Consider the following 57,671-nt stretch of genomic DNA (forward strand, 5'->3'; position numbering starts at 1 on the left):
GTTTCTGTCTGCCATGGGAGACAAAATCTTTATAGCCGTTTTATAATCCTTTTTCCAGCTGTAAATTCGTCCCGCAAAAGTCTGCACATCCTCGTTTTCAGGATATTTTGCGCGAAGGGGTTCTATCAGCGACAATGCTTTATCATAATTTTCTTTTTCAGCTTCACGTCGTGCATTTGCCAGAGTCTCATCAACATTGATTTCTTGGCCAATTGCAATTGTAGAAATAAAAAGCAGTAAAATAGAATAATATACAAACTTCATCAGATTCGGGTTTTTAGTAATTTGTTAATCCTCACTAAAAGTACAGCCGGACTTACGGGTTTGGCAATAAATTCGTTTGCTCCAATATCAAAAGAATCTAGCTCGGTCTGTTCAACACCCGAAGAAGTCAATATAATAACAGGAATGTCAGATTTAAGGTTCTCTCTGACATGTTGGGTAATTTCCATCCCACTTACTCCCGGCATATTTATATCGGTTAATATTAAATCATAGTTCTCTTTTTCGATCGCTTCTAGCGCCTCTTTACCATCAGAAAACTGGTCAACATTAAATCCTTTAGACTCTAAGAAAAAAGACAACGATTTGCGTAGGATATCATTATCTTCGGCTACAATAATTCTCATTTTTTAATTTTTTCGCTTTGGGACAAACCAAAATTATATCATCATTACTATAAAGCTACTGTATATTTCGCTTATATCATAACTCTTTTAAAATTTTAACGACTTCCTCGATTCCGCAACTAAAAATATTTACTTTATCTAATGTTTCGGCGGTAAATTTGCCAGATGATGCTTCTTCTTCGATAATCGACAGGCAATTGCTTAAATCTTGGAGCATAAAAATGTCCATGCTGGATTTCATATTATGAGCCAGTTTTTTTACGTTGTCGTAATCGGCATTCTTAAATGCTTCTTCTAACTGAGCCGATTGAACTGGAATTTTTTCAGTAAAAAGACCTATCATATCCTTCATAAATTCGGGATCACCTCCAGACATTTCATCCAAAAAAGACATATCAATAATTCTCTTATGATGCGAGTCAGCATCTGGCGACATTACCGTTTTTATAGCTTTTAAAAGAACAGACTGTTTAAAGGGTTTTGGCACATAACCATTCATTCCCACTTTGTAACATCTCTCCTGCTCTCCTACCAGAGAATGTGCTGTCATGGCAATAATTGGAATATTGGAGTTCATCTCATTTCGTATGTATTCTGTAGTTTGATAGCCGTCTTTAACAGGCATCTGCAAATCCATTAAAACCAAATCATATTTATTTTGAGACAAAAGTTCGATGCCTTCCTCACCATTCTGCGCAATATCCAAATCAAATCCAAAATTATTAATTACGCTTTTTGCAAGCTTTTGGTTTAAAACATTGTCTTCACAAAGCAAAATTTTAAGATTGCCTAAATCATTTTTTGATACTGTCTTGACTTCTTTTTCCTCTAAATTCGTTTTTTTATACGAAAGCGTAAAGAAAAACTCAGAACCGCGGTTTAGAGTGCTTTTTACATGAACCTCCCCTTTCTGAAGTTCTACAAGTTGTTTTACAATATTAAGTCCAAGTCCAGTGCCTCCAAATGTACGTGTTGTACTTTCTTCGCCTTGCGTAAAACGTTCAAAAATAGTTTCAAGCTTATCTTTTGGGATTCCGATTCCAGTGTCTTTTATAGAAAATTTAAATGAATAACTGTCTTCTGTTTCCTTTATTTTCTTTACCGAAACGGTCACTTCTCCTTCATTTGTAAACTTAAGTGCATTGCCAATAAGATTTACCAATATCTGATTGAGTCTTCCCTGATCGCCAATCACCATATCTGGCAATTCAGCATCAAGAAAAAGATCAAACTCAACCTCTTTCTGCACTTTTACTTTCAGCAAACTATAGACATGTCTGAGGGTTTTCTTCAAATTAAATGGCTCGGATTCGATTGGTAAATTTCCAGATTCCATTTTAGACAAATCCAAAATATCATTTACGATCAAAAGTAAATTTTCGCCTGCAATTTGAACATTTCCAATATAATCGCGCTGCGTATCATCGAGTTCTGTCTGTGCCAGCAGATCTGTAAAACCAATAATTGCATTAAGAGGCGTCCTGATTTCATGACTCATATTGGCTAAAAAACTATCTCTTGCCAAAACCGCTCGTTCTGCGATTTTTCGTTGCGTGTACAATTGATTGTTTTTTGTGCTTAATTCCAATGAAGTAATAACATGTTTAGCCACAATAGAAAGTGCATTACGCTGATTTTCATTCAATACCTTGGCCTCATGATCAATAGCACATATAGTTCCAATATTATAGCCATCTGGCGTTGTAAGCGGCACACCTGCATAAAATCGTATATTAAAACCTCCAGTAACGTTAGGATCATCTTTAAAACGATCATTAAGTAAAGTATCGTTTATTTCTGTCATTTTAGAGTCCAAGATGGTATACTGGCAAAAAGAGATTTCGCGCGGCACTTCAGAAACCCCTATTCCAATTTCGGATTTGAACCATTGCCTGTTTTCATCAATAAAAGAAATATGAGCAATTGGCACACCACAAATATAAGCTACAAGCTTTGTGGCATCATCAAAAGCATCATCTGGAAGTGTGTCAAGTATATTATAACGTTTTAGGGCTGCTAAACGCTGTAGTTCGTTTTCTGGAATGGGGTAATTCGTATTCATTTCTTCGGCGTAGTAAAAGTATAAAGGTAAAGCAAATTAGTCTAAAAGCCCTTTTTCAGCAGGGAGTTTATTATAAAATTATATCTTACAAGACTTAAGTATTACTTTTTCGACTACTTAATCTTATTCTAATTCAATTTTTCTTTACATCATAAACAACAAACTTTCTTTACAATTTAAGAATACTGTTTAATTCAAGTATTGTCATACCTTCTGGAAGTGTTTCGGTTGCTTTTACTAATTTCTCAGCTAAAAAAGCAGTTGTTATAGGTTTCAGATTTTTGAAAAGCCCAATCGCATTGAAGAACTTTATGACTTTAATTGAAATCTTTTCGCCTAAACGATCTGTGTTTTCACGAATTAAAGGGCCTGGTCTGAAAATAATATATTGAGCAAAATTAAGTCCTTGAAGATAATCTTCCAGTTTTCCTTTTATCATAGAATAATATACGCTGCTTTTTGCCGAGGCTCCGTAAGAAGAAACTAAAACCATAGATTTTACATTATTTTGTTTTGCCACAGCAGCAAAATTGGCAGGAATATCATAATCGATTTTCCATTGTTTTTCTTTTGAACCTGCATCTTTCAGCGTTGTTCCTAAACAAGAGAAAAGAACATCTCCCATAATTAAATCCTGAAATGAATTGACATTCGAAAAATCAACAACATGTTCTCTGAGTTTTGGATGTGATTTTCCTGTTGAACGTCTCACAAAAATTGAAACTGCTGTATAATTATTATCTTTTAAAAGAAGATCAACCAGCTCTTTTCCTGTTGCGCCTGTAGCTCCAATTACCAATGCTTTCATAATATTCGGAATTTTGTATTGTAAATATAATGATTGTTACCGATATGACGGAGCATTAAAAAAAGGCTGGCACCAAAGTGACAGCCTCTAATATTCAATTTTAAAACTTTATCTTTTAATAAATTTCTGTGTATACTTTGCTTTGTCGGTTACAATATTGATAATATAAAAACCTTTGGCAAAATTGCTTACATCGATTTGATTGTTGTTTATTCTGGTATTGATAGTTCTTCCGTTAACATCATAAATTACAATATCTGTTATTTCATCTTCAGTGTTAATATTTAGATAATCTGAAACTGGATTTGGATAAATTGATAATTGCACTTTCGTGAATTCGTCTCTGCCTAAAACCGCTGTGTCAACCAAAATCGATTTTTCTACAATTTTTCCATTAGAATTAAAACTGATTACAACTGTTGCTTTTCCTCCTATTTTCGGTGTAATAACCAATTCTTCATTCGCATTAATTTCTGCCGAAACGATGTTTTCATCGCTATTAGATTTTATTGTTTTTACAATTGCCGCAGATAAATTGTCTTCATCTGAAACTACTGTTTTTAAATCAATAATCGTTGGGCTTCCTGTTGAAATTTCCGAAGGCAAAATTGCATTTACAACTGGTGCAGCATTATCTGGAAATACCGTCATAGCAGGAAACCAGTAATAATCATTTAGAATTTTAGTATCAATTAGTTTTCCCGTATTGTCAAAAGTATGAATCCAATTTTTTTGGTAATGTGCTCCAAAACCGCTTTCTGTTGTGTTTACAATAATTTGATCTGAAATGGGATCGATTCTCAACGCTGCTCCATACGGAATTTGCTTAAAAGTTCCTGTTTGTCCCGGAAGCGTAGCAAAACTTTCATTGAATTTTTTAGTTGCTACATCAAACTTTATAATTAGAACACCCGACGTAAATGCGTTGACAGAATTCATCCAATACAAAGCATTTTCCTTATTGCTGTATGTAAAACTACCTGCATTCCACGCACCCCACGAACCTAAATATTGAGTAGTTGGTATGGCATATTCAACAGTTGCAAAAGTTAAAGGATCAATATTAATTAGCTTCTTATTTTGAATTCCCCAAATGCTTCCATCTTTAGATTGTGTAACCGAATGAAACGCGCCTGTAATGGTTTTTATGACAGTATTAGTTTTAGGATCAATGACCAAAATTCCACCATTTTGTTTTACGGCAAATACATATTGAGAAGTACGAATCATGTTTCCAATCTGACCCGCATACTGGCTTCCACCACCTGTCCCTGCAATAAGATTTCCGACTTTCATATTGGCAATATCAAAAATAAAAACACCGTTTGAAGCTCCTATATATCCTGTTTTTTCATCAACTCCAACAAAAGAACGTCCGTCTCCTCCTCCTACATTATCAAATTCTGCAAGGGTTTTCATGGTTAAAGCATCAGCTACAACTAGCCTTCCTCCTGGAGTATATTGTGTATCGCCTCCATCTTTAGCTTGTTTGGAAACAAAATAAAACTTATCTCCGTAAATAGTTCCGTATTGCGTTGTAGCGCCAAAAGCTTTATTTTCATTTACATCGCTATACACTCTATAATTAATCTTCCCGTCATTGCTGACAAAATTTACAGATCCATTAGTATGGCCAAACCATTCTTCGTTTACCATAAAATAGCCTTTTGTAAAATCTATCGCATTCGAATAAGGCGTTACAGGCGTAAATGCTGCAATTGGTTCTTCTGCAAACGAAACATTAAAATTCCAGACGTCCCAAGAGCCATTTTGTAAAACTCGGCTCGATGCTCCTAATCCAGAATAATCAAAACTATTATTAACATCGTCTCTTACCCAATAAGACCAATATCCATTAACTGTCCAACCAGATTGCCAGTGATCTGATGCGTCTATTGGCGTATATTCGTCAAAATCGTAAACCGATGTATTTACGATACCGATACCGCTTACAGGATAATACGGATACGTTACATTTCCGCTTTTGTACAATCCAATTGTGTTGGCTCCGTCCAAATCAAAACCGAATCCGCCAATTGCAGTTCCAAATTGTGTTCCTTGCAACAAAAGAGTGTAAAAACGAGGATCGGCTTTTGCAATGGCTTTCATCATATCTTCTCCAGTTGCATTTCCGTTCCATTTAAATCCCCAGATTAAGGCGTCTGCATTTTTTCCGTCGTTCCATTGTACGGCAAATGCTGCTTTATTGGCACCGGTACCAACCCAAAACTGAATATCATCAAAAGTCGTTGCATTAGCATTCTTTGCTGTTAATTGTTTTTGCGTTCCTGTTTTTAATTTAATGTCATTTCTAGGAACGCCTTGCACTTTTGTCTGTGCATGATTTAGAAATGCAAAAAATAGCATTATTACTATAAAGTAGTTTTTCTTCATAATGTATTGATTTTAAAATGTTGTGTTAATGATTATTGCAACACAGAGAGACATAGATTTAATTGTGTTAAAAGAATAGAGAAAGAAACTAGTTTCTAACACATAGCTATGTGTATTTAAAAAAGTGAAACGCCTTTATGAGTTTCTAAAATCTATGTTTCTATGTGTTAAAATTCTTTCTTGTGTTAGTTAAGATGTAAATCATAAGCGCCTGAAACTTCAGTCGAAACTTCTCCAAGCCAGCCCGCTTCCTGATTAATTGCGGTATATATTTTTACGAAGTCTATTCCTGGAAGCTTCACATATTTTCCGTTTTTATCTACTGCCCAAGAAATATCAATATTGGAAGCTTCATCATTATTTGGCGCATTATCGGCATAACCAAATTCAAACGATCTGCCTACCCAATACGAACCTTCGCCACTTTGATCGTAGAAATTATCTGCTACTCGCGTACCTTTCAAAGTATAAGACGCATCGGCAATCCAGAGCGGATAATAATTTTGTTCATGAAATACATTTTGGACTTTATATCCTGATTTTCCAGCATTATCCTGCCATTTGATGTATTCTGTATTAACTTGCCAAAATTCTGTTCCTGCAACTGGAGATTTGCTGGCATCGGGCTTAAAATAAGTGATTTCGTAGTTTTTTATTGTGGTGCTTTTAAAGTATTCGCTCCCTGCAATTTCATACCATTCATCTTGATCTGGTTTTCCGTTTTTATTTCTGTCGTAAGCGACCATAATAATTCCAGGTTCGCAAGATCCTGCGCGCGCTTCGTTGGCTTCATTTCCCCAAAAGGCATTTCCTAAAACCTTAAAATCTCGTCCATCCATATTTGGAATCGTGTGATCGAAACCAAAAACCACATAACCGCCAAAACCGCCTAACGAAATCATGGTTGTATTTGAACCTACAATTGCCTTTTTCGCGGCAGAAATCATATTGGCTTCTGTATTTCCTGCGGTGTATTGTGGAATTTCATTTGTAAACTGCCCAACAGCAGGACGAAAATCAAATACATTAGAAATATATTTACTATACGTTCCTGTTTCTTTTGTAACATTTATGGATGAGTTGTAAATCTTGGTTTCTCCGTTTATCTCAACTTTTAAAGTCAGCGGATAATTTTTCTGAAACGGACTAATAAAATCCAAATCGGCATTCTCTGAAATAATTGAATCTTTAACGCTCCAAGTTAGTTTAGCCGTATTTGGAAGGTTTGTTGCAATATTCAGGACTTTAAAACGGTCAATTGTATACGATTCTTTCAGGACTTCTGCGGGGAGCAGATTTTCTTCAGTATCATTGTCTTTATCGCAGGCCCCAAATCCCAAAAAGAGAATTGAAAACAAAGCGATTTTAAAAAGATTTTTAGTCGTCATTAAGGGTTATTTTTTAGTTATAAAAGCAATATGAGCGGGAATATTCCCTGCGGTAGTTTTCCATTTCAATTTTCCGTCGGGTGTAAAACAATAGATATAGCCTGTTACGACGTAGTTTTGCGCATCGGTAATGTAGATTTCTTTGGTTTCTGGATTTACTTGAAGTCCGTACGGAATCATGATTTTTTTATCGGTTCCATCCGTAATAATCTGGTTGGTGATTACTTTTTTGGTTTTGGTGTCCAAAATTCCGTAACTCACTTTATTGCTTCCTGTCAAATAACTCCAAGAAACACTGTAGTAATACAGTAAATCATCTACTAAACAAGTTCCAGAAACAGGAATATCGAGCTGCATCTTCTTTTCGTCTGTTTGTGTATCAATCACAAAAAGATTAGATGGCGTGTTGTAATAATCGCCGCGCGAACTCACATAAATATCGCCTCGACTATCAATCTGCATGCTGTACAAATTAATGCCTACATCTATTTTTTTGATTTCTGTAAAAGTCGCCAGATCAATAACCGAAACGGTTCTGTCGTAATTTGGAACTCTATAACCGCCTGAATTTGCGACATACAATTTTCCGTTATGAATAACCATTTGTTCGGGCTGATAGCCAACGGTCACTTTTCTTTTTATTTCTAATGAAGTCGTATCAATTTCGGCCACAAAACCGATTTCTGCATTCGGATTTATCGCGACTGGTCCCGAATACGAACTCACATAAGCTTTGTCTTTATAAAAAGCCACATAACGACAATTCGGAATATCGATTTTTTTGATGCGTTTTGCTGTCCATTTTTCTAAAACCTCAACTTTGTTGGAGCAATTAATGACTGCATAAACCTTATTTCCATAGATTTTAATATCGTTTCCAACATCTCCCAATTCTTTTACCACACTCGGATTTCGCTCTGAATATACATCTGTAGTGTAATTTCCTGTTCTGTAATTGAAGACGTCCAGACTCGCACGATTCATTCCCATATTGCCTTCATTCAGAAGATAAAAACCTTCTATATTTCCGTCACTTCTTGGCGCGGCAACAGCGGTATCAGAAGAAAGAAATATCGTTTCGTCTTCACGGCAGGAAACCAACAAGACAGATATACTTAAACCAAATACTATTTTTAAAAAGCTCTTTTTCATAACTCAAAACTGATTATAAATTTGAATGTTCGCCCCGGCATCGGATAATTGTAAATCACTTCATACTGCTGATTAAAAGCATTATTGACTTCAATTGTTCCGTTTAATTTGTAGTTTTTGAATACGAAAGATTTCTGAATGGCTAAATCGTGTGTGTACCAAGGCTGCACTTCATTTACTTTGATATTATTGACATTTCCGTTGTAACGTTTTCCAACATAAATAAAACTGTAATTGAAGTTCCATGATTCGTAATTGGCGTTTAAAATTCCAGATCCGCTGTGCCAAGGCGTGTACGGAATCTGATCTCCATAAGAAGACATTTCTAAGCCAACAAACTTTGTAAAATCCTGACTTTGAGAATACGTGTATGTTAAATTGGCATCTAGTTTTAGCTTATCAAAATGAGTTGCCATATTCAGAACCGTTTCAATTCCTTTTCCTTTAACTTGTCCGATATTGGTCATCATCCAGCGGAATAAATTTCCTGTCGGAGCCGCAACAATTTTGTCTTTTGTATTGGTATAATAAGCATCTGCTTGAAAAGAGAATATATCAAAAAAGCTTTCTCTTACGGGGAAATTATACGTAAAACCAACATCGTACTGATTCATATATTCTGGCCTCAAAGTGCTTGAACCAATCATGGTATAATACAAATCGTTAAAAGTTGGCATTCTGAAAATGCGTTTGGCAAATGCCCTTAAATTGAAATCGTATTTTTTAAACGGAGTATAACCCAAAAATATGGCAGGCGTAAATTCGGTTTTATTGGGAGCTTTGGCGTTGTATTTTACTTCTTCAATGACTCGGGTTCCTAGTACATTTCCTAAAACTTTAAAACCTTCATATCGATACGAAGTAGCAAGAGAAACTAGCGCTGTATAACGCTGTGGAAAAGAAAATTGCGTCTGAATTCCTCTTCTTGTCGCATTTAATTTATTGTATTGAAAATCGGTTGAAAGTGAAACGTCCCAAGTGGGTAAAATGCTGTACATATTGACAGCCGAAAAATAAGCTTCCTGCTGGTAATAACTATCGTCAGATTGTGCGCCTTCGGTTACGGTTTCGCCTAAAACATTGGTTGTATCTCTGGCAATATAATGGGTGTAATCGTAAGCAAATTTTCCTTTTAGCTGGAATTTAAATTTTTCTGAAACGTCTTTCGTTAAAGAAGATTGCCCGAAAAAGTTCTTGTCAAATTGCCTAAAACCGTCTTTAAACTTATTTTCTACAATGGCTCCCGGCGCGCCTCTCTCAGAATCATAATAATAGACTTTGGCATCCCAAGTTCCTTTGTTTATTTTTCCATACAAACCAGATTCAAATCGGAATGCTTCTATATCGCTGTTCCATCGTGTTGCTGTGGTGTCGTAGGCAATGCTTCCATCCTGATTTTTTCGTTTATATCTAAATTTATATTGTCCATTCGACTTAATGTATTCAGAACTTACGCTTAAACTCACTTTATCGCTCAGCTTTTGTTCCCATCTAAAAGAAGGATCGTGATAATTGATAGACATTGTTTTGTAACGAACCAGCAGATTTGTTTTTTTATTGCCTGTAAAAACAGGACGTTTGGTTCGCAAATAAATTGTTGAAGCTGATGCAAAGTCTTTAGCCGACTGAAAAATTTCGCTTTTCTGTCCATTATACATCGTAAGCGATTCCATGTCGTCAAGCGAATATTTTCCTAAATCAGTTACGCCGTTTTGTGCATTTCCAAGCTGAATTCCGTCATAAAAAACACCAACATGGTGCGTTCCCATGTTTCGAACATCAACCGTTTTGAGACCGCCGACACCGCCATAATCTTTGATTTGAGTTCCTGCAAAATAACGAAGCGCATCGGCAACATTATGGCTAGAAAGATTCTTGAGCAGAACGCCCGAAAGACTTTGTACAGGAATCACTTCCTGATAGGGTTTTCCTTTTAAAACAACTTCTTTTAAAACCCGAGAACTATCTGTTACTGCTTGGGAATGAAGCAAAAAAGGAATCAATACAATAAAAGCTGATAAAAGCGTTTTTTTACAATTATACATCACGATTTAATTAAATAAACTTTGTGTGATGCCGTAATTATATAACAGTAGTAATCCCGCTATGCAATAGCAGGTTATTATCTTGTCATCAACTTCATACCACGAAAGTCTTAAACTATGTGATCGTGGCAGGTCTCCTGACTTATTCTATCTTTAAACGGCCTTCTCACCCCGCAAAGCGGGACAATGGCATTAGTATGCTTAAAGACTTTGTGTAGAACTTACAGTAGCGGGTCTGTTCAGGATTTACACCTGATTCCCTTTTAACTGCTTATTTCAGATTGAAAAAAGCAGACCAAAATCTGGGTAAAGATATAACTCAGGTATGGTGTCTGCAAATTAGAATTGTATTTTTTGAAAAAAACAAAAAAACCACTCCTAAAAAAGAGTGGTTTTTACAGGAATGAAGGTGTTACTAACTCTATTTAAAAAAATAACCGATCGTTATTTGAAAAACTTTATTCTTCATATCGCTGTTGATAATATAATTTGTGTTTGCAGTTACATCTTTAAACACATTGGTATAAGACAAATTATATCTTGCATCTGCATAAAACTTGTCTTTAAACTGATAACCCAATCCGAAATTTACAGAAGCATCTACTCCATTTGAGTAATCTTTTAAATCCATTTCTTCATGGTTATCATAACCTAAAAAGTTGTCTTGATATTTGTTATTTGCTTTTAAAAGTATTCCAACTTGAGGTCCTGCCTGCAAACTCAAACCTTTCACAACATAATATTTCAGCATTACAGGAATATTTAAATAATTTAAGGCAATAGTACTTTTGTAATCTGAATTTTGAACGTCTGGATCTGAATACGAAATTTTCATTCCCTGCTGGCTGTATAATAATTCTGGCTGTACCGAGAAGTTTTTTGCCAAAGGAATTTCTGCCATTAAACCAGCAGTAAATCCTGTTTTACTTTTGGAATCCAATTCGTTTTCATCAAATGTCAAGCTCGAAATATTTAAACCTGCTTTTACACCCAACTTTACCTTTTCGGTTTGGGCCATTGCACCTGCACACATTAACAGCGCGCAGATTATTAGCTTTGATTTTTTCATCGTATTTTTTGTTTTTAAGAAGGGCAGTTCTATATGAGAACTGCCTTTTCTATCTGTAATTTTGTTACTTTTTAATAATCTTAGCTGTGTACTTTTTGCCTTGAACCGTACAGTCTAAAATGTAAACTCCTGTAGTCAGCTGGCTAACATTTACACTTGATGGAACAGCGGAATAGGTTTTACTCCAAACCGCATTTCCTTCCATAGAGTAAATCTTCATTTCAGCTTCGCCTTCAGCTTTTTCAGCCAAGAAGATATTTACATTGTCTGCAGCTGGATTTGGGAATACTCTGAAAGAATTTGTCAATTTTCCAATAAGAAGACCTTTAGAATCAATTGGTTCAGACATACTTGTACATCCGTGTGCATTGGTTGCTTGAAGACTATAACTTCCTTCCCAGATTGTTGCAACTGTTTTTTCGGTCGCATTCGGGATAATTCTTCCGTTTAAATACCACTGATAACCTGCAGCATCAGCAGAAGCTGTAATTTTATTACCTTCTAATGCTTGAATTTCCGGTACTTTATTTTCTAAAACATTAATAGTTGTTGTGAAAATTTTACCTAATCCGTGTTCGTTGTAAACAGTTACATAATATTCTCCACTTTCTGTAGTCGTGAAAGTTGGATCTGTTGAGCCGTCAAACCATTCATAAGCCGCATAATTTCCTGGATTTAAAACTACTTCAGGTCCGCAAACATCACCGCTTGGCAATTCAGAATTGAAAGTATCGAATGTCACCGTTACTTTTTCTGTTAAAGTACATCCGTTTTCAAGAACTGCCGTAACGATATAATCGCCTGGTTTAGTTACTTCAATATCGCTGGTTACTTCTCCTGTATTCCATTTGTATGAAACTGCGTCTAGTTCTTTAATCAGCAAATTGGTTTGAGCATTAATGTAAACGTTTTTACCAGCATAACCATGAATTGATGCGTTATCAAATAATTTAAAATCACCTGAAACTCCTTGGTAGTAATAATTCTCAATCGTATTATTTTGATCAATAATATCTCCTTCCAACTTGGCTGTGAAATTAAAAATATGCGAATCGTCGTTTTGATCTAATTTTGGCAGTTTTTTGAACGTGTATTCTATACTTTCTCCAACCGGAATTCCAGCTTCAACTGTTTCCGTAATAGACTCTGAAGTGTTCAAATAATCAATTTTTACTTGAATACTATTTTCTTTAATCGCAATCTGACCTTCGTTGCTTAATCTTACTTTGTATTCCTGACTTCCGCAAACATCTTTTGGCGATAAAATCTCCATTGCAACGTCTGTAACTTCTTCATTAAAGATTTTCAAGTCGTCTAAAACCATATACGAATATCCAGCTGCTTTTGCATGTCTAAAACGGAACATTACTGATTTTCCTCTGTATTTAGTGATATTCAATGATGCTCGTTTCCAATCTGTATCTATGTAGCTGCCTTCTTTATTTCTTCTCCAAAGTTCTGTCCATTCTCCTCCAGCAACTTTAATGTCTACCAAGAAAATATCATTCACATTACTTTGCATTGCATAATAAAACTCAACGGCAGAAGCTTTTTGAGACAATTTATACATTGGCGAAATTACTTCTCCGTAGTATGATAAATTCTCTAACGAACTATACAGCATATTTTTTGCAGTATCACCTGTATGATCATTTTTAGGAACAGTCAGATTCACATTGTCTGGAGTAATCACAACTCTCCAAGGATAATTATCATCACTTTGACTTGAAACAAATCCTTTTTGTCCAAATAATGAACCCGCTGGCAAGTTCGAAAAAGTTTCAACGCTTAATTCTGGGGCATTTGCTATGACTTCAAAAGATCCTTTTATAATCTGGGCGTTCTCTTTAGATTCATCAGCAGTATACGCTTTTACAGTAATTTCATATTTTCCTGCAGCCAATTGCGGTAAACCAGCCAAATTATAAGTGATGGTTTGTCCAACTAAAATAGTTTCGCTTTTCTCAACCAAAATAGGGCTTCCAACAGCGTTGCCATTCTGACTGACTTGATATTCAAATGTGAATTTATTTACTTCTTTGTAAGCGCCATTTCTAACATTAACAGCAAATTCATGTGAAGGAGCATCTTCATAAACTGTTTCAGGAACACTTAAATTTGTAAGTCGTAAATTCGTTTTAGATTCTTTAATTTCGATATTATCTACCGCAAAACCATTAGCAAAATATCCGTTATCATTGTGTACGAAGGCAATCATAACACAAGATTTCCCTGCATATTCGGTCAAATCCACTCCATATTCCCACCAATTTCCATAATAAGGCATTTTAAACACTTCTTTCCAAGTTTCCCCTCCATCTGTACTTACTTTTACATATCCATCAGAAAGATGCTGAGCATCTCCAAAACCGTCAAAAGTTAAATGCGCTGCTTTGTAATTTGTCAAATCAAATACTGGAGAAACCAACATATCGTTTGCTGCATCACAATTGCATTTATCATCGTTACTTGCCATAAATTTGGTATGATCTGCAATAAACCAACCTGGCGAACCTAAATCTGGACGTAAACCATGTTTCCAGCCTGCAGAACCTTTATTTTCAGCAGTTCTCCATCCTTTATATTTAGAAGCATCTTCAAAATCCATTTTATAAGGAAGAACAGAGATTTTCATATCTTCATTATTCCAATTATCGTAAGTAAGCGTCACGGCGTTATTTCCTTGTTTAAGGTCTTTTGCCATATCTTCAGGGAATACAGAAACCGTAATAGTGTGCTCTCCAATATTTTTCAAACTGATATTTGGCACTGAATACGTTATTGTGTCTTTAAACTTGGCAAAGTTTAAAGTTGTTTTTTCAGTTTTTGAGAAAACCTCCGTTTTTGCAGCATCAAGAACTTTAGTTGTAATATTAACCACTTGGCTAGCAGTAGCAAAATTGTTTGTAATCTTAGCTTTTATGGTAACATTGCTGTTATTAATATCACATTTTCCTGCATCTAGTTTTGCAGATAAAACTTCTAAATCGTAAGGAGCATCGCTCACTAAAATATTGTCTATAAACCCTCCTAAAAATCCGTCATAATAATCATCTGATTTTACACGAAAACGAATGGCTGCTTTTTTACCAGCAAGCTCATTTAAACGTATTTGATAAGGATCTTTTTTCAGATTATTGTTCACGCCCGTAAACCATCCTCCATCAAATAAGTCATTTAAATGCTTGGTTTCTGGATAATTTACAGTTTCAACTTTTTTCCAATTCTGGCCTTTATCTTCAGAATATTCAACCACTAATCCGTCATATCCTGTATGAAGCAAATAATACAAATCAAACTCTACATAAGGAGAAGTCACATTGGTAAAGTCAAAAATTGGAGATTCTAAGACAAAATCAGAATTAAGTCCCATTCTTTCTGTTCCTTTAAAATCTACCATTCCCCACATATATTGCGATTTAACGGTTCTAAATGATGCAGGATAATTTTGGAATAAAAACTTTTGGTTTCCAGCTAATGCTTTTGTATTCCATCCTCCAGCTGTTCTTTCAAATCCTTCAGAATATGGAAACTGTGTAATAATGCCGTTATATGCAGCATTTATAATACTGTTATTTGTAGTGATTGGATCTTGCGCCAATGTTACAAATCCTTCGTAAGTATGTAAGCCAGGTGCAGATAAATCGAAAGTATTATCAAAAACAACAGTCATTTCTGAATTTCCTTTAAAATCTGCAGTAAGCGTTACATCTTTCCAAATGGTTGTACTTCCGGCAGCTGTATTAGCATATCCAACTTTAAGTACCGTTCCTGCCGGAATAGGTGCACAACCTAAATTAAAAATCGTCATCGATGACTGATAGTTTGACGGAAGCACGCCTCCTGTATAATAAGGCATAGTCAATGCAGTTGCTTTAAGATCGTAATCTTTTTGCGCCGCAGGAACAACGATTGGAGAAATAAAGGTATAGCCTTCTTTTGCTCCAAATTCAGCTATAGGATTTAAATCTACTTTTACTTCTACATAATTTGTAGCTCCGTTGCCTTGGTATGGAATTTTACTTTTTAATGGTAAAACCACTTCTTCACCTGGATTTAAATCTTTAGCAAAAGCAACTTTTCCGTCATAAGTATAAAAAGTGATTAATCTTCCAAGAGCACTCGCCATTGCTCTTAATTTGAAATTTAGATTTTCATCGGCTTTAATTACGGTGCTTCCCGTATTTCTAATTTTTACATAAAAAGGCTCTTCTCCTTTTAATGGTCCGCACGGAACTGAAGGATTCTCAACAGAAACTAGAAGAATCTGTCTTTCTCCATAAGCAGGTCCAACACCAATTGCATACCAAGCATTGGTTACTTGCTTGTATTCTTCAGAACCTAATCCGTACAAATCTTCTGTAGCCATCAAACTTGCCTGACGCATTGCCATGAAATTTGAAGAAGGCGATAAATATTCTGTAAGTGTTGTGTAGGCAATTTTCTCGGCTTTTTCCAAACCAATTGCTTTTACGCTATAACTGTTATTTAAGTCATTAACGCCTTCGCCACCTTCTACTAAAAGATAATACCAATAATTGGTAATTCCACTATTTTGGTGAACACCTCCATTGTCAACACTAGTATTGGCAGGATTTGTCCAAAATTCTCCTCCGTAAGTATCTGGCTGACCAGCCGCTTTTGGATTCGACATGCTTCTCAAACTTCCGTGTTTGTACAATTCGTCTCCAAGCATCCAGATATCATTTTTAGAATCTTTTCCGGCATAAAGCTCAATCGAAATTCCAAAAATATCACTGAACGATTCGTTCATCGCACCAGATTCTCCCAAATAAATTAAACCTGCAGAAAATTGTGTTACAGCATGTGTCATTTCGTGTCCTGTAATTCCTAAACTTACAAATGGCTGTTTGTCTCCATCACCAAACTGCGCCCATCCTCCTGTCCAAGACGCATTCTGAACATTGGTTCCTAAGTGCGCAAGACCAAAAATGGTCATTCCTTTATCATCGACACTATTACGGTTAAATTTTTCTTCGTAATAATTCAGAGTCTTTTGCAATCCCCAATGAATATCGATTGCTGCTTCATCGTGATCTTTATTGTATAAATCATTCCAGTTGTTATCCTCATCGATATACTCTGTCAAAACTTCATCAGATGCGTGTTCTGCATGATTCATATTTAAAGTATAAATCGGCACTTTATATTTTCCTAATAAAGTTTCCAATCTATAACCATCTGCATATTGTGTTGTGCCAAAAGTAACATCTCCTGCAAATCTGGCTTTTCCTTTACCAATGGCCGCTCTTCCGTCAGCAGAAGGCGAAGATGACGAGCGAAGATCTCTGCTTAAATCAATTTTTAAGATTACTTTTCCAGTATTGGCATCTACATAAATCGTCTGGCTTGATTGCGGATTTGTAGCGAAAATATCATATTTCCATGCCAAATGGTATTCTGTCAATTCAGACGAGAAATTTGGTCCAACATAGACCAATTCTCCTTCTGGTTTTGTGCTGATTTTTTTATGCACCAAAGAAGATAACTTTTTGCTCTGCCAAACATATTCTTTAGCATTTACCGTATTTAATGCATTTTGCAAAGCCGTCGAAGCATTTACTTTATAATTACTGCTGGCTGGCAGCTTTTTGCTCACCGCACCAAATGCATCAATCTTAGATTTATCTTCTCTAACCTTGAAGATAGCTCCTTCTACAGGAACAGAATTGTGCAGTTGCTGATACGTAGCCAAAGTTCGTCCGTGCTTATCTGAAACCGATTTTAACTGCATTCTATCTGAACCCGATAACTCGAAAGCGTCTTTTTTAACTTCAAATATATTTCTAGAAGTCAATTTTGCGGACTTAGCAAAAGACTTCACTTTTGTAGTGTCTGAAATCTGCACATTTTTGGCTGTTGCAGCGCTTTGGCTTTTGTCAAAAAATTTCTGGCTAGCCTTTAATCGTTGATTTACCGCATCACTTTCTTCCTGCGAAAGTGTCGTTCCGTTTACACTCTTTTGAGTTAATAAAACAGTAGGATCATCATTCTGATTACTGTTTTGATCTGCTGTTTTCTGAAAAACCTGATCTTTTTTCTGATTGGCGCTTGGCGATTGTATGGCCGTCTGCGCATTGGCCGACTTGTTTTTTGGTAAAGGTGACTGAGCCATTCCGACGGAACAGACTAAGAAACCCAACAAAAGAAACAAATACCTAGGGTTTGAGTAGGTTTGGTTCATTTTTTAAAATTTTTAGATTAGTATTAAGGCATTTTTAGTTCATAGTTTGCTCTCTATTCGTTCGCACAAAAGCGCAAAAACCCCGTCCAAAAATCAATTTGGCGATTGATTCTTAGATCCGGTTTTTGTTATTTTCTGTAGAATTTTTAAGAGTGCGCTCTTTTTTGTTTTTGTTTCCTCCAAAAGTTCATCTAAACTTTTGTTCGGTTCATTTTTCTTTGTGTCCATCCAAACGTATTTTATAATCGTTTGGTAAATGTAGAATGGCAGTATCAGACTCAGAAAAAAAGGACTATTGCAAAAACACTCGCAGGCTAAAATGCATCACTAAAAAAACACTCATTTTAAAATAAAAACAAATATATCAAATAGTTACATTTTAAATTATTTTACAATGAATCGGCTTTAAAACTGTTCAGATAAGTGGAAAGATTTACTTTTTCGTTGGTCAAATCAAACTTTTTACGCAGTCTGGTGCGGGCATTTTCTATTGATTTAAACGATTGCCCAGTGATTTGAGAAATCTCTTTTGTCGTTAAATCTAAATATAGCAGCGCACAAAGACGGCGCTCTTTTGGAGTAAGTGTAGGATAATCTATGGTCAATTTATCGAAGAAAGATTTATGAACCTGCTCAAAACTAATTTCAAATTCTTTCCAGATATCGGTATTTAAATCTTTTTCCAGACGTTTTAAAACAATATCTATTGCTTGCTGCAATTCTTTATTTGGTGTTTTGAGTTTGATCTTTTTAAGGTCTGTCAGAATTTCATTGATGTTGTCTGTTCGGTGTATTTCAGACATTGCTTTGCCAACCAAAACCATGTTTTTAGCTTCAAGACTTTGTTTGAGTTCCTGCTGTTTGGCTTTTAATTTCTCCTGCTCCAATTGATTTTTGATGTGCTTATTTCGATATCGAATCAATAAAATAATGAGCACTAATATTCCAACAACCAATATTAATCCGACAACATAATATTTAAATCTGGTTTTCTCTTCGACCAGTGTTCTTATCTGACTTCTAACTTTATAATCTTGTTCAAGCTTAATTCTTTCAAGGTTTACAGCTTTCTGCTCAATATTTATGCTGTCACTAATTTTATTGTATTCCTGAAAATAATAAACCGCATTCTTGTAATCACCCATATTTAAATAGGCCTCATAAAGCATTTTATTCAATCTCATATTCGAAAAACCAAAGGGTTTATCTTTATTAAACTCAAAAGCCTTTTTTGCATTTACAATAGCGGCATCATATTTATTTTCTTCCAAATTATATTGCGAAAGAGATTCATACACAAATGATTTCAATGAATTATCGATGTTTGAATTAACCAAAGAAAAAGCCTTTTCAAAATAAAGTTCGGCATTCTTCTTATCTTTCTTTTTCGCATAAGTTCTTGCCAAATTGGTATAAATATATACTGTTAAAGTATTGTTTTTCAGCTTTTCGGTTATCAAATGTGCCTTTTGATAATAGTGTAAAGAAGAGTCTGCATTTTTGTCGAGATAGATTGTTCCAATATTATTTAGAATCTTAACCAATTTAGTCGAATCATTTTTAGCTTTCTGATACTTATATACATGCGAGAAAAATTTAAGGGCTTTTTCCTGATTATTGCTTTTTGCATACAAAATGGCAAGGTTGTTTTCTGCGCTGGCAATTTCTGCAGGATTGTTTTTTTCTTTATAAATATCATAAGCCTTCAAATAGTATTGCAGCGCCACGTCTAGAACATCTTTTGAGTCGTAAAGATTTCCTGCCGTTGTATATACTACAGCCAAAATTTCGTTTGATTTCTCTGTTTTTTTTGCTTCAGTTTCGGCCAGTTCTATATACTTGACCGCCCTTTCCCAATCTGTTTTATTTAATTTTAATGCTATTTTGCAGCACAAATCGGCCTTACGAGCAGGATTATTGATTGTGTTTAAGCTATCTATCAGCTCTTTTGTTGAAGATTGCGGATAAGCAAAAAAAGTTATGAAAATAAAAAATATGCAAAGTAATCGACCCATCGTGTGTAAAAATGATAAAGATGGGTTCAAAATTATAGAAAATTACTAGTATTTAATAACAAACAAAAGAAATAAACAACATGCTAAATCGTCCAAAAAGTTAATCATGATTTACCATCTGGCGAAAAAGCATTAATTCTCCATCTCCATTTCTTTTCCAGACATTGATACTTTTTCCTTTTACATTTCCGTTGCGATCGCCGTCGCTCCAGTCAACATTGTAAAAACCGAATTCTACAATGGCTTTTTGAGTGAAAATAATATTTGAAGTCAAAATTGAAATCTGTTCGATACGCAATGTGCCTGGCTTTTCATGTTCTGTAAAATAAGCCGTAATCTCTTTTTCACCAGAAAGAATTGGAGTATAATACGTCAAATACATTGCATCAGGCATAAACATTTTGGCGTGTTCTGCTCCTTGCCTGTTTTGAACCAACTTTTTAATGTTATTATTTCTCTCCTTTACTTCTAAAGTTAATTTATCAGATGAAATATACTCTTTTGTTGGCGGAATTGCGGCATCATCTATGTTTGGAATGTTTTTATCATCAAAATAACTTGCGGAACCCCAAATCTCGGCCGCAATCGTAAGAAGTTGATTCTTTTTGGAAGGTTTGGCCCATAAAACTGAATATTTTCCGGAATAAGAAAATGCATTTTGTCCATTTAGACTTAAATTTTCGGCAAAAGTTCCAATTTCTAAAACATAGTTTCCAAAGTCCTGCAGTTCCAAAATTGTTTTTTGATAAGAATTAATTTTTGCCTGTGCTAGCCATTGTTCATAAAATGCTTCAATTGCTTTTCTCCCTAGACGTTGCCTGCTGTGTTCTGGCATAAATATGGTTTCATCTGTATAAGCTTTTGCCAAATCGCCCTGATTTCCTTTTATAAAAACATTTGCAAATGAAGTATTATACTCTTCAATTTGTTTTTTAATAACCGAATCACTTTTACTTCCTTGAGCAAAACCAGCAAATGCAAAAAGAAGAAAGGCTAAACTTAACTTGATCATAGCATATATGTTTTGGTTAAGACACAAATATACAACATTGACATTCAGCATCTTAAAAACAAATCAAAGGATTTAAAAACAACTTTCCAATAGCTCTATTTTTACTAGAAAGAATCAAAATGGAAAGTTAATTTTTAGAAAAATAACCATTAATAAGACAATAATTAGTTTTATAAAATGTTTATATATAAAAGATTATGATGCATCTAATCTTCGATATAACCCCTCAAGATTAATATTTATACAAAAAATGAAAAAAATATTTTTAATAATAGCCTTTACTTCTTTTTCGCTACACAGTTTTGCTCAAGAACTTGATAATAAATTCAAATCAATTCCAGCAAAGAAATCTCCTGTAAAAGAAGTTATTCCGCCAAAAGAAGCCGCACCCAAAGAAAATCCGCCGGCACCTGTCGAAAAACCTGCGCCACTGCAAGTTAATCCAGACGAACTATTTAAAAACACAAATCTCTATAAGCCAGAGGCCAATGTAGAAGGAATTTTTTACAGAAGAAATCAGTTCTTAGGAAACTTTAATACCACTGCTACTACTTCTACTATTATGTACCGTGATGCAGCCTTTGTAGACGGTGATAAAGTAAAAGTATATTTGAACGATAAAGTTATTGAGCCAGAAGTCTTTTTGAATGGCGATTTTAAAAGTGTCAAAATAAATCTTGAAAAAGGAATCAATAAAATTGATATCGAAGCTTTAAACGAAGGTTTTGCTTCTCCAAATACAGCCGAATTTAAAGTTTATGACGATAAAGGCCAAGTTATTTCGTCAAGCGAATGGAATGTTGGTACGGGATATAAAGCTGTTATTGTTTTAGTTAAAGAATAAAACTCAGAAACAAAAAATTGTAATAAATCATAAAAAACACTTAAAACTGCTGGTTTCAGCAGTTTTTTGCTTGGATATATGTAGTTAACTACGTAGTTTTGTACTCATATTTAATTTTTGAAATTATCATGAAGATTCAGCCAATAAAAAATGAGTGCGAAAACCAAATCGTAGATCTAATATTAAACATTCAGCAAAAAGAATTCAACGTTTCGATTACTTTAGAAGATCAGCCAGATTTACTGGATATCGAAAACTTCTACTATAAACCAGGCGGCATTTTTCTTGGCGCATTTATAGACCAAAAACTTGTTGGAACAATTGCTTTGGTAAAGTTTAGCAAAGAAGGCGCAGCTATTAGAAAAATGTTTGTAAAGAAAGAATTCCGAGGAAAAGAGTTCAATATTGCGCAACAGTTATTGGAACAATTAATTAAGTACAGTGAAGAAAACGGAATTAAAGACTTATATTTAGGAACGGTTTCTATATTAGAGGCTGCTTTGCGCTTTTATGAAAAGAATAATTTTATTAGAATACAAAAAGAATCGCTTCCTGCCGATTTTCCGTTAATGAAACCTGATAATGTTTTTTGTCATTTAAAATTAAATCCATAAAAATGAATATAATTGACGAAATTGGCATCTTAGCCATATCAACACGTCTGCAGCGTCTTAGCGAACAATTTCGCAAAGACGGCGCGCAGATTTATACTTATTTTAATATTGATTTTGAACCTAAATGGTTTCCTGTAATTTACACGCTGCATGTAAAAGAAATGCTAAGCGTGGTTGAAATTGCTAATGAAATTGGTTACAGCCATCCTTCAACCATTAGTTTATTAAAGGAGCTGGAGAAGGAAAAAATGATTAGTTCTAAAAAAGACAAACAAGACGAACGCAAGAGATTGATTATCTTAACACCAAAAGGCAAAGAACTGGTTACTAAAATGCAGCCCGTTTGGGATATTATGAGAAAAACTTTGTACGAAATCACCAATACTCAGAACAACCTGCTTAAAGCAATAGAAGAAGCAGAACAAAATCTGACTAGACAAAGCCTTTTTCAGAGAGCTATTGAACAAAAAAGTTAAGTTTATTCTTTACCCGTAATCTTTTTTCTATGATTATGCCCCCACTTTGCTAGAGAATCAATCACTTCTTTTAAGGTATGCCCATATTCTGTTAATTGATATTCAACTGTTATGGGCTGTGTATTTAAAACAGTTCGTGTTACCAATTGATTTTCTTCGAGATTTTTCAATTCTCTGCTCAGCATTTTTCCTGAAATCCCTTCAACTTCCTTTAATAAATCAGAAAATCTTAAAGTATTAAAGCAAAGTGATGCTATAATAGAAATTTTCCATCTTCCGTTTAAAATATACATGGCGTCATGCACTGCCATAATATGCTGATTGCATGATTTTTTATCGTGTATGGGCTCTTTTATCATATTCTATTGATAGGTTACCTCAATGTTACAGTTACTTTTGGTAATCAGATGACAAAAATACACTGAAAGTTTTTACATTTGAATACAAATTTTAATTATAAAGAAAAATGGCCTTAATAGATGCATTAAAGTGGCGTTATGCTACAAAAAAAATGAACGGACAAGCTGTTCCGCAAGAAAAAGTAGATTACATTCTTGAAGCTGCAAAACTAGCTCCATCTTCTTCTGGATTACAGCCTTACAAGATTTTTGTAATCACTAACAAAGAATTAAAAGAAAAGCTTAGAGCTGTGAGTTTTGACCAAAGCCAAGTAACTGATGCATCTCATGTTTTGGTTTGGGCTGCTTGGGACGGCTACAGTTTAGAGAAGATTTCTGCTGTATTTGACAGAACAATTGCTGAAAGAGGAATTCCTGCCGATGCAATGGATGAGTACAAACAAAGACTTTGGGGAATGTATGAACCTCTTGGTCAAGAATGGCACGCTAACCACGCTGCAAAACAAGCTTATATTTCGTTTGGTGTAGCTATTGCCGCAGCTGCGGAACAACAAGTAGACGCAACTCCAATGGAAGGTTTTATTCCTGCAGAAGTAGACAAGCTTTTAGGTTTAAGTGAACTTGGACTAAAAAGTGTTTTAGTTTTACCTTTAGGATATAGAGACGATTCGAACGATTGGCTTGTAAACTTGAAAAAAGTGAGAACTCCACATGATGAATTTATAACAGAAATCAAGTAAAAAATTAATTTTTGCTTAATTCAGAATGCTTTTGAGATAGTGTTACAGCACTATTTCAGAAGCATTTTTAGTTTAAACATTTCATTTTCAAACTAAAACGCAATTTAGTTTGGTAAACACAAAAAACCGATTTTACGAAGCTTCTATTATTTTTTAATTATATACAAAAAAAGGTACGCATTGCGGATAATTAAATAATATTGTATCCCTAATTTTGTTTTTATCCAAAACAATTCAATCTTATTTACAACAACTAAAATTCTAACATTATGTCTGATTTTTTAACGCAATTTGGGGAAGACCTAAAAAAGAACGTCCCAGGGTTCATCGCAGTTTCTGTAGCTGAAATTGCAAGCGGTATGTCGTACTATTCTCAATCTGTAGTGTCAGATTTTGATCCCGAATTGGCATCAGCTTACAATCTTGAAGTAGTTAAAGCAAAAATGAATGCCATTAAAGCTTTAGGACTACAAGGACAGGTAATTGATAATATCATGATTACACTAAGTTCTCAAATTCACATCATTGATGTATCTGACAATCAGGAATATTTCATTTACTTGGCTGTAGATTCTACAAAAGCTAATTTAGGTATGACAAAATCTATCCTTAATAAATACAAAAAAGAAATCGTAGCTAAATTATAACACAATTTTACCTCTTGTAAAAAGGAATATTCTGAGTACAGAATATTCCTTTTTATTTTTTATACAAAATGCTCCTGTTTCTTTCAAAATATTTTATATTTCGAAACGTAAACAGGGATTGGTATAAATGGAATTACGCGCTTATTTTGAAAAATATTCTGATGAAGCAACTTGTATTGAAGTGCTCAAAAACAAACGTTTAGAGAACGGCCTTTTGTGCAGGAAATGTGGCCACAATGCGCATTCTTTCAGACAGAGCGACTTAAAATTTCAATGCCGTAAATGCGGCAGCCGTACTAGTCTCCGTTCAGGAACTGTGATGGAAAATTCGAATCTTCCTGTTCGATATTGGATGATCTGTATCGAATTGATGACACTTTCACATAGAAGATTATCCATACTTAGAATTCAATATCTTTTAGGACATAAACGTTACGAACCTATTTGGATGATGGTGCAGAAAATTCGTCTAGTTATGAAGATTAGAGACGAAAAATATAGATTAAGGGCTTATTCTGAATTTGATTCTGAATTTCTTCAAAAAATTGACAAACTTACCGTAAAGAAAAAAGCAGAAAGCAGTAAATTGTAAGTTATGAGTTTTAAAACGCAGGATTTAAATAAAAATAGCCACAAATTAAAAGATTAAAATGATTTCAATTTCTAAAAATCTGTGCTAATCCTGTAATCTGTGGCTTTATAATTCTACTGTGATTGCTTTGGAAAATTTATAATTAACCATTCACAATTCACAATTATTATTTCTTCTTATTCTTTTTAGCTTTAGATCGTTTTGCTTTGTTTTTAGCGATTTTTTTAGCCTTTGCTTTCTCCTTAGCTTTTTTTGCTTTGGCTTTCTTTTTAGCTTTCGCTTTTAGTTTTGCTTTTTTCGCCTTTTCCTTCTTTTTGTCTTTTGCTTTTTCTTTTTTCTTAGCTGTAGCTTTTTTCTTTTTAAGCTTTTCTTTTTTCTCTTTGTCTTTCACTTTTTTGTTTTTTTTAGATTTTGGCTGATCTTCATTTTCTTCTGATGTTTCAGCTTCTGCTTCAGATACCGTTTCTTCTCCCGATTCTTTATTTTCTATTACTTCTTCAGTTGCAGCTTTTTTGGGAGCTCTTTTAGGTTTTGGTTTTGATTCTGAAATTTCTACAGCCGATTCAGCTTCCGATGTCGGAGTTTCCTGCTGTTCATTTTCTTCGTTTGAAACAACTGGAGCAGCTTCTACTTCCTGATCGATTTCATTAGCAAGTACTTCTTTTGTCATTATTCTGTTAATTTTAAGAGATTAATTAAATTTATTTTGGATTAAACTAATTTTTAATGTTATTAAATCATTAAATTAACATCAAAAAATAATAAACAAAGATAGATTGAAAAAGACATTCGCCAATGTTAAGTTTTTTGTGAGTACAAAAAACAGAGTGTATTCATTTAAAAATCAAACATTTACCCAATGTTAAGTTTTTCATCGTCCTTTTTTTGAAATTTAAAACGTCTTTACAGCCTTTTAGAGCTGTTCTTTCTTTACAAAAATGAGTGGCGAATTGCATAATTTCGTTTTAAATTTGATGAAATGATTCACGATTTAGCATATCAATCCATTAAGCCCAACAAAAACCTTTCAGATTTTGTGGATAGTTTTTGGCGTATGGAGAATAAATCGGATCAAACTTTAGAAACAATTGGCCTTCCAGACGGTCGAATAGATTTGTCACTCATAAAAACCGCTGAAACTTCTTTTCAAATCAGACTTCTAGGTTTGGGAACGCAGCAATACGAAAAAGGAAAAATTCCCGCCAATAGTCTCACTTTTACAATCAGTTTTAAACTTCCTGCTGTTGAATATGTTTTTCATGAAAGCATTTCAGATCTTTTAAATTCTGGAAAACTGCTTGCAAATAATTTTTGGGATTTTAATGAAGATGATCTTGAAGATTTCGAATTATTCTGCGCAAAAGCTTCTTTAAAAATTAGCTCTTTATTAGAAAAAGAAATTGATACTAGAAAGCAAAAACTATTTAGGCTCATTTATGAAACTAACGGAGATATGACGGTAAAAGAATTATCAGAAAATTCAAATTGGAGCAGCCGTCAAATCAACAGATATTTTAATCAGTATTTTGGAGTTTCATTAAAAGGATATTGTTCTATTCTTCGTTTTCGCGCTTCTTTGGAACATATTGCAAAAGGAAAATTGTTTCCCGAAGAGAATTTTTCAGATCAAACCCATTTTATTAAAGAGATCAAGAAGATTTCGGGTTCACTTCCGAGAGAATTATTTCAAAACAAAAACGACCGATTTATACTATTATCTGCTCTTTCATCCAAATAATTTTGTGGCATAGATTTTAAATACAAAACTATGTTACTACAAAATAAACATGTTGCCATTATTGGCGGCGGAATGGGCGGTTTAATGTTGGCCCGTCTTTTACAATTACATAATAATAATGTAAGAGTTTACGAAAGAGACCTCAACTCTGAAGTTCGCGTTCAAGGCTCTCCATTAGATTTACATGAAGATTCGGGTTTAATAGCCATGAAACAAGCTGACTTATTGGATGAATTTTATAAAAACATTAGACCAAACGCCAGCAAAGCCCGAATTGTTGATCAAAATTTTAATCTGAAATTTGATGAACATTCCATTATAAAAGAGTCTTTACAAACAAATTCAGAGGAAAACAATTCAAATTCACTTCAAGACATTTCAAAACCTCGTCCAGAAATAGATCGTTCAGTGCTTCGAAACATTTTATTGAATTCTCTTTCTCCTGATTCAATTGTTTGGAACAGCCAATTTACTGCTATGGAAAAAGAAAATGAAGGTTGGCGAGTGCATTTTAAGAATGGAACTACCATTTATGCAGATTTGGTAATTGCCGCAGATGGCGCAAATTCTAAAATCCGTCCATATATAAGTGCAGAAAATTCAATTTATTCTGGCATTACCATGATTGAAGGAACAATTTACAATGCAAAAGAAAATGCTCCCCATCTTTTTGAGTTTTCGAAAGGCGGAAAAGTTCTTGCCTTAGGAAAAGAACAAACCATTATGTATGGCACAAAAGGAGATGGTTCTCTGATGTTTTTGCTTAGCAGTAAAATTCCCGAAAACTGGATTTCAGAAAATGATTTAGATTTTAAAAACAATCAAAAGATTTTTGAATGGTTTAAAGAAGTTTATCAAGATTGGAGTTCTGAATGGAATGAGTTGTTTAAAAGCAACGAATTGTATTTTATTCCACGTCCGCAATATTATTTTCCGTTTAACCAATCTTGGGAAACACAGGAAAATTTGACTATGATTGGCGACGCAGCGCATAGAATGCCTCCTTTTGCTGGAAAGGGTGCTAATTTGGCTTTGTTAGATGCTTTTGAATTGGCCGATTGTTTAACCAATAATGAGTTTCCGGATATGAAAACTGCCATTTCTCACTTTGAAAAACGAATGCTGGAAAGAGCCGCGATTGCATTAGAAAATACTTTAAGAAATGGAGAGCAGCTTCATTCTGAAAATGCTTTAGAAAGATTACTCTCTATATTTAGCAAAACAATTTAATCTTAATTCATTTTATTTCAATTGCTTATATTTTTTACATAAATTTACAAATACCCGAAAAACACTTTCTTCGCCAATATAAGTTTCACCAAATAAATTTATACCATGAGGCATTTTCTACTCCTATTCTTATTTGCTAGTTTCATGCATTCTTCTTTCGGACAAAAAACAGCCGATTCTATTCCGAAAAAAGAAAAGAAAATTGAACTGCGAGTAATGCCTTATCTAAGTTATAATCGAAATCTTGATTTTATGTTTGGCGCAATTCCGATGGCAATGTATAAAGTGAATCAAGCCGATACTATTTCTCCCAAATCATTATCGGGAATGTCTGCCATTTATACGACCAATAAATCGTATGCTTTGGCCTTTTTTAACAAATGGTATTTGAATGAAGACAAATGGCGTTTGAAGTTTTTCTTTTTTAATGGAAATCAGAATTCGCAGTTTTATGTGGATGATATTGATCAGCCTGATTTTTATGATTACGGAACCAAAATAACTGTCGTAAGCGTTGGAGGCCAGCGCAAAATAGTTGGTAAATTCTATGGCGGACTTTCTTATACTTACTCACATTACAATACAGTTTATGAAGATAATATTTCTCCTTCTTCTGTATCACATAGTAATGCTTTGGTTGTAAATCTATTATATGATACTCGAGATGCTGTTTATTATCCAACGAAAGGATACAAGATTAAATTGGATTGGTCTACTTATCCTGATTTTTTAGACAACGAATTGGCATCAAATAGAATCTCATTTCAAGCCAATAAATACATTCCAAATCGAGAAGGTAAAGATGTTATTGCCGCGCGTATTTATGGCAAATTCGGTCTTGGAAATGTAGCGTTTGAACAGCAGAGCACAATTGGCGGAACAGACATCCGTGGTTATTCTGAAGGAAAATATAGAGGTGCTGGACTAATGGATGTTCAAGGAGAATACCGTTATAACTTTGCGAAAAAGATGGGCCTTGTTGGCTTTTTTGGTATTGCAACAATTTACGGTTCTGACACTCCAAGCTTTGATTGGAAAATTTATCCTGGTGGCGGTGTTGGCTACCGATACAACCCTTTCAAAAAATCAAAATTTAATGTCGGTTTAGATGGTGCAGTTGGTAAAGGAGATTGGGGAGTTTATTTTAGAATCGGTGAAGCTTTTTAACTTTTATAGAATTATTTAATCAAAAAAGGGGTGCCTCAAAAAGGCAATTCTTTTTCTTTTATATATCATTTTCACAAATTCTTTTAAGAGCTTTTCTTAGGTTTCAAGAACAGGATTTCGCTCTAAATATTTTGTTCTACAAATATGTTTTTCAAAAAATGAGCATGATTCAACTTTCAGAGAAACGCTTGCTCAGGCTACTGTAACACATTTTATTGTTCCAAAATCTATTTTTTGTGTTTCATTTTATAATCTGCAACATACAAAAAAAAATTTCATGACTATCTTTCTTTAAATTTGAGTAACCCTCAAATCAATTTCAAATCTTAACTACGATTAATGCTCAAAATCAATTTATTAATTTAAGGTAGTTATAAATTTATTGTGCTGCCTTTTTATTCCGGATTGCTTATGGCACAATTTTATATTTCTTGGAGAATTTGCACTTTATCAAAAAAACTGGCTTTTGCTGCCCTATTAATTTTTCTTTCAATTTTTCAAACCAATGCACAAAACTGCTCTGTAAATGCAGGAGTATTGAATGTTACTATTTGTGAAACCGACGCATTGGTTTTAACGGGCAACAATCCAAGCCCTATTATCGGTACAGTAAAATGGACACAAATTTCGGGTCCAGCTGTAACTATCAATTCGCCAACAAGTATGAGTACAACAGTTTCTGGCTATACGGGAGGCAATACTTATATTTTTAGATACAGCGCAACCTGTAGCGACGGTATTGCATCCTATCAGGATAAGGTTGTTAATGTCAAACCAATAACAAAAGCTAATGCTGGTGCCAATATTGCAAGCTGTCCAAATAATAACGGGACATTAGCGATTATTGCAAACACTCCACAAAATACAGGAGAAACAGGATATTGGGAAATCGTAGGAGCAAATAATGCTGGAGTTGTAATTAATTTTCCAAATCTCGCTACCTCAACAATCAGTCTGCCTGCAACAAGTTGCGGTGTTACAACGCTGCAATGGGTTATTGAGGGGCCAGAATATGCTCCTGGACAGCGATGCAGAACCACATCTCAGATAACGGTAACCAATTACGGTGGTGTAAAACCTGTTTCGGCAGGTCCAGATCAGACTTTGAGCAATTGTTACACTACTACGCAATCGACAAATTTAGATGCTACATATGGCGGCTGCGGTCTTAACGGACAAAATGGACAATGGACATTTGTGAGCGGACCAAATACGCCAACTATAAATAATCCAAATGCAAATAATACAAGTGTTTCAAATTTAGTTGAAGGAACTTATACGTTCAGATGGACTGTCACAGGACCTTGTGCTTCTGGAAATGATACAGTTGTAATTACTGTACCACCTGCAACTCAGGATGTAACGCAATTGCCAGGCGGAGACGAAAACATCTATTTTTGCGATAATACCATAAATCAGGTTACTCTTGTTGCACAATCGCCTTTGTATGCAGGCGAAACTGTTGCTTGGTCTCAAATTTCTGGTGACAGTGGTGCCGTAATTGTATCGCCAAACAATCCTACAACATTGGTAACCAATATTTTTCAAGGAGGTGATCCGTATCGTTTCCGTTATACTCTTACAAACAATAATACAGGTTGTATTTTTACCAAGGATTATATTGTACAGTATAATGGCGCAACTAGAACGATTGTAGCAAATGATGGTAAAGATATTGTTGGAAGCTGTAACGCAACGGTATTCACAATTCCGCTTGCGGTAACTGGAACTGGTTCCAATCAATACCGTATTGTAAGTGGTCCTCCACTCTCTCCTTTAGGGCCATTTCCTACTGCTTTGACAGACGTTGGAAATTCTCTAACCTTAACACTTACTGCTCCCGGAGAATATACAGTTGAATTTATCAGGAAACAAACTGGAGCTCTAGCTGTTGAATGTGATTTCGGTTTTGACACTCTTAATATTTTGGTTTCTGGAGATCCTACTCCATCAAATGCAGGAACTGATGTTAGTCTGCCTTGTGGAGACACCTCTACTATTCTTTCTGGAGTAAGCACAGATGACGGCTTGCATTTTTGGAGTCAGCTCAGCGGTCCCAACACAGCTGTAATTGATGATAATTTTGCAGTCGATACACCAGTTAGCAATCTTATTTCTGGAACCTATGTCTTCCAATACATCACAAAAGGAGGCGGTGCTACCTGTGGTTTTTCAGTGGCAACAGTAACTGTTTACGTTTCTGACAGTTCTATAGACGATGTAGATGCTGGAATTGACCAAGTTACTTGTGCTGGTTCGCAAGTACCCCTTACGGCTGTCCAAGCTTCAGCTGGCGAATTCGGAACCTGGAGCCAAGTTTCGGGTCCAGATACAATTACTTTTTCAGATGTGAATGATCCGAATGCCATTGCATCTGGCTTTCTAACGCCATCTTCCACGTATGAATTGCAATGGACAGTTGCTTATTCGCATCCAGGACCTTCTTGCGGTGGATCCGTTTCTGATACCGTAACAATTATAACGAATAATAACAATGCGCCCACAACATCAGATGCAGGACCAGACGCTTGTTATTCTTCAGGCACAACCACTTTTAATCTTAGCGGCAATACACCAGTACTAACTGATTTTGGTACTTGGACTGTAGAGCCATCAGCTGGGGTTGTTATTGCAGACGCAAATGATCCGAATACAATGGTGACCGTTCCCGGAAATGGAACCTATATTTTTACATGGTCAATCATTTCAAGGTTTAGAACCTGTCTTCCGAGCGAAAGTAGCGTATCTGTGACAGTTGCAGAAACTCCTCCAGTTGCTAATGCAGGTCCAGATCAGGAAACATGCGGCGATACGGTAACAATGGCTGCTACACAAAGTGGCGGATCAACAGGCACATGGAGCAGAATTTCTGGCGTCGGGAATTACACTATAAGTGATATTCATGATCCAAATGCTGTTTTTACTTTCTCATACAGTGGATATTACATTTTCAGATGGACAGTTGATGCCGGTATTTGCGGTCAGGCATTTGATGATATCAATCTAACTATCGGACTTCCTCCGCATCAGGCTGCAGCAGGTCCAGATCAAAATATATGCAACAACAGTACAGTTACCATGGCAGGCAATGCCTATGATAGCTTTTTCGAATCAGGCCAGTGGTCTGTACTTACTGGTTCACCCAATCAGCCTCTAATTGTAGAGCCTTCCAATCCGAATACCGAAATTAATGGTCTTATAGCAGGGACATATACATTTAGATGGACGATAACTGCAAAAAGCATCTTTTTATGCCCAGGCAGTTTTGATGATGTAGTCGTAGTGGTTGACCCAGCAGCAAATGCGGGACAAGACCAAACCTATTGTGATGTTACAAGTGTACAGCTTATAGCCAACGAAAATTCAACAGGAACTTGGTCACTGACGAGTACAACAGGAAACCCTGCTGATGTTATAATCACACAATCTCCATCAAATAGCTACATTGCCAATGCAACTGTAGTTCCCGGAAACGATTATGTATTTACATTCACCACCAATACCACTACATTTCCAAATGGCAGTACATGTACTGGAACTTCAGATTCTGTAAATATTACTATTTTTAGTGGCGCTAGCATTGACCCTAATGCTGGACCAGACCAAACTCTGTGTATTAGTGATGTTGGAGGTGTTGCTACAATGAGCGGAAATACTCCTCCTCCAGATGTTACAACCTTTGAATGGCGATTTGTCTATCAGCCATCAGGAAGTGTCGCGGTTATTGACACTCCATCAGCGCCATTGACAACGGTTTCAAATTTAACTGTTCCTGGGCTTTATATTCTCGAATGGGTATTTCAAAGCAACAATTGCCGAACTCTTTCTGATATTGTCCGAATAGAAATGAATGCGCCTCCAAGTACGGCCAATGCAGGTCCAGACGATACCGTTGCCTGTCAGACTACTTATAAAACGGCGGCAGTTCCTCCAACAGTAGGTATAGGAACATGGACCTTTTTCTCTCAGCCTCCTGGAGGAAATGCTGTAATTGACAATCCAAACAGCCCAGTTACTACTTTATCAAATATTAATGTTTTAGGAACTTATATCTTAACATGGACCGTGACTAATGGTCCATTTACGAATCCTTCATTATGTCAGCCTACATCAGATCAGGTAGAAATAACTTTTAATGATGTACCGCCATCTATAGCCAACGCGGGACCTGATCAAGAACTCTGTAATGCTACCAGCGCCACTATGAATGCGGTTGCAGTAACATCAGGTATAGGAACATGGACACAGGTTTCTGGTCCAAATTCGGCTGGCATAGCATCGCCAAATAATGAAAATTCCTTAATGCTAGGACTTATACCTGGCGCTTATGAGTTTAAATGGACGGTTACAACTGCCAATTTAAATGGATGTTTTTCTGAGGATACGGTTCTTGTAACCATATACGAACAGCCTTCAACTGCCAATGCAGGACCAGATCAGATCGTTCCTCAGTTTTCAACTATCAATATGAATGCGGTTGCTCCAACAGTCGGCACAGGAACCTGGACTCAGACTTCAGGCCCGAGTACAATCGGATTTACCAATCCTACTAGTCCAACAACAGCTGTAACAGGAACCATTCCTGGCATATATACACTGCAATGGAGCGTAACAAACGGAAATTGTGCCGTTTCATCAGACACAATGACTCTTAGAATATTGGCTGTCGCAGATCTTGAATTAACCAAAACAGTAACCCCTACAACAGGAAGCGCTGGCGATGTGGTTACTTTTAATATAAATGTTTTTAACAACAATGCACTAGGCGGGTCTGTAACGGCTACAAATGTTGCAATACGTGACCATATACCATTAGGATTTGCACTTGTTGCGGGATCTGTCACTTCTGCAGGAATATATAATGTTGGCGACAATACTATTACATGGAGTGGTTTAACAATTCCTAGCGGCAGCATTTTAAACTTATCATTCAAAGCCACTATATTACCTTCTGGCGGATCTTATGTAAATACTGCAGAGGTTATTGCTTCAGACCAATTTGATCCAGATAGTACGCCAAATAATCAGAATCCTGCCGAAGATGATCAGGACAGCGCTACAGTAGTTCTCGATGTAGCCGATTTATCGCTTAAAAAAACCGTCTCTCCTACTACGGTCAGCATAAATGACAATGTTATTTTTACCATTTCAGTGACTAACAGCGGACCCAATAATGCAACCGGAATAACGGTTTCAGATAAATTGCCTCCAGGCTATACCTACGTAAGCGATAATGGAGCAGGAAAATATAATAGTCTTACAGGCATTTGGAATGTAGGCAATTTGAACAACGGAAATACGCTTTCCTTACAGATTACTGCTAAAGTAAATGTCGTAACATCAATGAACGATTATTTTAATACGGCAGAAATTCAGACTGCACATCAGCTCGATCCCGATAGTACTCCTGGAAATGGTGTTACAACAGAGGATGATATATCCACAGCCTCGGTTTCTCTAAAACAAGCTGATCTGGAGCTTACTAAATCCGTCACCCCTACCTCGGCTGCGGCAGGAGAACAGGTTAACTTTACGATAAATGTAAGCAACTTAGGCCCCGGAAATGCAACTGGAGTCGGCGTAAAAGATATTATTCCTGTCGGCTATACTTTAGTTCCTGGCTCTGTATCAAACGGCGGTACCTATCAGGTGGCTACAGCCACACTAGAGTGGAGAAACTTATATATTTTAGCAAATTCAAATATAGATCTAACTTTTAGCGCTATAGTCAATCCATCAGGCAGTTATCTTAATGTTGCCGAGGTAATAACCAGCGATTTGCCAGATCCTGACAGTGTCCCAAATAATAATATTCCTACTGAAGATGATCAAGATGACGCTGAAATTACTTTTGTAGGCCCTTCTGCTGATCTGTCTCTGGTTAAAAATGTAGTTGCTGGCAATACAAGTCCAGTAGTAGGCAGTCAGATTTCTTTTGAACTTATTATTAAGAATGACGGCCCGAATAATGCAACTGGTGTGCAAGTAACCGATTTGCTCCCTTCAGGCTATCAATATGTAAATTATAGCTCTTCTGCTGGTTTGTACGACAGTACGACCGGTATATGGAGTGTGGGTACTGTTGATTCTGGCGTTTCTGAATCTCTTATTTTGGATGTAAAAGTACTGTCTACAGGCGATTATCTTAATATTGCGCAAGTTACAGCGAGTGATCTTCCCGATCCTGATAGTACGCCTAATAATGACGATGGAGATCAAAGCGAGGATGATGAAGACAATGCTATTGTAACTCCTATTCCGCCATCGGCAGATTTATCATTGACAAAATCTGTTAGCAATGCAACCCCGCTGGTTGGTTCTATGGTTACTTTCACCATTATAACAACAAACAGCGGACCGCAGGATGCAGCGCTTGTTCAAGTAACCGATCTATTGCCTTCTGGTTATACTTTCAACAATTTTAATGCAACGAGTGGAACTTATGATAATGCAACCGGTTTATGGACATTAGACATATTAAGAAACAGCGAATCTGAAACATTACAGATTAATGCTATAGTAAACCCAACAGGAGATTACACTAATATTGCTGAAGTTACCAACAGTGATACTCCTGATCCTGACTCGACTCCAAATAACGGAGTACCGACTGAAGACGATTACGGAACGGCAACCACTACTCCTATTCCGCAATCTTCTGATTTATCATTAACCAAAACAGTTAACAATCCGACACCTTTAGTAGGATCAATTGCTACTTTTGAAATTGTGGTAACCAATAATGGGCCTCAGGATAATTTTGGCGTGCAAGTGACTGATTTGCTTCCGTCTGGTTATACTTTTACAGGATTTACAGTTTCAACAGGAACTTACGATACTGCTACAGGAATATGGACAGTCGGCAATTTAGTGGCTGGCGATTCTGAAACGCTTCAAATTGTTGCACGAGTTAATCCAAGCGGCGTTTATCTTAATAAAGCCGAAGTAACTGCTGCCAATCTTCCCGACCCAGATTCAATGCCAAATAACGGAATTACGACAGAAGATGATTACGCAGAAGTAACGACAACACCGATTCCAACGTCAGCAGATTTATCGCTAACCAAAACAGTGAGCAATACTACTCCACTTGTAGGTTCTCAAGTAACTTTCAGCCTTCAGGTAACGAATTCAGGTCCGCAAGAAGCAGACGGTGTTACCGTTACAGATTTGCTCCCTACGGGCTATACATACGTGTCATACAGCGCTACAACTGGAACTTATGATCCTAGCACAGGGCTTTGGGATGTTGGAAATATGCCTGTCACAGATTCTTATACTTTGCAGATAACAGCTTTGGTTAATGCAGCAGGAAATTATACTAATAGTGCAGAAATCACAGCCAGCAGTCAGCCTGATCCAGATTCGACTCCGAATAACGGTATTACAACTGAAGACGATTATGCAGAAGCTTCAACAACGCCAATAGCAACATCTGCCGATTTATCGTTAGCTAAAACAGTAAGTAATGCTACACCTCTTGTGGGCTCTCAAGTAACTTTCAGCCTTCAGGTAAACAATGCAGGACCGCAAGCCACAGATAATGTAACAGTAACCGATTTATTGCCTTCAGGCTACACGTATGCATCTTACACTGCAACAGCTGGAAGTTATGATGCTTTAACAGGAATTTGGTCTATTGGAAGTATGCCTGTTGCATCAAATCATACTTTACAGATAACCGCTGTAGTTAATGCTGCAGGAAATTATGTCAATACTGCAGAAATAACAACCAGCAGCCAGCCAGATCCAGATTCAACTCCAAACAATGGAGTTACAACAGAAGACGATTATGCAGCAGTGATTGTTACTCCCGTATTGCAATCATCTGATTTATCAATAAACAAAACAGTAAATAATACTGCGCCTCTAGCCGGCTCCCAAGTAACTTTTGAGGTTGTTGTAACTAACAGCGGACCGCAAGACAATTCAGGAGTTCAAGTAACCGACTTGTTGCCTTCCGGATATACATATAGTGGTTTCACCCTTTCTAGAGGAACTTATAATCCAGTAACAGGCCTTTGGACAGTTGGCAATTTAGCAAACGGAGAATCTGAAACGTTGCAAATTACAGCCATAGTAAATGCATCAGGAGATTATCTAAATATTGCAGAAGTAACTGCAGCCGATCTTCCGGATCCTAATTCCACTCCAAATAATGGAGTTCCTACTGAAAATGATTATGGTGCGGCAACTATTACTCCGACAGCACAATCTGCAGATTTATCATTGACCAAAACAGTAAATAATAGTAATCCGCTAGTTGGTTCACTAGTAACCTTTGAAGTAGTTGTCACTAATAGTGGCCCACAGGATACCTCAGGGGTAACGGTTACAGATTTACTGCCAAGCGGCTATACTTATTCTAATTTCACTATTTCGACAGGAACTTACATCCCTGCAACGGGTGTTTGGACAGTGGGAAATTTGCCTAACGGAAAATCAGAAACGTTACAGATTTTAGCTGTAGTAAATCCAACAGGAAATTATGTAAATGTGGCTGAAGTAACTTCAAGTGCACTTCCTGACCCTGATTCAACACCAAACAATGGTGTTACAACAGAAGACGATTATGCAACAGCAACAGTAACTCCAAATGCACAATCAGCTGATTTATCCTTAACTAAGACGGTTGACAATGCAACGCCATTGGCAGGTTCATCTGTTATTTTTGAAATAATCGTAACAAATAATGGCCCTCAAAACACTACTGGAGTTGAAGTTACCGATTTACTGCCTTCTGGATACACTTTTGCCAATTATAGTTCTACAAAAGGAATATATAATGCGACAACAGGAAAATGGGTTATCGGATCATTACTCAACGGAGATTCGCAAGTATTACGCATAACTGCTGTTGTCAATCCAACAGGAAATTATGTTAACATTGCCGAAGTAACTGCAAGTGCTCTGCCTGATCCTAATTCAACACCTGGCAATGGAGTTCCTACTGAAAATGATTATGGAACAGCCACTGTTTCTCCTATAGGACAAGCAGCAGATCTATCTTTAATCAAGACTGTAAATAATGCAACGCCACTTATAGGTTCGCAAGTCATTTTTGAAATTGTAGTAACCAATAAAGGTCCGCAAAACACTACTGGAGTTGAAGTAACAGATTTACTTCCAAACGGTTATTCTTTTATCAGTTACAGTTCAACTAAAGGAACTTATAATAATACCACTGGAAAATGGAATGTGGGTTCAATAACTAATGGAGATTCTCATGTCCTTCAGATAACCGCTGCTGTAAAACCAACAGGAAACTATCTAAACACTGCCGAAGTAACAGCAAGTGCACAGCCAGATCCTAATTCAACGCCTAATAACGGAGTAACAACAGAAGACGATTACGCCGAAGCAACAACAGTCCCTATTGTTCCAATGGCTGACTTATCCCTTGTTAAAGCTGTTGTTGGCGGAAACTTAAGTCCAATTTTTGGAGCAACTGTTACATTCGAAATAACCGTAACAAACAGTGGCCCACAAAATGCAACTGGAGTAAAAGTAATTGATATGCTACCAAGCGGTTATGAATATGTAGTTTATAGCTCAACAGCGGGACAATATTATAACACAACAGGAATTTGGGATATCGGCACAATACCAAACGGAGTTTCAGAATCCTTACTAATAGGCGCAAAAGTCAATACAACAGGAGTTTATCAAAATGTAGCCGAAGTTTATGCTTCTAATGAATTAGATCCTGATTCAACTCCAAATAATAATGCACCAGATGAAGACGATATTAGCTCAATATTGCTAAGTCCAGTTCCTGCGCTAGCCGACTTATCTCTTGAGAAAAAAGTAATCAATAACAATCTAAGTCCAGCTGTTGGATCTCAGATTTCATTCTCAATCACAGTGACCAATTCAGGTCCAAGCAACGCAACTGGAGTTACAGTAAAAGATGTGTTGCCGTCTGGATATGATTATGTATTTTATAATTCTACTTCTGGAGCCTACAATAGCACGACTGGTGAATGGAATCCTGGTGTTATCCTGCCTGGAAATAGTCATACGCTTTTGTTAAATGTTTTTGTAAAAAGTCCGACAGGCACGCCAGATGAATATCTAAACACAGCAGAAATCATGACCGCTGATCAATTTGATCCAAACAGTACACCTGGCAACGGTGTTACTACAGAAGACGATTATGACAGTATTTCTGTTACGCCTGTAATAGTAATGGCAGATTTGTCTATCAGTAAAACTGCGCTAAATCAAAACGCAGTATATGATGTTGGCTCAACAGTTATTTTCACTGTAACCGTTACTAATGATGGTCCTGCAGATGCGACTGGCGTAAGAGTTAAAGATCTTTTACCGCCTGGATTCACCTATCAGACTAGCAGTCCAACAAGCGGTTTATATAACTATATTACTGGAGTCTGGAACGTTGGCAATATTCCAAATGGAACCAATCAGTCATTGGATATTTACACCACAGTGAACAAGCCCACAGGTGCAGCAGGCGAATTTACAAACATTACCGAGGTAATTGCCAGTAACCTGCCCGATCCAGATTCGACGCCAAATAATGGAGTTGAAACCGAAGATGATTATGACAGTTTGACAATCAATGTTGCGATTGCAGATTTAAGTCTTGAAAAAACGGTCAGCAATAAAAATGCAAATGTAAACGAAGTAGTAACGTTCACGTTACAGCTTAATAATGATGGACCAAGTACAGCGACAGGAGTTGCAGTCGAAGATATTATACCGCTAGGATACAAGAATATTTCTGCCATAAATAATGGCGGTATTTTCAGCAATAATATGATAAAATGGGTAAACCTAACAGTTCCTGTTGGCGGCATTTCGTTAACCTATCAAGCAACTGTTGCCAATCCGCTTGGATTAGAAAGTGTTGACTATGTCAATATTGCTCAGGTGACCGCAAGCAATCAATTTGACCCAGATTCTACTCCAAATAATGATAATGGAGATCAAAGCGAAGACGATGAAGATTCTGAATTTATCAATATCCCTGCTACTGACATAGCCATCAACAAAGAAGTGGATAAAACCGATGTGCCAATGGATTCTCAGGTAATCTTTACCATTACAGCAGAAAATCGAGGCAGTATAACCGCCACAAATGTAGAAGTTCAGGATGCGCTGCCAAAAGGATACTCATTTGTAAGTTCAACTGCAACATTAGGAACTTATGATCCTAAAACGGGCATCTGGGATATTCCATCAATTAACACTGGAGCTTCTCAAACGTTGACTTTAACCGTTAAAGTTGTCGATTTTAATGATTATCTGAACACAGCACATTTGACAAAACTCGATCAGATAGACACCAATTCGGCAAACAATCAGGATAGCGCAACTGTTTCGCCAAACTGTCTGAAAATCTACAATGAGTTTTCACCAAATGATGATGGCCAAAATGATTTCTTCTATATCGATTGTATCGAAAGATATCCTAATAACCAGCTGGAAATCTTTAACCGCTGGGGTAATTTGGTTTACTACCAAAAAGGCTATAAAAATACTTGGGATGGAAAAGCTGATGGCTCAGCCAAAACGCTTCCTGAAGGCACCTATTTCTATATTCTTGATTTAGGAGACGGATCTAAAAAAACCTCTGGATGGGTTTACCTTAAATAAGCCCATTTAGAAAAGAAAAGTTTAAGAATAGGATTAACCAAAATAGAATTGGCTATGATTAAAAATATAAAAAAGGTTTTCGCGATAATTACTCTATTCTCGATATGTGGAGCCTTTGCACAGCAGGACCCGCAATACACGCAATATATGTATAATACAATGACCGTAAACTCAGCTTATGCAGGTTCTCTAGGACATTTGGCCATAACAGGAATTTACAGAACGCAATGGGTTGGTATTGAAGGCGCTCCAGATACTCAAAGTTTTTCATTAGACACTCCTCTCGGAAAAAATGTCGGTCTTGGAATCTCAATTGTAAATGAAGAAATCGGACCAACGGACGAGCAATACTTAGATGCTAACTTCTCTTATACCATTAAATCTGGTGAAACGCACAAACTTTCCTTTGGTCTAAAAGGCGGTGGGCGCGTCATCAATATCGATTGGTCTAAAGGAAGCTATAAAGATCCAGATGTGCAATTTCGTGAAAACATAACCAACAAATTTCTACCTGTTGTGGGCGCTGGGTTGTATTGGCATGGAGAAAGAGATTATATAGGAGTCTCTATTCCGAATTTCATGACCCGAGAACGATACACTTATGATGATATCAGCGAAGATTTAGTCAATCAGAGAATACACGTTTATCTTATTGGAGGTATTGTATTTGACCTTTCGGCGCATACCAAATTCAAACCTGCCGTTTTTGTAAAATATGTTGCTGGAGCGCCAATGATTGCCGATTTCTCAGCCAATTTCATGTTCAATAATGTATTGACGCTCGGAGCTTCTTATCGTACTTCAGATTCTGTAAGTGGACTTGTCGGAATACAGATTACGCCAATGATTATGGCTGGTTATGCTTACGATTATACTACAACCGCTTTGCAGAATTATAATAGCGGTACGCATGAAATCATGCTTCGTTTTGAACTGGTTTCACGTAAAAAAGGACTAAAATCACCAAGATTCTTTTAATACGGATAGTCTATGAAAAGAACAATTACTATACTCGCATTATTGGTTATACAGCTGATTTATTCACAAACCAAAAACAAAACTGCCGATGCTCTTTTTGATAAGATGTATTACGTGGAAGCCGCAAAATCCTACGAGCTTTCTGTAGGCAATGGAGATGCTTCTAAAGAAACCTTGCAACGGCTTGGAGACGCTTACTATTTTAACACCAAAATGTCCAGCGCTTCAAAATGGTACGGCAAACTAATTGCTGAATATCCCAATGAAGTTTCTGCCGAATACCTGTTTCGTTATGCACAGTCATTGCAAGGAATTCAAAACTATGATTTGGCGAAAAAATGGATGAAAGCCTTTGCTGAAAAGCAAAAATCAACAGATCCAAGAGCTAAGAACTTTTCACTTAAAAATGTGACTCTAGAAGACATTGAAAATATAAAACCTTCTTTTCTACTTGAAAACCTAGACATTAATTCTGCTTATTCTGATTTTGGTCCGATGTTCTATAAAGGAGATTTGGTTTACTCTACCACAATTGATTCTTCATATTATAAAACTGAAAAATATGGATGGAACGATCAGCCTTATCTCAATATGCAGTTAGGAAAAATCAGCGAAACGCAGTCGAATGTCACTTTTAAAGAACGCTTCGGCAAAGACATCAGTACAAAATATCACGAAGCCTGCATAGCTTTTTCTCCAGACGAAAAAACGATTTATTTCACCCGAAATAATTATAACGGAAAATTGAAACGTGACAGCAAAGGCATCAATAATCTTAAGATTTTTTCTGCTACAGCTGTAGAAAACAGTAATGGAACCGTTTCTTGGAAAGATGTAAAAGAACTGCCCTTTAACAGCGACAATTATTCAGTTGGACATCCTTCGGTTAGCAAAGACGGAAAAAAACTGTATTTTGTTTCTGATATGCCGGGAACAATTGGTTCTACAGATATTTTCGTAGTGGATATTTTAGGCAACAATCAGTTCTCTGAACCTAAAAATTTGGGCGAAAAAATAAATACAACTGGCCGTGAAATGTTTCCATATATCACAGATGAAGCACTTTACTTCTCTTCTGACGGATTTTTAGGATTGGGAGGCTTAGATGTATTTGAAAGCCGATTAACAGATGGCACTTTTGGTGCGCCTGCCAATCTTGGTGCGCCATTAAATAGCAATCGAGATGATTTTGGCTACATCGTAAACGAAGCGACCAATAGAGGTTTTGTTTCTTCCAACAGAAAAACAGGAAAAGGCGATGACGATATTTATTCTTTTGAAAGATCCTGCAACCAAGCTATAAGCGGTTATGTTTATGATGCCATTTCAAACAATAGAATTGCTGGAGCTATGGTCACTTTAAAAAATGCCAACGGAATAAAAGTAGCAGAAACCGTTTCTCAGCTTGACGGAAAATACGATTTTAATAACAACGTAAATTGCAATACACCTTATACTGTCGAAGTCTCAAAAGAAAATTACAACAGCAGTACGAAAGCAATTGTTACAGCTAACAGTTCAGGAAAAACAGAAGCTCTTGTTGGCTTGGATCCAGCTTTAATTGCTCGTGAAAATGGTGTTTTAAAAATAAAAATCGGAATCATATACTTTGATTTAGACAAATCCGATATACGTTATGATGCTGCAATAGAATTAAATAAAGTGGTTCTTTTAATGACTCAGTATAACACAGTTGTTATAAAAATCGAATCGCATACCGACTCGCGTGCCAATGACCAATACAACCTTGAGCTATCTGATCGAAGAGCAAAAGCCACAAGAGATTATATAATTTCTCAAGGAATAGCCCCCGAGAGAATAGAAAGCGCAATCGGTTATGGAGAAACACAATTAATCAACAACTGTTCCAACGGAGTTCCCTGCACAGAAGCACAACACCAAGTCAACCGCCGAAGCGAATTCATCATCACAAAAATGTAAAAGAAAAGCGTCCCAAGAAATACTCTCAGGACGCTTCTTTTTTCTAATATCTTTATTCTAGCAAGCATCAAGTCTTTTTCTCTTGCTTCTTTTCTCTTTTCTCTTAATCACTGCAGCTTCACACACATCCACTCGCCTTTCATAATCAATTTATCCTCATCAAAAGCTTCGCCCGATTGTTTGATAATTTTTTCGCTCGTACGGATATTTTTTACCACAAATTTAACCAGTTTGTTAAACTCAACGCCTCCAAAAAATTCCACTTTATCTAAGCTCACCAATCCGAAAACGCCATCTGCGATTCCTAAAAGCTTTATTCCAGCACCTCCACACTGCGCCATAGCCTCAATTAAAATAGTTCCCGGAACAAAATTAAAATCCGGAAAACTGCCCTGAAGCCAGGCATCTTTATCTGTAAACATCTTTAAACCAATGATTGTGTCTGTTGTATAAGAAATAATTTCATCAACAAAAAGAAATGGAGCACGATGCGGAATTAAGTCTTCTATTTTTTTAGTCATGATTTGTATTTTGGAACAATGTACGAATCTGATGCGAAATAAGCAACGTTTTAAATTATATCTCTATTAACACTTTGCAACTTCTTCTTTCATAAAACAAAAAAAAGAGATGCCAAAGCATCTCTTTTTCCGTTATCAACTCTAAAATCACAAAGCTTTTATTCTTGCAGCAAAACAAAACTTTTAGCATTTGCTTTGATTTTATTTCCTTCAAAATCAATATCAATAATTGCCGCTTTTCGTGGCGAAACTCCGCTATTGCTGAAGTGAGAATGTAGCACATATTTCATTTTTCCGTTTTTATCATAGAAAACATCACCGTGACCTACTCCATTAATTCCAACATCTTTTTTACTAATGATCGGACTATCAGTCGCTTTTTCCCAAGGCCCAAGCGGACTCTTAGCTGTTGCATAGCCTACTGCATAATCTGGATTTCTAAAATCGTTTGCAGAATAAATCAGATAATACAAATCATTATGTTTTAAGACCGTTGGCCCTTCTGTAACTGGCCAAGAAACATTCTGAGTATTTTCCCAAGGAAGAACGCCAGAAATGCATTCTTTCAACGTTTCTTCTTTAATTCCAGACAAATCATCTTTCAGTTCTGCAACAAAAATTCGGTTACCGTTAGTCAAACGCACGTAATAAAGGTATTTTTTGCCATCCTGATCAACAAAAAAGAAAGGATCGATCTGTTTGCCCAAATTAAACATTGGAGCCTTAGAATCGCTTTTAAATGGCCCAATCGGACTATCGCTGCTGGCGATGGCAATATTCTCATCGGCGGTATAAATCATATAAAATTTATTATTGTATTTAAAAACCTGTGGCGCCCAAAAACCTTTTGTTCCGTAAGCATCTCCTTTTTTTAATGCTAAACCATTTTGCGCACCAGATGGACCATTCCATTTTTTTAAATCGGAAGAAGTGTACACCTGAAAACCTTCTCCATTAGGAAAATCTCCCGTTGTGGTTCCGTACAAATAATAAACTCCATTTTCATAAAAAATCGTTGGATCTGCCAACAAGATCGGTTTCTCTTTTGAAAGCGTTTTTTTCGCCGTTTCTTTCTCTTGAGAACAGCAAATAAAGACACAAAACAGACTTAATAGACTAAAATATTTTTTTATTTCCATTATTAAACTTTTTATTTAATTAATTCAATTTAAAAACTAAAAATCAACTAGTTAAACAGCTACTATAGAAAAACTCTATGATACAAATTTTGTTAAAAATTCGTCATTTAGCTTCAAAAAACTCATTTTTTATTTTTCAAAAAAAAGTCTTTCCCATAACGTTTTCTAACTCCAAATTTTCAACTCAAAACTTATCACTTTTCAGTCGAAAATTGATATAAAGAAACGGTGTGATACTTCTCTCCTGCTTTTAATGTTATTTGAGGGAATTTTAGTTGATTTGGCGCATCTGGAAAGTGCTGTGTTTCTAAGGCAAAAGCAGTTCTAAAATCATCTTTAGCACCTGATTTAAAGGTGTTTTTGCTTTGCATAAAGTTTCCGCTATAAAACTGTAATCCAGGTTCTTTTGTGTAAATATCTAAAGCAATACCTGAAACATCTCCCTTTATCGTGGCTGCATGAACAAATCCGTCTTTTTTATCGGTATTTAGCACATAATTATGATCGTAACCCTTTCCAAATTTCAACTGCTCGTCTTTGGTTTCGATTCTTTCACCAATGGTATGTTTTGAAGTAAAATCAAACGGCGTATTTTTTACCGATTTCAATTCTCCAGTCGGAATCAAACCTTCGTCAACTGGTGTAAATTTATCTCCATAAATCTGCAATTCATGATTTAAAATCGTTCCACTTCCTTCTCCATTCAGATTGAAAAATGCATGATTAGTTAAATTAACAATCGTTGTCTTATCCGTGGTTGCTTCATATTCCATCCTAATAGCATTATCATCTGTAATTGAATAAGTTACTTTTACATTTAAATTTCCGGGAAAGCCTTGTTCTCCATCTGGCGAAACATAAGTAAATACCAAACTCTTCTCATTAGTCTTTTCAGCATTCCAAACAACGTCTTGAAACCCTTTTACACCACCGTGCAAAGCATTTTTTCCGTTATTAAGTGGAATCTGATATTGTTTTCCTTCAAGCGCAAACTTGCCTAATGCAACTCTGTTGCCAACTCTTCCAATTGTAGCGCCAAAGTAAGGCTCTGTTGAGTTTTTAAAACCTTTTACGCTATTCATTCCGACCACAACATCGGTTGATTTTCCGTTTTTATCCTTAACCCATAAACCTACTAATCGCCCGCCATAGTTGGTAAATGCAGCTTTCACATCTTTATTTTCAATCCAATACAAACCGACTTTTTTACCATCAATTATGGTATCGAAGTTTTTAGCCTCTAAAACCGTTTTTACTGAATCTGGTTTGATTTCTGAGCTTTCTTTTGAAACCGCATTTTCCTTTTTATTGTCTTTACAGTTAAATTGAAAAAGAACAAGCAACAAAATTGCAGCAATTTGAATATTTTTCATTTTTTATGTCATTGCGAGGAACGAAGCAATCTCATCCTCCGATTATTTTTTTATTTTGATGGAATAGCCAATGACGTTTGTTCACTGACTGGCTCACCCAAAACTGGAAATCCATTGGCATCCCAATCAATTTTCTGCATCCTTGGTGATCTTTTATTGCCGCAGCCTTCGCCTGGATTTGAATTGGCGTGATATAAAATCCAGTCTTCTTTGCCGTCAGGAGATTTAAAGAACGAATTATGTCCAGGCGCGTAAACTTTATTTTTCTCTGATTGTTTGAAAATAGGTTCTGGGGATTTTTTCCAAGCAGAAGCGTCCAACAAATTATCTCCGCCGTTGAAAGTCAGCAATCCTAAAGCGTAGAAATCGGTCCAACATCCGCTAGCAGAAAAAACAACGAAGATTTTACCATTTCTCTCTAAAAACTGAGGCCCTTCGTTCACATTTACCTGCGGCGGATTCACGTCATCGTGCAAAGCGCCATGTGTTTCCCAATCGTGTGTTGGCTCAGAAATCATAACACGGTCGCCGTCAATTTCAAGCGGATTTTTCATTTTGGCAATGTAAATATTCTGCTGACCGTTTTTGTCGCCTTCCCAGCCTGCCCAAATCATGTATAGCTGCTTTTTATGTTCGAATACATTTCCGTCAATTGCCCATTTATCGGTTTTGGCAGCGATTTTACCTTTGAATTCAAAATTCCCTTTAAACGGATCTGAAGATTTATTTTCTAAAACATACATCCTGTGATTGTTGTTATCGCCATTATCTGCAGCGAAATAGCAATACCATTTTCCGTTGATGACATGAAATTCAGGCGCCCAGATTTCTGCCGAATAATTGGTGTTTTTTGGCGGTGTCCAAATCACTTTGCTTTCTGCATTTTTAATATCCGAAAGGTCTTTTGTTTTCCATAAAACCAATTTATTTCCCAATGTATTGGTATAGTAATAATAACCTTTGTAATACGTGCTGTAAGGATCTGCACCAGACGGCAGAATTGGATTTGTGAATGTTTTTTGCTGCGCAAAACTTATGGTTGTAAGCAGCAAAAGAATTAGGTATTTTTTCATTTTTATTAGTTTTAGGCTTTTAGCTTAGAGTTTTTTTAACGCAAAGACACGAAGGTTTTTTTCGCAAAGTTCACAAAGGTTATTTCTCAGCTTTGTCACTTCAAAAGAAGCCGAAGAACACAAAGCTGTTCGTTATTTTTTATCATTCAGAAGCTATGTGTTGAAACTAGTTTCTTATACTTCCTTTTTTTCAAAACAAAACCCTATCTTTCTATGTGTTTAAAAATTATTTAACATTCAAAGCATGGATAACCTCCGTATTAATCTTATTTACCGCTTTAAAATCCATTTTATCCACTTTCCTATCGTAGGTCATAAAACCGTTCACTTCGCCTTCAACATCTGTTGTTTGAGTATAGACTGCAGCCGAGAATCCCGTTTTAACGTATTTTCGAAGCATTTCCGCGTACTTTTTATATTCGGCGGTAACTTCTGCCTCATTTTTAAATTTGATGTAACCCCAGTTGTCATTTGCTCTCCAAAGATGTCCTTCTAGTGGAAGTCCGATTCCGCCATACTCTCCCAAGACTGTAACTCTTCTTGCATCATACAAATACATATCTGGACCAGGGTAATTATGCAAATCCAAAATATCTCCAGTTTGAAAGTGATTTCCACCGCTTGCAGAATTAATCAAACGCGTTGAATCATGATTTTTTGTCCATTCTGTAATTTCAACGGTTTTAAATTGTCCCCAAGCTTCATTAAACGGAACCCAAACCACAATACTTGGATATGAATACAAATGATCCATAATCTCTCTCCACTCTTTTCTGTAGATTTCTTCTGATTTTGGCGAACGCTGTAATTCTGTGCCTTCAAAATACTTTCTATTTTGCCAAACTGGCTGATCGTCTCCGCTTGGCATATCTTGCCAAACCAGAATTCCTAACTGATCGCAATACGTATACCAACGTTCCGGTTCTACTTTTACGTGTTTACGAATCATATTAAATCCTAATTCTTTGGTTTTAACAATATCGTATTTCAATGCTTCATCTGTTGGCGCGGTGTACAACCCGTCTGGCCACCAGCCTTGGTCTAAAGGTCCAAATTGAAAATAATCTTTGTTATTCAATTGCATTCTCATAATTCCGTTTTCATCGCGTTTAGACGAAATCTTACGCATCGCAAAATAACTTTTCACCTCATCAACCACTTTATTCTTGCTGATTAATCGAATTTTCGTCTGATATAAAAACGGACTTTCAGGCGACCACAATTTCGGATTATTCAAAACAATATCATTGCTTTCGCCCACAACGGCTTTTTCTTTAGCAATTTCTTTTCCTCCATCAAAAACTGAAATTTCAACTAAATCACCTTTTTCTGCTCCATTTACCTCAGCTTTAATGCTGATTGTATTTTGATCAATATTTGGCGTTGTTTTTAATGCTGAGATGTTTTTAGCATTTACAGGCTCAATCCAAACCGTTTGCCAGATTCCCGTAACGGGCGTATACCAAATTCCTTCTGGATTTTTAACTTGTTTTCCTCTCGGTTGTGGACCATCATTAGAAGGATCCCAAACTTTCACAGCCAATTTCTGATTTTTCCCTTTTTGGATGAATGGCGTAATGTCAAATGAAAACGGCGTATAACCTCCCGTATGCGAACCCACTTTTACATCATTAATAAAAACTTCTGTTTTCCAATCCACAGCGCCAAAATGCAAAAGGATATTTTTTCCATTCCAACCCGATTCAATCGAAAATTGAGTTTCATACCAAAGTTCGTTTTTAGCTCCCACTTCTTTCATAACCCCTGACAAGCTAGATTCAGCCGCAAACGGAACCAGAATCTGCCCGTCATATTTTGAAGGCGCTGCTTTTCCAAATTCTTGAATGCTATAATTCCACAAACCATTCAGATTTTTCCATTGGCCACGCTCCATAATCGGACGGGGATATTCGGGTAACGGTTTCTTCGGGTCAACCTGTTCCGCCCATTTGGTTTTGATTTTATCTCCTTGCGGTTTCCATTGCGCATTTACAGCAAAAAGGGAAAACAAGGCTAAAAAAAGGATACTTTTTCTTTTCATGTTCTATCTATTTGAGATTTTACACTCATACGTTTTTTTTTTATTTTAAACCATATAAGTGATATAAGTTCACTTTAGTTTAAGCAACTGTTATTAAGCATTGTCAAGAAAAATATAAGATTCTGACTTTCAAATCACAACCAAACTTAATATGAACTTATATAACTTATATGGTGAAAATTTACTCTTCTAATTTAAAAATGAATTACCGGGCTCATCTCCACATAAGCCCGATAATTACTGAACTAAACTAACTTAACTAACCATTTTTTTGAGTTATGAATTATGAGTTATGAATTATCTCCAATTGATATTTTATTCCTCAATAAATAACCACTTAACCATCACAACAAAAACTCATAACTCATAATTCATAACTTATAACTTCTTCGTAAGGCCAAATTTCTTCACCAAACTGTCGTATTCTTTTTTAGAGATTGTAATCATGCATCCGTGGCGTACTTTTTCTGGGAGACTGTATTTGTCCCAATCTGAGAAAAAAGTATAACCTGAGGCTTGAAACCAAGGTCCGTTTAGGTTATCTGCGATTGACAATCCGTATGAAACTCCTGGATATTGTTCGTAATACATATACCATATTTTGTCATCTGGAGAAGGAATCAGCATTGGCGCTTCTCTGAAGTTTGGACTGATAGATTGCTGGGGCAAAGAATAAGGCCCCAAAAGGGATTTAGATTTGGCAATTCGGATGGTTTTTCCGGTTGTCCAATACAAAGTTGGATAGGTTTCGTCTTTAATCACGGCGTAGTAGGAATCGCCAACTTTACGAATAAAAACATCAATCGTTCCCATATCCCAGTCGAATAAACGTTTTGGAGTTCCTTCGAAAGTTTTTAAATCTTTAGACAAAACATACAATGTTCGCTGACTTGCCCAATAACGTTCGCCATCTTCTTTCGTTCCTTCCAGATGCGGCGTATGCCAAGTCATGATGAACTTTTGAGAAGGTTCGTCATAATATAATTTTGGCGCACCAATTCGCTGTAAAGCGTTAGAATAATCTGGCGTGCTTTTTAAATCTGGCGTATAATCGGAATGTTTTTTCCAAGTAATCAAATCATCCGAAACCCAGATATTGATAGCTTTTGCATCATCTCCAGTATTTCCTGCGATATAATATTTTCCGTCTGGGCCTTTGCAGATATCGGGATGCCCCTTATAATCTTCGAAAACTCGTTTTCCGTTATTCAGATTTTCCCAATGCAAACCATCCAAACTTACAGAATAATATAATCTTCCGTAATCGTTATGCGTCATGTGTGCAAAAAGATAGGCTTCGTTTTTTGGTTTCTCGTTTCCTTTAACTTGTCCGGGTGGGTCTGGCTGTTGCGCTTTCGCAAAAAAACCGACCAGAATCATCATTAGAAAAAATAAGTTCTTTATTGTTTTCATAAGCTGTTTTTTTTAATGTGCCAATTAGTCAATTTGATAATTAGAAAATGAGAAAATATGGTAATTAGAAAATTAGCCCATTAACACATTTAAAAAATTATCTAATTATCAAATTGACCCATTTTCTAATTCTTTTTGTTTGCCTCAGCTGTCATTTTCTTAATCAAATCGGTTTCAGCTTTTATGTATGGCGTTCCATCTGTATGAAGCACTTCGTGAAACCATAATTTTGGTTCTGCTGTATACGTTTTAGTCCAACTGTCCCAAGCGTATTTCGTTTGTGTTTTTCCGTCTACAAATCCCCAATTGATCATACCGACATTATATTTTCTCGCAATTGGCAAAAATCCTTCAAACGTGCTTCCGTTTGGTCTTGCCATATATTCTGTACAGATTAATGGTTTTCCGTAACGCTGTAATTGCTTCACTACTCTTTCAAAATCTGCTGGTTTATCATAATTGTGGAAAGAAACAATATCTGATTGTTCGATCTGCATTTTGTGCATTGGCTTCATTTTCGCTTCATCACTCCAATCTCCAACCCAAACTCCAGAAGTCAATGGCTGTGACGGATTACTAGATCTTGCCCAAACAAAAACATCTTTTAAAAGCGGTAAAACCAAATCGACTTTGTTTTTGATTTCAACTTTCTCGTAAGATGGTCCTGTCATGTTATCTGGTTCATTCCAAACATCCCAACCTAAAATTCGTTTGTCATCTTTAAAATGAGAAACTGTTTCTTTTACATATTTCTCTAAACGCGGATATTGTGTTTTGTCCTGAAGCGCTTTTTGTCCTGGAGCCTGAACCCAGCCTGAATTGTGTGTATGCGGTTTTGGCGCACGCTGTTTTCCTAAAGCTGGAAACGGATCCCAACAAGAATCGAATAAAACAAAAAGGGTTTTGATGTGATGTTTATCAGCAATTTCAAGAAACTGATCCATGCGTTTGTAAAGCCCTTCTGCGTCTTGCTGATGCAATAAATCGTGCAGATACACTCGCATTACATTCATGCCTAAATTTTCTGCCCAACCCAATTCTTGATCAATTCTCTTTGGATCAAAAGTATCTTCCTGCCACATCTCTAACTGATTTATAGCTGTGCTAGGAGAATAATTTGCCCCAACCAACCAAGGCTGTTCTGCATACCATTTATTGGCCTGATCTTTTGTCCAGATTTCTCTTTTTTCTATTGATGCGGTTTCGCTTTTATTTTCTTCAGGATTACTTTTTTTATTGTTGCAGCTAAGCAATACGAGTCCTGCTAACATAAATGTCAGACACAATTTTACTTTCTTCATTTCAATTTTATTTTTTTTGAACAATTGTTCTTTATGAAAGGGAATCAACTTAATTCTGCTGATTCCCTCAAAAAAATCAGTTTTAACACATTGGGTGAAATTATTTTTAACACATAGAAGCATAGATTTTTATTATTCTGCTTAAGATTATAGAAAAAGCAAGCTTTAACACATAGCGCTATGTGTATTATTCTAAGTGAAACACCTTTAATAGATTCCTAAAGACTATGTTTCTATGTGTTAAAATTAAATTCTGTTCAATTTCACCCAATGCATATCGTTAATATCCAGAGTTCTGCTCTAGATTTGGATTATTATCTACATCGCTTTGCGGAATTGGCATTCTATGATTTTTTCCAACTGCGAAGTTTTTAAAATCTGGATCACGAAGCGCAATTTTATCTACAGAAGCTTGATTATTTAAATCTCCCCAGCGTTTTAAATCTTCCCAACGAACACTTTCGCCGCATAATTCTAAAACTCTTTCCATTTTCAAACGCTCTAGGAATTTGTCATGATCGTTTCCAATTTCAGGATGTGCTGTTGCCAATGCATTCATGTTGGCACGAGTTCTTACCATATCAACATATTGGTATGCTTGAGCAGTGTTTCCCAATTCGTTTAAAACTTCCGCGTAGCGTAATAAAATATCCGCATAACGAACCAATCTGTAGTTTACTTGGTTGTAATAATCCTCATTATTTCTATAATAATCACGGCTTCCTTTTCTAAACCAAGCTTCATTATTGTTCCACTCCCAGTTTCTGCCGTATGTTTTGTCTCCGAAATCAGCTAATAATTGAGGATAAAACAAAGTCCATCTTAATCTTTCATCCAATTTTCCGTCTTTATTGTTTTCTTGTTTAAAGGCGTCAACTAACCAGATACGCGCTTGTCCGTCAGACCATCCAATTCCTCTTGGCGCGAAGAACTGAGAACGATTACTAGAAACTGCTGCATTTTGATCTTCACCAGTTCCACCTTTTCTTTGGTCTCCAAATTGGATTTCAAAAACAGATTCAGCATTATTTTCATTTGTATCTGTAAAATTGTCTCTGTAATTAGCAACAAGACTGTACTTGGCTCCTGCTCCAGAAATTAAAAATTCTAAAGCCGTTTTTGCTTCTGGCCATTTGTGCTGCTGCATATATACTTTGGCAAGAAACGCTTTTGCAGCACCTTTATCTGGTCTTCCTAACTGATCTGCTGACCAATCTCTCGGCAAATCTTCAAAGGCTTCATTCAAATCTTTTTCAACTTGAGCCCAAATTTCATCTACTTTCTTCTGTTGTGGCAAAGCTTGTGGTGTTGACGGTTCTAAAACCAATGGGATATCCTCCCAAATTACAGCGGCATAGTAATAGTGCAATGCTCTGAAAAATTTAGCCTGAGCTATAATTTTCTTTTTATCCTCTTCATTTTGAAAAGCAATATTCGGAACATTCGCTAAAACCTGATTGCATCTAAAGATAGCTTTGTAAGTGTCTCTCCATGTTACAGCATTTCCTTCCCAAAAATTATAATTGATATAATTGAATCTTGTCCAATCTGCCAATTCTGTCCACGGACTTACGCTATACCCTTCATCAGAAGTTAAATCCAGACGGAAATAAATCCATCTTGCCCACAATCCGTCTTTATAAAACATGGCATAAATAGAGTTTACACCGGCTTGTGCATCACTTTCAGTTTTCCAATATTGGTCAACTGTAATATCATTTGGGCTGTTTAGATCCAATTCGTTTTCACAAGCGGTAAAAACAAGACCTAGAAAAGCTGCTGTTATAATTATTATTTTTTTCATTACGCTGTTTTTTTAATTAAAAGCTAAACTCTACACCTAAAGAATAAGTCCTAAGGTTCGGAAATGCACCATTATCTACACCTCTTTCAAAAATATTATTGTTAGTAAACTCCGGATCTAATCCTTGGTATTTAGTAATCGTAATAATATTCTGTGCCGATAAGGTCAATCTTGCTCTTGAAATGCCAGAACCTTGTAACACATTTTGCGGAAAACTATATCCGAATCCGATGTATTTCAATCTGATGAAATTGCCGCTCTCTAAGAAACGGTCGGTATCTCCTCTTGAATTTAAAGTTGATCCTTTTGTAACTCGAGGAAAATCAGTGTTTGGATTTTCTGGCGTCCAAGGCTGAATGCCTTTTCTGTAGTTGCTATTGTCATCAAAACGATCTACAACACTTCTAAATCCGTCATAAACCATTGCTCCGTTTGAAGCGATCCAGTTCATCGAAAAATCAAAACCTTTGTATTCAGCACCTGCATTGAAACCCATTTCAAATTCTGGCCACGGACTTCCTACAACGGCTTTGTCTTCGTTTGTAATTTGTCCGTCTCCATTATTGTCTTTAAAACGAATATCTCCAGGAACAGCATTTGGCATAATCACTTTTCCGTTTGCATTTTTGTAATTGTCAATTTCCTGCTGATTTTGAAACAAACCATCTGTCTGCAAAACATACCACATTCCTACTGGCATACCAGCTCTTGTAACGGTGTTTCCAGAGTAATTTTCATTTTGTCCGTTACCTAAAGAAACCAGCTTATTGTTTATTTTAGTAAAGTTTACAGAAGCATTAAACGAGAAATCGTTAATTTTTTTGCTGTAAGCCAATTCCAACTCAAAACCTTTATTTTCTACCGTAGCAGCATTAGAAATTGGGTTTCCGCCATCGTTTCCTGTAGTTAATAGAATTGGGAAACCAAATAATACATCTTCGGTACGAGCGATGAAATAATCGGCTGTAAAACGCAAATCGTTGTTTAGAACTCCTAAATCTACTCCTATGTTGGTTTGTTTTAATTTTTCCCAACGCAATTCTGCATTTGACAATTTTACTTGAGCAGCAGAAGGATATAATGTTTGGTCTTTTCCTAATACAATCTGTCCAAAATTATTTACGAAGCTTTTGTATTCGTAATTTCCGATGTTTCCAGAACCTAATTCACCATAACTTGCTCTTAGTTTTAAGTCTTTAATGAACTCTGATTTAAAGAAAGATTCATTGCTGATTCTCCAACCTGCAGAAAGAGATGGGAAATTGCCCCACTTGTTGGCATCGCTGAATTTTGAAGATCCGTCACGTCTTAAAACAGCATTAAACAAATAGCGATTATCATAGTTGTATTCTAACCTTCCTAAATACGACGTTAAAGCCGCTTCATTGATGAATCCGCCCACTACTGGCGAATCTCCTTGATTTAAAACCTCATAATATTGCCCAGTTCCAGAATTCATAGGAAGATTTCTTTTTGTTCCGTAAATCTGATTGTAATTGTCTTTTTGATAGGTCTGACCTACTAAAAGCGTAATATCGTGTTTGCCAAATTCTTTTTTGAAAGTCAAAGTATTTTCAAATAATAAAGTCTCCGATCTTCCTTTGTTTTGATCTGTTTGAGAAGGATCTTGCGGTTGGTTTAAAGTCCAACTTCCTTTTTTTCTCATGAATTTATACGAATCAAAACTGGTTTCATATCCGAAATTGAAACGGTATTTCAGCCATGGCACAAATTTTAATTCTGACCAAATGTTTCCTCTAATTCTAAAATTTTCATTGATAGTATTCGCAAAATCAGCAATTGCCAAAGGGTTTGTACCAAAAGTATCGGCAACACCTTGTTTTCCATAACCGTATCCGCCCGGATTAGAAGCATCATAAAGCGGAATCGTTGGTGTCATTCTGTAAACATCAATAATTGGGTTACCAGACATTTCATCTGTTTTAGAATTACTTATTGCTAAGTTTTCTCCAATGCTGAAAATTCCTTTTGTACCGCTAGAGTTTACCCTGAATGAAATTCTGTCGAAATCGGTTCCTACAACCGTTCCTTCATTTCCAAAATAATTTCCAGACATAAAGAAACTCGAATTCTCATTTCCTCCCGAAAAACTAGCGTTATAATCCTGAATCATTCCTGTTCTAAAAACCGCATCTTGCCAATCTGTATTTACAGCCATATTCAAGTTTTGTCTAGGAAGTCCAGCATTGTCGTATGCCATATTGTTGTATTTGGCAAACTCTTCGGTTCCCATTAAATCGTAGCGAGGCATTGTTGTAAAACTGCTTTTGGCTGATACTTCAACCTGAAGCGGACCTTTTTTACCTTTTTTAGTCGTAATAATGATTACACCATTTGCCGCTCTAGAACCGTAGATTGCTGCTGCAGAAGCATCTTTTAAAACCTGAATCGATTCAATATCATTTGGATTAAAGTCTCTGTTTGCAGAAGTTACTAAACCGTCAATTACGTATAATGGATTGGTGTTTTGAAGGTTTTTAAGTCCACGAATTTCAACATTGGCTTCTTGTCCTGGGCGTCCGCCACCGCGAACTTTAACTCCCGTAACCAAGCCTTGAAGTCCGTCTGCCACTGTAGTAACCTGTCTTTTCTGAATTTCATCAGGTTTCACTAATGCAACAGCTCCCGTAAGGTCTTTTTTCTGTTGCGATCCGTAACCTACAACAACTATCTCGTCCAATTTCATGGCATCTTCTGCCATTGTTACATTTATAGAAGTTTTGTTGTTGATGGCAATTTCTACTGTTTTATAGCCTTGCGAACTAAAAACTAGAGTCTGATTTCCGCTAGCTGAAATTTTAAAGCTTCCGTCAAAATCGGTAACAGCACCATTCTGTGTTCCTTTTATCAAAACATTCGCAAAAGGAACCGCTTGTCCGTCTGCGGTAGTCACTTTTCCCGTAACATTTATTTGCTGGGCAAAAGCGGACTGCAGTAATAAACTAAAGAAAACTAAGAGGTAATATCTCTTCGTTAAAAAGTGAGTGAACTTTGTTTTCATTGATTTTTGCATTTTAGATAGTTTTATTTCTTTTTGTGGTTTGGTTTAATGAAATATGGCGCTTTTTTAGCCGTCTGGTATACGGGCAAAAAAAGAACTAATATTCTTTAGTTGTAATAAATTGTTCATTTTGTTTCAAAATTATTAATGGTTAGTTTTTTCAAACTTTATTTTATTGATAGTGTATTTTTAACCTTAAAATTTTATCAATATCATTTATTTGAAAATTCAAAGTAGGCGCTTTTTATTCAAAATAAAAT

General features: G+C 36.1%; 34 protein-coding genes, 1 pseudogene and 1 riboswitch (1 of these 36 only partly in view). Of the genes and pseudogenes, 12 read left to right on the plus strand and 23 right to left on the minus strand.

All coding sequences use genetic code 11. The features are described 5' to 3' along the window. From NU08_RS08895 to NU08_RS08950, 12 genes are all read right to left on the minus strand, one after another. Nucleotides 1-264: the 5' portion of a tetratricopeptide repeat protein gene (locus NU08_RS08895; protein WP_129746789.1), read on the minus strand. 951 nt of this gene lie to the left of the window's left edge; the window shows 264 of its 1,215 coding nt (coding positions 1-264); it begins with the start codon at nt 262-264; the stop codon falls past the left edge of the window. Next, complete coding sequence (locus NU08_RS08900; protein ID WP_111369569.1) at nt 264-629, minus strand: response regulator transcription factor; 366 nt, start codon at nt 627-629, stop codon at nt 264-266. The genes NU08_RS08895 and NU08_RS08900 overlap by 1 nt, the downstream gene beginning before the upstream one ends. Nucleotides 630-705: 76 nt before the next feature. Beyond that, the gene (locus NU08_RS08905; RefSeq protein ID WP_129746790.1) at nt 706-2,691 is read right to left on the minus strand and encodes a GAF domain-containing hybrid sensor histidine kinase/response regulator; all 1,986 of its coding nucleotides are present in this window, start codon (nt 2,689-2,691) and stop codon (nt 706-708) included. Nucleotides 2,692-2,860: 169 nt separating this feature from the next. After that, the gene (locus NU08_RS08910) at nt 2,861-3,499 is read right to left on the minus strand and encodes an NAD(P)H-binding protein (protein ID WP_129746791.1); all 639 of its coding nucleotides are present in this window, start codon (nt 3,497-3,499) and stop codon (nt 2,861-2,863) included. Nucleotides 3,500-3,607: 108 nt separating this feature from the next. Then, nucleotides 3,608-5,893: a DUF5074 domain-containing protein gene (locus tag NU08_RS08915; protein WP_129746792.1), complete on the minus strand. Its 2,286-nt coding sequence runs from the start codon at nt 5,891-5,893 to the stop codon at nt 3,608-3,610. 185 nt (nt 5,894-6,078) lie between these two features. Further along, the gene (locus NU08_RS08920) at nt 6,079-7,281 is read right to left on the minus strand and encodes a cell surface protein (protein ID WP_165352439.1); all 1,203 of its coding nucleotides are present in this window, start codon (nt 7,279-7,281) and stop codon (nt 6,079-6,081) included. A 6-nt stretch (nt 7,282-7,287) separates the two neighbouring features. Further along, nucleotides 7,288-8,433 carry a DUF5074 domain-containing protein gene (locus NU08_RS08925; protein ID WP_129746793.1) on the minus strand — a complete coding sequence of 382 codons (1,146 nt, stop codon included), beginning with the start codon at nt 8,431-8,433 and terminating at the stop codon, nt 7,288-7,290. Next, nucleotides 8,430-10,478: a TonB-dependent receptor gene (locus tag NU08_RS08930; RefSeq protein ID WP_129746794.1), complete on the minus strand. Its 2,049-nt coding sequence runs from the start codon at nt 10,476-10,478 to the stop codon at nt 8,430-8,432. The genes NU08_RS08925 and NU08_RS08930 overlap by 4 nt, the downstream gene beginning before the upstream one ends. 109 nt (nt 10,479-10,587) lie before the next feature. Next, nucleotides 10,588-10,793: riboswitch (cobalamin riboswitch) on the minus strand. Between the two features lie 106 nt (nt 10,794-10,899). Then, nucleotides 10,900-11,547, minus strand: a complete 648-nt coding sequence (locus tag NU08_RS08935) for a porin family protein (protein WP_129746795.1) — start codon at nt 11,545-11,547, stop codon at nt 10,900-10,902. 64 nt (nt 11,548-11,611) lie between these two features. Continuing rightward, nucleotides 11,612-17,752 carry a M4 family metallopeptidase gene (locus NU08_RS08940; RefSeq protein ID WP_129746796.1) on the minus strand — a complete coding sequence of 2,047 codons (6,141 nt, stop codon included), beginning with the start codon at nt 17,750-17,752 and terminating at the stop codon, nt 11,612-11,614. Between the two features lie 389 nt (nt 17,753-18,141). Further along, nucleotides 18,142-19,767 (minus strand): tetratricopeptide repeat protein, encoded by a 1,626-nt coding sequence (locus tag NU08_RS08945; protein WP_129746797.1) that lies wholly within the window; start codon nt 19,765-19,767, stop codon nt 18,142-18,144. Between the two features lie 100 nt (nt 19,768-19,867). Beyond that, nucleotides 19,868-20,779 carry a nuclear transport factor 2 family protein gene (locus NU08_RS08950; protein WP_129746798.1) on the minus strand — a complete coding sequence of 304 codons (912 nt, stop codon included), beginning with the start codon at nt 20,777-20,779 and terminating at the stop codon, nt 19,868-19,870. 250 nt (nt 20,780-21,029) lie between these two features. Here NU08_RS08950 and NU08_RS08955 point away from each other — a divergent pair, with 250 nt between their 5' ends. From NU08_RS08955 to NU08_RS08965, 3 genes are all read left to right on the plus strand, one after another. Next, nucleotides 21,030-21,623: a hypothetical protein gene (locus tag NU08_RS08955; RefSeq protein ID WP_129746799.1), complete on the plus strand. Its 594-nt coding sequence runs from the start codon at nt 21,030-21,032 to the stop codon at nt 21,621-21,623. Between the two features lie 128 nt (nt 21,624-21,751). Beyond that, a complete protein-coding gene (locus tag NU08_RS08960; RefSeq protein WP_129746800.1) occupies nt 21,752-22,237 on the plus strand; it encodes a GNAT family N-acetyltransferase in 486 nt (161 codons plus the stop codon). 2 nt (nt 22,238-22,239) lie between these two features. After that, nucleotides 22,240-22,713 carry a MarR family winged helix-turn-helix transcriptional regulator gene (locus NU08_RS08965; RefSeq protein WP_129746801.1) on the plus strand — a complete coding sequence of 158 codons (474 nt, stop codon included), beginning with the start codon at nt 22,240-22,242 and terminating at the stop codon, nt 22,711-22,713. Between the two features lie 2 nt (nt 22,714-22,715). Here the strand turns inward: NU08_RS08965 and NU08_RS08970 are convergent, their stop codons facing one another. Further along, nucleotides 22,716-23,072, minus strand: coding sequence for a winged helix-turn-helix transcriptional regulator (locus NU08_RS08970; RefSeq protein ID WP_242502517.1), 357 nt, complete (start codon nt 23,070-23,072; stop codon nt 22,716-22,718). A 107-nt stretch (nt 23,073-23,179) separates the two neighbouring features. On the opposite strand from NU08_RS08970, the gene NU08_RS08975 reads away from it, so the two are divergent. From NU08_RS08975 to NU08_RS08985, 3 genes and pseudogenes are all read left to right on the plus strand, one after another. Next, nucleotides 23,180-23,812 carry a nitroreductase family protein gene (locus tag NU08_RS08975; RefSeq protein ID WP_129746802.1) on the plus strand — a complete coding sequence of 211 codons (633 nt, stop codon included), beginning with the start codon at nt 23,180-23,182 and terminating at the stop codon, nt 23,810-23,812. A 269-nt stretch (nt 23,813-24,081) separates the two neighbouring features. Then, a complete protein-coding gene (locus tag NU08_RS08980; protein WP_129746803.1) occupies nt 24,082-24,459 on the plus strand; it encodes a hypothetical protein in 378 nt (125 codons plus the stop codon). 127 nt (nt 24,460-24,586) lie between these two features. Further along, a pseudogene (locus tag NU08_RS08985) lies at nt 24,587-25,039 on the plus strand (transposase); the annotation flags it as partial. 178 nt (nt 25,040-25,217) lie between these two features. Here NU08_RS08985 and NU08_RS22440 read toward each other — a convergent pair. Next, on the minus strand, nt 25,218-25,721 hold the full coding sequence (locus NU08_RS22440) for a hypothetical protein (protein WP_207214063.1): 504 nt from the start codon (nt 25,719-25,721) through the stop codon (nt 25,218-25,220). A 309-nt stretch (nt 25,722-26,030) separates the two neighbouring features. On the opposite strand from NU08_RS22440, the gene NU08_RS08995 reads away from it, so the two are divergent. From NU08_RS08995 to NU08_RS09020, 6 genes are all read left to right on the plus strand, one after another. Continuing rightward, on the plus strand, nt 26,031-26,789 hold the full coding sequence (locus NU08_RS08995) for a helix-turn-helix domain-containing protein (RefSeq protein ID WP_129746805.1): 759 nt from the start codon (nt 26,031-26,033) through the stop codon (nt 26,787-26,789). A 30-nt stretch (nt 26,790-26,819) separates the two neighbouring features. Further along, nucleotides 26,820-28,019 carry an FAD-dependent oxidoreductase gene (locus NU08_RS09000; protein WP_129746806.1) on the plus strand — a complete coding sequence of 400 codons (1,200 nt, stop codon included), beginning with the start codon at nt 26,820-26,822 and terminating at the stop codon, nt 28,017-28,019. A gap of 105 nt (nt 28,020-28,124) precedes the next feature. Next, entirely contained in the window at nt 28,125-29,186 is a 1,062-nt protein-coding gene (locus NU08_RS09005) for a BamA/TamA family outer membrane protein (protein ID WP_129746807.1), read from the plus strand. Nucleotides 29,187-29,597: 411 nt separating this feature from the next. Next, nucleotides 29,598-40,805, plus strand: a complete 11,208-nt coding sequence (locus NU08_RS09010; RefSeq protein WP_129746808.1) for a PKD domain-containing protein — start codon at nt 29,598-29,600, stop codon at nt 40,803-40,805. A 54-nt stretch (nt 40,806-40,859) separates the two neighbouring features. Then, nucleotides 40,860-41,783, plus strand: a complete 924-nt coding sequence (locus NU08_RS09015) for a type IX secretion system membrane protein PorP/SprF (protein WP_129746809.1) — start codon at nt 40,860-40,862, stop codon at nt 41,781-41,783. A gap of 12 nt (nt 41,784-41,795) precedes the next feature. Then, nucleotides 41,796-43,724 (plus strand): OmpA family protein, encoded by a 1,929-nt coding sequence (locus tag NU08_RS09020; RefSeq protein WP_129746810.1) that lies wholly within the window; start codon nt 41,796-41,798, stop codon nt 43,722-43,724. Between the two features lie 107 nt (nt 43,725-43,831). On the opposite strand, the gene NU08_RS09025 is transcribed toward NU08_RS09020, so the two are convergent. From NU08_RS09025 to NU08_RS09065, 9 genes are all read right to left on the minus strand, one after another. After that, complete coding sequence (locus NU08_RS09025; protein WP_129746811.1) at nt 43,832-44,245, minus strand: 3-hydroxyacyl-ACP dehydratase FabZ family protein; 414 nt, start codon at nt 44,243-44,245, stop codon at nt 43,832-43,834. Between the two features lie 158 nt (nt 44,246-44,403). Beyond that, complete coding sequence (locus tag NU08_RS09030) at nt 44,404-45,384, minus strand: glycoside hydrolase family 43 protein (protein ID WP_129746812.1); 981 nt, start codon at nt 45,382-45,384, stop codon at nt 44,404-44,406. 194 nt (nt 45,385-45,578) lie between these two features. Next, complete coding sequence (locus NU08_RS09035; protein WP_129746813.1) at nt 45,579-46,757, minus strand: aldose epimerase family protein; 1,179 nt, start codon at nt 46,755-46,757, stop codon at nt 45,579-45,581. 50 nt (nt 46,758-46,807) lie between these two features. After that, nucleotides 46,808-47,830, minus strand: coding sequence for a family 43 glycosylhydrolase (locus NU08_RS09040; RefSeq protein WP_129746814.1), 1,023 nt, complete (start codon nt 47,828-47,830; stop codon nt 46,808-46,810). A 226-nt stretch (nt 47,831-48,056) separates the two neighbouring features. After that, the gene (locus NU08_RS09045) at nt 48,057-49,871 is read right to left on the minus strand and encodes a glycoside hydrolase family 2 protein (protein ID WP_129746815.1); all 1,815 of its coding nucleotides are present in this window, start codon (nt 49,869-49,871) and stop codon (nt 48,057-48,059) included. A 378-nt stretch (nt 49,872-50,249) separates the two neighbouring features. Further along, nucleotides 50,250-51,284 carry a glycoside hydrolase family 43 protein gene (locus NU08_RS09050; RefSeq protein ID WP_129746816.1) on the minus strand — a complete coding sequence of 345 codons (1,035 nt, stop codon included), beginning with the start codon at nt 51,282-51,284 and terminating at the stop codon, nt 50,250-50,252. A gap of 125 nt (nt 51,285-51,409) precedes the next feature. Continuing rightward, nucleotides 51,410-52,585 carry a cellulase family glycosylhydrolase gene (locus tag NU08_RS09055; protein ID WP_129746817.1) on the minus strand — a complete coding sequence of 392 codons (1,176 nt, stop codon included), beginning with the start codon at nt 52,583-52,585 and terminating at the stop codon, nt 51,410-51,412. Between the two features lie 280 nt (nt 52,586-52,865). Further along, nucleotides 52,866-54,389, minus strand: a complete 1,524-nt coding sequence (locus tag NU08_RS09060) for a RagB/SusD family nutrient uptake outer membrane protein (RefSeq protein ID WP_129746818.1) — start codon at nt 54,387-54,389, stop codon at nt 52,866-52,868. A 16-nt stretch (nt 54,390-54,405) separates the two neighbouring features. Continuing rightward, the gene (locus NU08_RS09065) at nt 54,406-57,411 is read right to left on the minus strand and encodes a SusC/RagA family TonB-linked outer membrane protein (protein WP_242502518.1); all 3,006 of its coding nucleotides are present in this window, start codon (nt 57,409-57,411) and stop codon (nt 54,406-54,408) included. Between the last annotated feature and the right edge of the window lie 260 nt (nt 57,412-57,671).

It is taken from the genome of Flavobacterium anhuiense (assembly GCF_004151235.1).
GTDB classification, from domain to species: domain Bacteria; phylum Bacteroidota; class Bacteroidia; order Flavobacteriales; family Flavobacteriaceae; genus Flavobacterium; species Flavobacterium anhuiense_A.

Bases quoted from the DNA above. Each gene is read 5' to 3' on its own strand.
- NU08_RS08940 (WP_129746796.1), bottom strand. From the start codon at position 17,752: ATGAACCAAACCTACTCAAACCCTAGGTATTTGTTTCTTTTGTTGGGT.
- NU08_RS09025 (WP_129746811.1), bottom strand. From the start codon at position 44,245: ATGACTAAAAAAATAGAAGACTTAATTCCGCATCGTGCTCCATTTCTT.
- NU08_RS08935 (WP_129746795.1), bottom strand. From the start codon at position 11,547: ATGAAAAAATCAAAGCTAATAATCTGCGCGCTGTTAATGTGTGCAGGT.
- NU08_RS09015 (WP_129746809.1), top strand. From the start codon at position 40,860: ATGATTAAAAATATAAAAAAGGTTTTCGCGATAATTACTCTATTCTCG.
- NU08_RS08970 (WP_242502517.1), bottom strand. From the start codon at position 23,072: ATGATAAAAGAGCCCATACACGATAAAAAATCATGCAATCAGCATATT.
- NU08_RS08995 (WP_129746805.1), top strand. From the start codon at position 26,031: ATGATTCACGATTTAGCATATCAATCCATTAAGCCCAACAAAAACCTT.
- NU08_RS09020 (WP_129746810.1), top strand. From the start codon at position 41,796: ATGAAAAGAACAATTACTATACTCGCATTATTGGTTATACAGCTGATT.
- NU08_RS08975 (WP_129746802.1), top strand. From the start codon at position 23,180: ATGGCCTTAATAGATGCATTAAAGTGGCGTTATGCTACAAAAAAAATG.
- NU08_RS08930 (WP_129746794.1), bottom strand. From the start codon at position 10,478: ATGTATAATTGTAAAAAAACGCTTTTATCAGCTTTTATTGTATTGATT.
- NU08_RS09035 (WP_129746813.1), bottom strand. From the start codon at position 46,757: ATGAAAAATATTCAAATTGCTGCAATTTTGTTGCTTGTTCTTTTTCAA.
- NU08_RS09060 (WP_129746818.1), bottom strand. From the start codon at position 54,389: ATGAAAAAAATAATAATTATAACAGCAGCTTTTCTAGGTCTTGTTTTT.
- NU08_RS09005 (WP_129746807.1), top strand. From the start codon at position 28,125: ATGAGGCATTTTCTACTCCTATTCTTATTTGCTAGTTTCATGCATTCT.
- NU08_RS09045 (WP_129746815.1), bottom strand. From the start codon at position 49,871: ATGAAAAGAAAAAGTATCCTTTTTTTAGCCTTGTTTTCCCTTTTTGCT.
- NU08_RS08900 (WP_111369569.1), bottom strand. From the start codon at position 629: ATGAGAATTATTGTAGCCGAAGATAATGATATCCTACGCAAATCGTTG.
- NU08_RS08920 (WP_165352439.1), bottom strand. From the start codon at position 7,281: ATGACGACTAAAAATCTTTTTAAAATCGCTTTGTTTTCAATTCTCTTT.
- NU08_RS08950 (WP_129746798.1), bottom strand. From the start codon at position 20,779: ATGATCAAGTTAAGTTTAGCCTTTCTTCTTTTTGCATTTGCTGGTTTT.
- NU08_RS08960 (WP_129746800.1), top strand. From the start codon at position 21,752: ATGAAGATTCAGCCAATAAAAAATGAGTGCGAAAACCAAATCGTAGAT.
- NU08_RS09055 (WP_129746817.1), bottom strand. From the start codon at position 52,585: ATGAAGAAAGTAAAATTGTGTCTGACATTTATGTTAGCAGGACTCGTA.
- NU08_RS09040 (WP_129746814.1), bottom strand. From the start codon at position 47,830: ATGAAAAAATACCTAATTCTTTTGCTGCTTACAACCATAAGTTTTGCG.
- NU08_RS08965 (WP_129746801.1), top strand. From the start codon at position 22,240: ATGAATATAATTGACGAAATTGGCATCTTAGCCATATCAACACGTCTG.
- NU08_RS09030 (WP_129746812.1), bottom strand. From the start codon at position 45,384: ATGGAAATAAAAAAATATTTTAGTCTATTAAGTCTGTTTTGTGTCTTT.
- NU08_RS08980 (WP_129746803.1), top strand. From the start codon at position 24,082: ATGTCTGATTTTTTAACGCAATTTGGGGAAGACCTAAAAAAGAACGTC.
- NU08_RS08910 (WP_129746791.1), bottom strand. From the start codon at position 3,499: ATGAAAGCATTGGTAATTGGAGCTACAGGCGCAACAGGAAAAGAGCTG.
- NU08_RS08905 (WP_129746790.1), bottom strand. From the start codon at position 2,691: ATGAATACGAATTACCCCATTCCAGAAAACGAACTACAGCGTTTAGCA.
- NU08_RS08915 (WP_129746792.1), bottom strand. From the start codon at position 5,893: ATGAAGAAAAACTACTTTATAGTAATAATGCTATTTTTTGCATTTCTA.
- NU08_RS09000 (WP_129746806.1), top strand. From the start codon at position 26,820: ATGTTACTACAAAATAAACATGTTGCCATTATTGGCGGCGGAATGGGC.
- NU08_RS08945 (WP_129746797.1), bottom strand. From the start codon at position 19,767: ATGGGTCGATTACTTTGCATATTTTTTATTTTCATAACTTTTTTTGCT.
- NU08_RS09065 (WP_242502518.1), bottom strand. From the start codon at position 57,411: ATGAAAACAAAGTTCACTCACTTTTTAACGAAGAGATATTACCTCTTA.
- NU08_RS08925 (WP_129746793.1), bottom strand. From the start codon at position 8,433: ATGAAAAAGAGCTTTTTAAAAATAGTATTTGGTTTAAGTATATCTGTC.
- NU08_RS08955 (WP_129746799.1), top strand. From the start codon at position 21,030: ATGAAAAAAATATTTTTAATAATAGCCTTTACTTCTTTTTCGCTACAC.
- NU08_RS22440 (WP_207214063.1), bottom strand. From the start codon at position 25,721: ATGACAAAAGAAGTACTTGCTAATGAAATCGATCAGGAAGTAGAAGCT.
- NU08_RS09050 (WP_129746816.1), bottom strand. From the start codon at position 51,284: ATGAAAACAATAAAGAACTTATTTTTTCTAATGATGATTCTGGTCGGT.
- NU08_RS09010 (WP_129746808.1), top strand. From the start codon at position 29,598: ATGGCACAATTTTATATTTCTTGGAGAATTTGCACTTTATCAAAAAAA.